This window comes from Sphingopyxis macrogoltabida, assembly GCF_001314325.1.
Taxonomy (GTDB): Bacteria; Pseudomonadota; Alphaproteobacteria; order Sphingomonadales; family Sphingomonadaceae; genus Sphingopyxis; species Sphingopyxis macrogoltabida.
Genome location: NZ_CP009429.1, coordinates 62,501 through 118,344 on the forward strand (window position 1 = coordinate 62,501; position 55,844 = coordinate 118,344).

Annotated in this window: 53 protein-coding genes, 2 tRNA genes and 2 rRNA genes (2 of these 57 running past the window's edge); 35 read left to right on the forward strand and 22 right to left on the reverse strand. The window is 65.0% G+C overall.

Annotated features, from left to right (window positions below; genetic code table 11):
- The 6 genes from LH19_RS00335 to LH19_RS00360 form a co-directional block, all read left to right on the forward strand.
- Nucleotides 1-511, forward strand: a 23S ribosomal RNA gene (locus tag LH19_RS00335); it begins 2,280 nt to the left of the window's first position.
- Between the two features lie 117 nt (nt 512-628).
- Nucleotides 629-743: ribosomal RNA gene (gene rrf, locus LH19_RS00340) — 5S ribosomal RNA — on the forward strand.
- 114 nt (nt 744-857) lie between these two features.
- A tRNA-Met gene (locus LH19_RS00345) sits at nt 858-934 on the forward strand.
- 152 nt (nt 935-1,086) lie between these two features.
- Complete coding sequence (locus LH19_RS00350; RefSeq protein WP_054723916.1) at nt 1,087-1,398, forward strand: hypothetical protein; 312 nt, start codon at nt 1,087-1,089, stop codon at nt 1,396-1,398.
- A 794-nt stretch (nt 1,399-2,192) separates the two neighbouring features.
- Complete coding sequence (locus LH19_RS00355) at nt 2,193-3,407, forward strand: IS256-like element ISSpma2 family transposase (protein WP_006954973.1); 1,215 nt, start codon at nt 2,193-2,195, stop codon at nt 3,405-3,407.
- A 539-nt stretch (nt 3,408-3,946) separates the two neighbouring features.
- On the forward strand, nt 3,947-4,867 hold the full coding sequence (locus tag LH19_RS00360) for a DMT family transporter (protein ID WP_054723918.1): 921 nt from the start codon (nt 3,947-3,949) through the stop codon (nt 4,865-4,867).
- A 24-nt stretch (nt 4,868-4,891) separates the two neighbouring features.
- Here LH19_RS00360 and LH19_RS00365 read toward each other — a convergent pair whose 3' ends face one another.
- On the reverse strand, nt 4,892-5,548 hold the full coding sequence (locus tag LH19_RS00365) for a TetR/AcrR family transcriptional regulator (protein ID WP_054723920.1): 657 nt from the start codon (nt 5,546-5,548) through the stop codon (nt 4,892-4,894).
- 53 nt (nt 5,549-5,601) lie between these two features.
- Between LH19_RS00365 and LH19_RS00370 the strand changes: the two genes are divergently transcribed.
- Genes LH19_RS00370 through LH19_RS00380 form a run of 3 tightly spaced genes read left to right on the forward strand, consistent with a single transcriptional unit; the run spans nt 5,602 to nt 9,759 of the window.
- A complete protein-coding gene (locus LH19_RS00370) occupies nt 5,602-7,026 on the forward strand; it encodes an efflux transporter outer membrane subunit (protein ID WP_054723923.1) in 1,425 nt (474 codons plus the stop codon).
- On the forward strand, nt 7,023-8,195 hold the full coding sequence (locus LH19_RS00375; protein WP_082395353.1) for an HlyD family efflux transporter periplasmic adaptor subunit: 1,173 nt from the start codon (nt 7,023-7,025) through the stop codon (nt 8,193-8,195). The genes LH19_RS00370 and LH19_RS00375 overlap by 4 nt, the downstream gene beginning before the upstream one ends.
- Before the next feature lie 7 nt (nt 8,196-8,202).
- Nucleotides 8,203-9,759 (forward strand): DHA2 family efflux MFS transporter permease subunit, encoded by a 1,557-nt coding sequence (locus LH19_RS00380; protein ID WP_054723927.1) that lies wholly within the window; start codon nt 8,203-8,205, stop codon nt 9,757-9,759.
- 9 nt (nt 9,760-9,768) lie between these two features.
- On the opposite strand, the gene LH19_RS00385 is transcribed toward LH19_RS00380, so the two are convergent.
- On the reverse strand, nt 9,769-10,191 hold the full coding sequence (locus LH19_RS00385) for a VOC family protein (RefSeq protein WP_054723929.1): 423 nt from the start codon (nt 10,189-10,191) through the stop codon (nt 9,769-9,771).
- 11 nt (nt 10,192-10,202) lie between these two features.
- Nucleotides 10,203-11,501 (reverse strand): dicarboxylate/amino acid:cation symporter, encoded by a 1,299-nt coding sequence (locus LH19_RS00390; protein WP_201258401.1) that lies wholly within the window; start codon nt 11,499-11,501, stop codon nt 10,203-10,205.
- A gap of 152 nt (nt 11,502-11,653) precedes the next feature.
- Between LH19_RS00390 and LH19_RS00395 the strand changes: the two genes are divergently transcribed.
- From LH19_RS00395 to LH19_RS00410, 4 genes are all read left to right on the forward strand, one after another.
- Nucleotides 11,654-12,994, forward strand: coding sequence for a dicarboxylate/amino acid:cation symporter (locus LH19_RS00395; RefSeq protein WP_054723931.1), 1,341 nt, complete (start codon nt 11,654-11,656; stop codon nt 12,992-12,994).
- A gap of 46 nt (nt 12,995-13,040) precedes the next feature.
- On the forward strand, nt 13,041-14,939 hold the full coding sequence (locus LH19_RS00400) for an ATP-binding cassette domain-containing protein (protein WP_054723933.1): 1,899 nt from the start codon (nt 13,041-13,043) through the stop codon (nt 14,937-14,939).
- A 203-nt stretch (nt 14,940-15,142) separates the two neighbouring features.
- Nucleotides 15,143-16,234, forward strand: coding sequence for a 4-hydroxyphenylpyruvate dioxygenase (gene hppD, locus LH19_RS00405; protein ID WP_054723934.1), 1,092 nt, complete (start codon nt 15,143-15,145; stop codon nt 16,232-16,234).
- Nucleotides 16,231-16,776 (forward strand): VOC family protein, encoded by a 546-nt coding sequence (locus tag LH19_RS00410; RefSeq protein WP_054723936.1) that lies wholly within the window; start codon nt 16,231-16,233, stop codon nt 16,774-16,776. Before hppD ends, LH19_RS00410 begins: the two co-directional genes overlap by 4 nt.
- 102 nt (nt 16,777-16,878) lie before the next feature.
- Here LH19_RS00410 and LH19_RS00415 read toward each other — a convergent pair whose 3' ends face one another.
- The 4 genes from LH19_RS00415 to LH19_RS00430 all read right to left on the reverse strand — a co-directional run bounded on the left by LH19_RS00415 (nt 16,879) and on the right by LH19_RS00430 (nt 23,704).
- On the reverse strand, nt 16,879-17,532 hold the full coding sequence (locus LH19_RS00415) for a YqaA family protein (protein WP_054732767.1): 654 nt from the start codon (nt 17,530-17,532) through the stop codon (nt 16,879-16,881).
- Between the two features lie 196 nt (nt 17,533-17,728).
- Nucleotides 17,729-19,321 (reverse strand): bifunctional phosphoribosylaminoimidazolecarboxamide formyltransferase/IMP cyclohydrolase, encoded by a 1,593-nt coding sequence (purH, locus tag LH19_RS00420; protein WP_054723938.1) that lies wholly within the window; start codon nt 19,319-19,321, stop codon nt 17,729-17,731.
- Nucleotides 19,322-19,409: 88 nt separating this feature from the next.
- A complete protein-coding gene (locus tag LH19_RS00425) occupies nt 19,410-20,894 on the reverse strand; it encodes a purple acid phosphatase family protein (RefSeq protein ID WP_234716037.1) in 1,485 nt (494 codons plus the stop codon).
- The gene (locus LH19_RS00430; RefSeq protein ID WP_054723941.1) at nt 20,858-23,704 is read right to left on the reverse strand and encodes a TonB-dependent receptor; all 2,847 of its coding nucleotides are present in this window, start codon (nt 23,702-23,704) and stop codon (nt 20,858-20,860) included. Before LH19_RS00430 ends, LH19_RS00425 begins: the two co-directional genes overlap by 37 nt.
- A 310-nt stretch (nt 23,705-24,014) precedes the next feature.
- On the opposite strand from LH19_RS00430, the gene LH19_RS00435 reads away from it, so the two are divergent.
- The 5 genes from LH19_RS00435 to LH19_RS00455 all read left to right on the forward strand — a co-directional run bounded on the left by LH19_RS00435 (nt 24,015) and on the right by LH19_RS00455 (nt 27,945).
- Nucleotides 24,015-24,917 carry an SPFH domain-containing protein gene (locus LH19_RS00435; protein ID WP_054723943.1) on the forward strand — a complete coding sequence of 301 codons (903 nt, stop codon included), beginning with the start codon at nt 24,015-24,017 and terminating at the stop codon, nt 24,915-24,917.
- Nucleotides 24,918-24,938: 21 nt separating this feature from the next.
- Entirely contained in the window at nt 24,939-25,139 is a 201-nt protein-coding gene (locus LH19_RS00440; RefSeq protein WP_054723945.1) for a hypothetical protein, read from the forward strand.
- 1 nt (nt 25,140) lies between these two features.
- Entirely contained in the window at nt 25,141-25,383 is a 243-nt protein-coding gene (locus LH19_RS00445; RefSeq protein ID WP_054723947.1) for a hypothetical protein, read from the forward strand.
- Between the two features lie 96 nt (nt 25,384-25,479).
- Complete coding sequence (gene rpe / locus LH19_RS00450) at nt 25,480-26,169, forward strand: ribulose-phosphate 3-epimerase (protein ID WP_054723949.1); 690 nt, start codon at nt 25,480-25,482, stop codon at nt 26,167-26,169.
- A gap of 3 nt (nt 26,170-26,172) precedes the next feature.
- Nucleotides 26,173-27,945: a heparinase II/III family protein gene (locus tag LH19_RS00455; RefSeq protein WP_082395354.1), complete on the forward strand. Its 1,773-nt coding sequence runs from the start codon at nt 26,173-26,175 to the stop codon at nt 27,943-27,945.
- Between the two features lie 89 nt (nt 27,946-28,034).
- Here LH19_RS00455 and LH19_RS00460 read toward each other — a convergent pair whose 3' ends face one another.
- Both LH19_RS00460 and LH19_RS00465 read right to left on the reverse strand, forming a co-directional pair.
- Nucleotides 28,035-30,233, reverse strand: coding sequence for a M3 family metallopeptidase (locus LH19_RS00460; RefSeq protein WP_054723951.1), 2,199 nt, complete (start codon nt 30,231-30,233; stop codon nt 28,035-28,037).
- 85 nt (nt 30,234-30,318) lie between these two features.
- Nucleotides 30,319-31,188, reverse strand: a complete 870-nt coding sequence (locus LH19_RS00465) for an SMP-30/gluconolactonase/LRE family protein (RefSeq protein WP_054723953.1) — start codon at nt 31,186-31,188, stop codon at nt 30,319-30,321.
- Between the two features lie 291 nt (nt 31,189-31,479).
- On the opposite strand from LH19_RS00465, the gene LH19_RS00470 reads away from it, so the two are divergent.
- From LH19_RS00470 to LH19_RS00485, 4 genes are all read left to right on the forward strand, one after another.
- Entirely contained in the window at nt 31,480-32,634 is a 1,155-nt protein-coding gene (locus tag LH19_RS00470) for an acyl-CoA dehydrogenase family protein (RefSeq protein WP_054723954.1), read from the forward strand.
- A gap of 31 nt (nt 32,635-32,665) precedes the next feature.
- Nucleotides 32,666-33,835: an acetyl-CoA C-acetyltransferase gene (locus LH19_RS00475; protein ID WP_054586424.1), complete on the forward strand. Its 1,170-nt coding sequence runs from the start codon at nt 32,666-32,668 to the stop codon at nt 33,833-33,835.
- 111 nt (nt 33,836-33,946) lie between these two features.
- Entirely contained in the window at nt 33,947-34,729 is a 783-nt protein-coding gene (locus LH19_RS00480; RefSeq protein WP_054723956.1) for an SDR family NAD(P)-dependent oxidoreductase, read from the forward strand.
- Between the two features lies 1 nt (nt 34,730).
- Nucleotides 34,731-35,168 (forward strand): acyl-CoA thioesterase, encoded by a 438-nt coding sequence (locus LH19_RS00485; protein WP_054723958.1) that lies wholly within the window; start codon nt 34,731-34,733, stop codon nt 35,166-35,168.
- On the opposite strand, the gene gmk is transcribed toward LH19_RS00485, so the two are convergent.
- Complete coding sequence (gene gmk, locus LH19_RS00490) at nt 35,165-35,827, reverse strand: guanylate kinase (RefSeq protein ID WP_054723960.1); 663 nt, start codon at nt 35,825-35,827, stop codon at nt 35,165-35,167. The genes LH19_RS00485 and gmk overlap by 4 nt on opposite strands.
- A 52-nt stretch (nt 35,828-35,879) precedes the next feature.
- Between gmk and LH19_RS00495 the strand changes: the two genes are divergently transcribed.
- On the forward strand, nt 35,880-36,443 hold the full coding sequence (locus tag LH19_RS00495) for a DUF2585 domain-containing protein (protein WP_054723962.1): 564 nt from the start codon (nt 35,880-35,882) through the stop codon (nt 36,441-36,443).
- Nucleotides 36,444-36,446: 3 nt separating this feature from the next.
- On the opposite strand, the gene LH19_RS00500 is transcribed toward LH19_RS00495, so the two are convergent.
- Genes LH19_RS00500 through LH19_RS00515 form a run of 4 tightly spaced genes read right to left on the reverse strand, consistent with a single transcriptional unit; the run spans nt 36,447 to nt 39,056 of the window.
- Nucleotides 36,447-36,815, reverse strand: coding sequence for a hypothetical protein (locus tag LH19_RS00500; RefSeq protein WP_054723964.1), 369 nt, complete (start codon nt 36,813-36,815; stop codon nt 36,447-36,449).
- Between the two features lie 21 nt (nt 36,816-36,836).
- The gene (gene fumC / locus LH19_RS00505; protein ID WP_054723967.1) at nt 36,837-38,258 is read right to left on the reverse strand and encodes a class II fumarate hydratase; all 1,422 of its coding nucleotides are present in this window, start codon (nt 38,256-38,258) and stop codon (nt 36,837-36,839) included.
- Nucleotides 38,255-38,569 (reverse strand): hypothetical protein, encoded by a 315-nt coding sequence (locus tag LH19_RS00510; protein ID WP_054723969.1) that lies wholly within the window; start codon nt 38,567-38,569, stop codon nt 38,255-38,257. Before LH19_RS00510 ends, fumC begins: the two co-directional genes overlap by 4 nt.
- A gap of 4 nt (nt 38,570-38,573) precedes the next feature.
- Nucleotides 38,574-39,056 carry an SspB family protein gene (locus tag LH19_RS00515; RefSeq protein WP_054723971.1) on the reverse strand — a complete coding sequence of 161 codons (483 nt, stop codon included), beginning with the start codon at nt 39,054-39,056 and terminating at the stop codon, nt 38,574-38,576.
- A gap of 87 nt (nt 39,057-39,143) precedes the next feature.
- Between LH19_RS00515 and hisB the strand changes: the two genes are divergently transcribed.
- From hisB to LH19_RS00540, 5 genes are read left to right on the forward strand one after another with little or no spacing between them, the layout of a single operon-like run.
- Nucleotides 39,144-39,731 (forward strand): imidazoleglycerol-phosphate dehydratase HisB, encoded by a 588-nt coding sequence (gene hisB, locus LH19_RS00520; RefSeq protein ID WP_054723973.1) that lies wholly within the window; start codon nt 39,144-39,146, stop codon nt 39,729-39,731.
- Between the two features lie 9 nt (nt 39,732-39,740).
- A complete protein-coding gene (gene hisH, locus LH19_RS00525) occupies nt 39,741-40,397 on the forward strand; it encodes an imidazole glycerol phosphate synthase subunit HisH (protein ID WP_054723974.1) in 657 nt (218 codons plus the stop codon).
- The gene (gene hisA / locus LH19_RS00530; RefSeq protein WP_054723976.1) at nt 40,385-41,119 is read left to right on the forward strand and encodes a 1-(5-phosphoribosyl)-5-[(5-phosphoribosylamino)methylideneamino]imidazole-4-carboxamide isomerase; all 735 of its coding nucleotides are present in this window, start codon (nt 40,385-40,387) and stop codon (nt 41,117-41,119) included. Before hisH ends, hisA begins: the two co-directional genes overlap by 13 nt.
- Nucleotides 41,116-41,880: an imidazole glycerol phosphate synthase subunit HisF gene (gene hisF / locus LH19_RS00535; RefSeq protein ID WP_054723978.1), complete on the forward strand. Its 765-nt coding sequence runs from the start codon at nt 41,116-41,118 to the stop codon at nt 41,878-41,880. Before hisA ends, hisF begins: the two co-directional genes overlap by 4 nt.
- A 50-nt stretch (nt 41,881-41,930) precedes the next feature.
- Nucleotides 41,931-43,025: a calcium:proton antiporter gene (locus LH19_RS00540; protein ID WP_054723980.1), complete on the forward strand. Its 1,095-nt coding sequence runs from the start codon at nt 41,931-41,933 to the stop codon at nt 43,023-43,025.
- A 6-nt stretch (nt 43,026-43,031) separates the two neighbouring features.
- On the opposite strand, the gene LH19_RS00545 is transcribed toward LH19_RS00540, so the two are convergent.
- On the reverse strand, nt 43,032-44,168 hold the full coding sequence (locus LH19_RS00545; RefSeq protein ID WP_054723982.1) for a beta-ketoacyl-ACP synthase III: 1,137 nt from the start codon (nt 44,166-44,168) through the stop codon (nt 43,032-43,034).
- 189 nt (nt 44,169-44,357) lie between these two features.
- Between LH19_RS00545 and LH19_RS00550 the strand changes: the two genes are divergently transcribed.
- Nucleotides 44,358-44,909 carry a hypothetical protein gene (locus LH19_RS00550; protein ID WP_054723984.1) on the forward strand — a complete coding sequence of 184 codons (552 nt, stop codon included), beginning with the start codon at nt 44,358-44,360 and terminating at the stop codon, nt 44,907-44,909.
- 24 nt (nt 44,910-44,933) lie between these two features.
- Here LH19_RS00550 and LH19_RS00555 read toward each other — a convergent pair whose 3' ends face one another.
- The 4 genes from LH19_RS00555 to LH19_RS00570 all read right to left on the reverse strand — a co-directional run bounded on the left by LH19_RS00555 (nt 44,934) and on the right by LH19_RS00570 (nt 48,697).
- Entirely contained in the window at nt 44,934-45,362 is a 429-nt protein-coding gene (locus LH19_RS00555) for a hypothetical protein (protein WP_054723986.1), read from the reverse strand.
- 467 nt (nt 45,363-45,829) lie between these two features.
- Nucleotides 45,830-47,635 carry a CocE/NonD family hydrolase gene (locus LH19_RS00560; RefSeq protein WP_054723988.1) on the reverse strand — a complete coding sequence of 602 codons (1,806 nt, stop codon included), beginning with the start codon at nt 47,633-47,635 and terminating at the stop codon, nt 45,830-45,832.
- 305 nt (nt 47,636-47,940) lie between these two features.
- Nucleotides 47,941-48,423 carry a bacterioferritin gene (gene bfr, locus LH19_RS00565; protein ID WP_054586439.1) on the reverse strand — a complete coding sequence of 161 codons (483 nt, stop codon included), beginning with the start codon at nt 48,421-48,423 and terminating at the stop codon, nt 47,941-47,943.
- Between the two features lie 100 nt (nt 48,424-48,523).
- Nucleotides 48,524-48,697: a (2Fe-2S)-binding protein gene (locus LH19_RS00570; RefSeq protein ID WP_037513974.1), complete on the reverse strand. Its 174-nt coding sequence runs from the start codon at nt 48,695-48,697 to the stop codon at nt 48,524-48,526.
- Nucleotides 48,698-48,878: 181 nt separating this feature from the next.
- Between LH19_RS00570 and purS the strand changes: the two genes are divergently transcribed.
- Nucleotides 48,879-49,109, forward strand: coding sequence for a phosphoribosylformylglycinamidine synthase subunit PurS (gene purS / locus LH19_RS00575; RefSeq protein ID WP_054723990.1), 231 nt, complete (start codon nt 48,879-48,881; stop codon nt 49,107-49,109).
- A gap of 23 nt (nt 49,110-49,132) precedes the next feature.
- Nucleotides 49,133-49,798, forward strand: coding sequence for a phosphoribosylformylglycinamidine synthase subunit PurQ (gene purQ / locus LH19_RS00580; RefSeq protein WP_054723992.1), 666 nt, complete (start codon nt 49,133-49,135; stop codon nt 49,796-49,798).
- On the opposite strand, the gene LH19_RS00585 is transcribed toward purQ, so the two are convergent.
- Both LH19_RS00585 and LH19_RS00590 read right to left on the reverse strand, forming a co-directional pair.
- Nucleotides 49,760-50,176: a hypothetical protein gene (locus LH19_RS00585; protein WP_054723994.1), complete on the reverse strand. Its 417-nt coding sequence runs from the start codon at nt 50,174-50,176 to the stop codon at nt 49,760-49,762. The two genes, purQ and LH19_RS00585, sit on opposite strands and share 39 nt — an antisense overlap.
- A 3-nt stretch (nt 50,177-50,179) precedes the next feature.
- Nucleotides 50,180-50,929, reverse strand: coding sequence for a queuosine precursor transporter (locus LH19_RS00590; RefSeq protein WP_054723997.1), 750 nt, complete (start codon nt 50,927-50,929; stop codon nt 50,180-50,182).
- A gap of 71 nt (nt 50,930-51,000) precedes the next feature.
- On the opposite strand from LH19_RS00590, the gene LH19_RS00595 reads away from it, so the two are divergent.
- Nucleotides 51,001-51,077, forward strand: a tRNA-Arg gene (locus LH19_RS00595).
- 42 nt (nt 51,078-51,119) lie between these two features.
- On the opposite strand, the gene LH19_RS00600 is transcribed toward LH19_RS00595, so the two are convergent.
- Complete coding sequence (locus LH19_RS00600; RefSeq protein WP_234716038.1) at nt 51,120-53,201, reverse strand: M13 family metallopeptidase; 2,082 nt, start codon at nt 53,199-53,201, stop codon at nt 51,120-51,122.
- A 129-nt stretch (nt 53,202-53,330) separates the two neighbouring features.
- On the opposite strand from LH19_RS00600, the gene LH19_RS00605 reads away from it, so the two are divergent.
- The 3 genes in view from LH19_RS00605 to LH19_RS00615 are tightly spaced (at most 41 nt apart) and all read left to right on the forward strand, a layout consistent with a single transcriptional unit that may run on beyond the window.
- The gene (locus LH19_RS00605) at nt 53,331-54,614 is read left to right on the forward strand and encodes an MFS transporter (protein ID WP_082395356.1); all 1,284 of its coding nucleotides are present in this window, start codon (nt 53,331-53,333) and stop codon (nt 54,612-54,614) included.
- Nucleotides 54,607-55,332, forward strand: a complete 726-nt coding sequence (locus LH19_RS00610) for a helix-turn-helix domain-containing protein (protein WP_082395357.1) — start codon at nt 54,607-54,609, stop codon at nt 55,330-55,332. The genes LH19_RS00605 and LH19_RS00610 overlap by 8 nt, the downstream gene beginning before the upstream one ends.
- A gap of 41 nt (nt 55,333-55,373) precedes the next feature.
- On the forward strand, nt 55,374-55,844 hold the beginning of the coding sequence (locus tag LH19_RS00615; RefSeq protein WP_145923313.1) for a M13 family metallopeptidase. The gene runs 1,578 nt beyond the window's last position; only the first 471 of its 2,049 coding nucleotides appear in the window; the start codon lies at nt 55,374-55,376; its stop codon lies beyond the right edge, outside the window.

Sequence of the window (55,844 nt, forward strand, 5' to 3'; positions counted from 1 at the left end):
AGACGAAAGTCGGTCATAGTGATCCGGTGGTCCCGAGTGGAAGGGCCATCGCTCAACGGATAAAAGGTACGCCGGGGATAACAGGCTGATGATTCCCAAGAGCTCATATCGACGGAATCGTTTGGCACCTCGATGTCGGCTCATCACATCCTGGGGCTGGAGCAGGTCCCAAGGGTTTGGCTGTTCGCCAATTAAAGTGGTACGTGAGCTGGGTTCAGAACGTCGTGAGACAGTTTGGTCCCTATCTGCCGTGGGCGTCGAAATTTGAGAGGAGTTGACCCTAGTACGAGAGGACCGGGTTGAACATACCTCTGGTGTACCTGTCGTGGCGCCAGCCGCGCAGCAGGGTAGCTATGTATGGACGGGATAACCGCTGAAAGCATCTAAGCGGGAAGCCTCCCTCAAGATAAGATTTCTTAGAGCCGTGGAAGACCACCACGTTGATAGATCGGATGTAGAAGCGCGGTAACGCGTGGAGCTAACCGATACTAATTGCTCTATTCGCACTTAAGAGTCCCGCCATCAACGACAAGCCTGACCGGTTTGTTCGCTTGTAGCGGATGATTGATCAGACAGTATTGCACGGATATCGATTGAAACCCTTTTTGACCCTACGCCGGCTTCATTGCTTGGTGACCATGGCGTCAGTGACCCACCCGATCCCATCTCGAACTCGGCCGTGAAACCTGACAGCGCCGATGGTACTACCGCTTAAGCGTTGGAAGAGTAGGACGTCGCCAGGCATTGCAGCCGACGTAAGGTCGAAACGGAAACCCATTCACAAAGTTAGAGGCCGGCAGCGATGCCGGCCTTTTGCTGTTTTAGCGGCCCCGGAAACGGCGTCGCGAACTGGTTGACGCGGGATGGAGCAGCCCGGTAGCTCGTCAGGCTCATAACCTGAAGGTCGCAGGTTCAAATCCTGCTCCCGCAACCACAATTTAGCCCGCTTTCTCAATGAGTTAGCGGGCTTTTTGTTGCCTTGAGACTTTGACTGTCTCAGTCGCTGTCGGGAACGTCCGAAATGGGGTGGGAAGCGGACATCGTAGAGTTTACTATCCAATTACGTTTATCTGCGATCACCCAACCATGATCGGCACGCAGGCACCAAAGGGCTTTGGCCTCCTCTTCGTAATTGTGGGCATCCCACTGATCCTCTGGAACGCGTCAGGCACTAGCGGTGAGCTTGAGGCCCTGGACGCTTCGAGTAGCACTGAAAGCGCACGCATCGAGGCGTGCGAAGCGAAAGCGGTTAAGCTGGAACCCAACTCGTCGGCGCGACGTCAACTGTGCGGCTGCATTGTCAAGAAGGCTTCTGAGCGCGGCGCCTTTAAAGATTATGGTGCTTACGATGAGGGTTTACTTGAGCCTATAGTCGGCGAGTGCATGCGCGAAGGCTGATGCCCGCAACCGGCCTTTTCTGACATCGTGATCAGATCGGCGACAAACGACACCAATGGGGTGGTTAGCGGACGCGCGTCAGCGCCGTTCCGGCGTCTCATAGCGCTGATTGTCTACGGCGGGCAGCGAGGTCTCCCCTGTAGCGTGCAAAGCTTTGAGCACGCACCCTGTGACCGTCAAATCGGACGCAGGTCTAATTGTCAGCGTATCCCCCTCAATTACAGCCATACGCGAAGTTCCGCCACATCGTTCAACGATTGCATCGACCTGCGCTTGTGAGAGGTTACCAGCTTTCGTCTCGATGGGTCGATTTGGATTTGCGCACCCAACAAGCGACAGAAGTCCAGTTAGCAGAGGAATGAGACGCAGCTTCATACTGTTAGTATTATTCGAAAAGCTGATGTCAGCAATCGGTCGATTCCGGTCGTTCGACCCAGATCGGCACGAATGGCAGCAAACGACCGGTTGCGGACGTCAGTTATTTATGAGAGCGAAATGTGGCTCGCCGCAAGTTATGACATCGAGGCACCCAGCGCCCGTCATGAACCGATAGTGCGTGGGAGATCCTTCAACGAGACGCCAAGCTTCCGATTGCGCGCCATAAAGCGGATCGCCCTCTACGCGATATGCAAAATGAGTTAGCGTCCGCGCTCGTGGTGTAATTTCCGGTGTAGGCGATGGTGTATTCCGGGGTGGGGCATGCCCCACCCCGGAATGCGGCGTCGCTGGTGGCCACCGGGTTCATCGTTATGGTGGAGTTTGCACACTTCAACCGTGACGAAGAGGAGTTCCCGATGACCGAGGACAGATTACTGATCGAAGAGCTTGCTGCGAAGGGCGGCCAACCGGATTTTTTGCGCACCATCGCCGAGAACGTGCTGCAGCTGATCATGGAGGCCGACGTTGATGGCCTGATCGGCGCGGGTCGCCACGAACGCAGCAGCGAGCGCGCGACCTGGCGCAACGGCTATCGCGACCGTTCGCTGGATACCCGGGTAGGCACGCTGAACCTGAAAATCCCCAAGCTGCGTGCTGGGTCCTACTTTCCGGGCTTCCTTGAGCCCCGCAAGATGGTCGAGAAAGCGCTGGTTGCGGTGATCCAGGAAGCGTGGATCGGCGGGGTCAGCACCCGGCGGGTCGATGAACTCGTCCAGGCCATGGGCATGACCGGCATCTCCAAGTCCACCGTCTCCAAGCTTTGCAAGGACATTGACGAGCGCGTCCATGCCTTTCTGAAACGCCCGCTCACCGGCGAATGGCCGTATCTCTGGCTCGATGCCACCTATCTCAAGGTACGCGAAGGCGGGCGGATCATCAGCGTTGCCGCAATAATCGCCATGGCCGTCAACACCGAGGGCCGGCGCGAGATCGTCGGCCTGCATATCGGCCCCTCGGAAGCGGAGGTCTTCTGGTCCGACTTCCTGAAGGACCTTGTTCGGCGCGGTCTTACCGGCGTGAAGCTGGTCATCTCCGATGCTCACGAGGGCCTCAAGGGCGCGATCACCCGCGTCATGGGCGCCACCTGGCAGCGCTGCCGGGTGCACTTCATGCGCAATGCCCTGTCCTATGTGCCCAAGGGCCAGAACACTGTCGTCGCCGCCGCGATCCGCCAGGTCTTCCTGCAGCCCGATCAGAAAAGCGCAACGCAGGTCTGGCGACAGGTCGCCGACCAGTTGCGCACCCGTTGGCCCAAGCTCGGCGCCTGCATGGACGAGGCCGAAACCGACGTGCTCGCCTACACCGGCTTTCCCACCCAGCACCGCACGAAGTTACACTCAACCAATCCGCTCGAGCGGCTCAACAAGGAGGTCAAGCGCCGCGCCGACGTCGTCGGAATCTTCCCGAACGAAGACAGCATCATCCGCCTCGTCGGGGCTGTGCTGATGGAGCAGAACGACGAGTGGCAGCTCCAGCACCGATACATGCAGATCGAAGGCATGGCCGAACTCAACCAACCCATGATCGAGGAGGAAAATCAGCCCCTACACATCACCGCCAAAGCCGCCTGACGATGGCCCACGGCCACAGCCGAAATTACACCACCTTGACGGACGCGACCCAAAATGATGCGGAATCAGGCCAACCCAGTCTTTGGGGTCGCTTTCCGTGCTCAACGGAAATTCGTCCAACATCCGCACTATAACCGGGCAATCGGGAAAACTCACGACCATGGTTCGGCTGTCTCCGACTATCGCAAACTCTGCGGTCCCGCTCTGCCAATTGAATGACAAAAGGTCGGCCCCGTCAGCGTCCGTCCATGGCGCGCAGTTTTCGATCGGATAGTATTGGATCATCGGACAGTATTAGACGCCGGTAGCAACGCTCATCAACGATTTCTTCGTCAGCTTTCCACCCCATTTCGGTCGTGCGAGAGACTAGGCAGCGACGCGCAGAATTGTACTGCATCGTCCAAATCCTGCTCCCGCAACCAACAAGAACCCGCCGCCCGCAAGGGATGGCGGGTTTTTTGTGGCCGGTGCGGGCGCGCTCGCCCTGTTTCGGGCATCTAGACCATGACGTCGCTCGTTTCGCACGCTATGCGCGCCCGATGAATCGCTTGCGAACCCCTCTCGGACCGCTGGACACCGCCGTCGCCGTCGCGATGATTTTCGCATGGGGTTTCAATATCATCGCGATGAAGATCATCGTCGGCGAAGCGGGCGCGCTGCCGTCGGCGATGCTGCGCCAGTTGATCGTACTGGTCGTCTGCCTTCCCTTCCTGCGCATCGTTCCCGGGCGTATGCTCGCCCTGACCGGCTTCGGGCTGTTGTCGGGCGCCTGCTTCTATCTTGCGGTGAGCTGGTCGCTCGCGGTCGCCGACAATGTCGGCGCGCTGGCGATCGCCGGCCAGCTCGGCGTCCCCTTTTCGCTGATTCTCGCGGTGCTGATCCTGAAAGAGCGGATTCACTGGCGGCGGATCATGGGCATCATACTCGCCCTGTCGGGCGTCGCGTTGCTCGTCTTCGATCCCGAGGCGGGCAAGGAAATCTACGGCATATTGGTGACCGCGCTCGCCAGCCTGATCTGGGCGTTCGGTGCCTTGATCCAGCGCGGGTTGAATGGCGTGCCGGTGCTGACGATCACCGCCTGGGTCGGTGCGATGGGCAGCCTCGCGATGGTGCCGGCAACGCTGATCGGCGATCCCGCGGGCTTTGCGGCAATCCCCGACCTGCCGCTCTCGGCGTTCGGCTGGGTCGCCTATGCCGCGGTCGTTTCGACGATCCTCGGGCATGGCGCCATGGCCTGGCTGCTGCAGCGGCACGATGTGTCGGTGATCGTGCCCTTCACGATCCCGACGCCGGTCGTTTCGGTCGCCGCGGCTGCGGCGTGGTTCGGCACCCCGGTCACCCCGCTGATGATGCTCGGCGGCTTTATCGCGATCGTCGGTGTCGGGATCGTCGCGCTGCGGACCGCGAAGGTCGACGGACCGGTTCCCGAAGCGACGAAGGCAAGCAATGTTCCGGACTGAGCGAACGAAGCGGCGCGGTTTCGGCTAGGTCGCTTCGCTCCCGATCGGACACCAGGCGCGGTAAAAGGTATCGACGGCGGCATCGATATCCTCGTGCAGCCGGCTAAGGTCGCGGCCTTCGCGCAGGCCGAGCACCGCGAATTGATAGAGGCCCGACTGGCACAGCCCGGCAAACTGGTTCACCGCGCGCATCGGATCGCCCATCCGGATCTCGCCGCGCGCCATTTTTTCGGCGACCCAGACCGCGGCGCGCGCCTTGCCGCGGCGCGGCCCGCGGGAATAAAACGTCTCGGAAAGGTGGGGGAAACGCTCCGCTTCGCCGATGACGAGTCGATAGAGCGACAGCAGCGGCGTCGCCGTCAGCTTTGTCATAAGCACATTGCCGAACGCGCGGAGGACATCGCGCACCGGCTCGTCGAGCGGCAAATCGATCGCGAGCGCGTCGCCATATTGCGCAACAATGTCATCGACGACCGCGGCGAACAGATCCTCCTTCGAGGGAAAATAGGTCCAGAGCGTCGTCTTCGACCCGCCCACCTTGCTGGCGATCGACGACATCGTCGTGCCCGCATAGCCGTTCGCGAAAAACAGTTCGCGGGCTGCGTCGACGAAGGCCTTGCGCCGCGCCGCCGCCGCGTCGTCGAGGGGTGCCGTACTGTCTGGTATCATTTCGATTGACAACGCATTCTCCGAGGTTCATTGGCGCATGATACCAGCTAGTATCGTTGGAAGCCATGCCTTATCGACTTCTCCCCTCCATAGCGGTTTTCGGCTTGCTTTCGGCTTGCGCGAGCGTTCCCGATCTCGGTCCGAAGCCCGCTCCCGCCGCCGCCGAATCCTTTGCGACATCGGCGAGTTTCGCCGAAGCGGACGGCGCCTGGCCGGTTGAGGGCTGGTGGCAGGGTTTTGGCGGCCCCGGTCTCGACCGCCTGATCGACGAGGGACTGAAAGGCTCGCCCGACATCGCGGTTGCCGCCGCGCGCGTCCGCGCTGCCGATGCCCTTGCGCAGCAGGCAGGGGCTGCGCTCGGCCCGCGCGTCGGCGCCGAAGCGAGTGCGGGCGGGGTCCAGCAAAGCAAGACGATGGGCATCCCGCCGCAATTCGTGCCCGAAGGAATCCAGGACACCGGCCATGTCGCCGGGACCTTTTCCTTCGACCTCGATCTGTGGGGCCGCAATCGCGCGGCGTTGGCGGCGGCGACCTCAGATGCCGAAGCGGCGCGCGTCGATGCGGCGCAGGCGCGATTGATGCTGACCACGGGCATCGCATCGGCTTACGCCGACCTTGCCGGCTATTATGAGGCGCTCGACGTCGCCAACGAGGCGCTGCGTATCCGCGGCGCGAGCGCCGGTCTGTCCACCGACCGCACCCGCGCCGGGCTCGACAATATGGCGAGCCAGCGGCAAGCAGAAAGCCGCGCCGCCGCCGCGCGCGGCGATATCGTCGCGCTCGAGGAAGCGATCGCGCTGACCCGCAACCGGCTCGCCGCGCTGGTCGGCGCCGGCCCCGACCGCGGACAGGCGATCGCGCGCCCGCAGCTTGCCGTCCCCGCCGGCGCCTTGCCGCCCGCGGCGGGCATCGACCTGATCGGCCGCCGCCCCGATATCGTCGCGGCGCGGTTGCGCGCCGAAGCCGCGGCCAAGCGTATCGACGTCGCGCGCGCCGACTTCTATCCCAACATCAGCCTTTCGGCGCTGGTCGGTTTCCAGTCGCTCGGGCTGTCGAACCTGTTCGACGGCGGGTCGAAATATGGCAATGGCGGCGCCGCGATCAGCCTGCCGATCTTCGACAGCGGGCGCTTGCAGGGCCGCTATCGCGGCGCGCGCGCCGATTATGACATCGCGGTGGCGAGCTATGACGGCACGCTCGTCGCGGCGCTGCGCGACGTCGCCGACATCGTCGCCAGCCGTGCGGCGACGGTGCGCCAGCTTGCCGACCGCCGGGAGGCGCTCCGCGCGGCGTCGGAGGCGGCGAACCTGGCCGGGCTCCGCTATCGCGCCGGCCTGTCGAACCAGCTTGCGCAACTGACCGCCGAAGACAGCATGGTGGCGCTGAGCCGCTCGGTCACCGACCTCGAGGCGCGGCAGCGGACGCTCGACATCGCCCTGATCCGCGCCCTTGGCGGCGGATATCGCGCCCAAACCCCCACAGGAGAATGACGATGGCCGAAGACACGGCTGCGGCCGCATCCCCGACTCCCCAAGACGCTCCCGACAGCGCCGAAGCGAATGGCGAACGGTTGGCGAAGCGCAAGAAGTTGCTGCGCATCCTCGCCATCGTGGTGATCACGATCGCGGCCTTGTGGGGCATCTGGTACTTCCTGACGCAGGCGGGCCGCGTGTCGACCGACAATGCCTATGTCGGTGCCGATTCGGCGACGGTGACCGCGCTTGTTTCGGGGCCGGTCAGGGACGTGCGCGTCAGCGGTACCCAGTCGGTGAAGAAGGGCGATATCCTCGTCATCCTCGACGATGCCGACCAGCGGATCGCGGTCGCCGATGCCGAGGCGGCGCTGCGTCAGGCGCGCCAGCGTTACGGGCAGGCGAGCGCGACCGCCGACGCCGCGCGGGCGAGGGTCAGCGCCCGCGGCGCCGAAATCGCGCAGGCGCGAGCGCGGCTCCGTGACGCCGATGCGTCGGTTGCGCGGGCGCAGGCCGAATTTGCGCGGCGCAACAGCATCGCCGGGACCGGCGCCGTGTCGGGCGAGGAATTGACCGCCGCACGCGCCGCACTGACGCAGGCGCAGGCGGCGCGCGACCTTGCCGCCGCCGGCATTGCGTCGGCCGAGGCGACGCGCGGTTCGGCAAGCGGCGATCTCGGCGCGGCCGAGGCGGTGGTGCGCGGCACGACGATCGAAACCGCCCCCGACGTCGCGGCGGCGGAGGCGCGGCTCGAAAAGGCGCAGCTCGACCTCGCGCGGACGGTGATCCGTGCGCCCGTCGACGGCATCGTCACGAACCGCCAGGTGCAGGTGGGGCAGCGGATCGCGGCAGGCGCGCCGATCATGGTCATCGTTCCGATCGCAACCGCCTATGTCGACGCCAATTTCAAGGAAAGCCAGTTCAAGCGCATCCGCATCGGCCAGCCGGTCGAGCTGGTGTCCGACTATTATGGCGGCGATGTCGTCTATCGCGGCAAGGTGACCGGCATCGCCGGCGGCACCGGTGCGGCCTTCTCGCTGATTCCCGCGCAAAATGCGACGGGCAATTGGGTGAAGGTGGTGCAGCGGCTGCCGGTGCGTATCGCGCTCGATGCCAAGGAACTGAAAGCGCATCCGCTTCGCGTCGGCCTGTCGATGGAAGCGACGATCGACACGCGCGGAAACTGAGCCGGTAATGGCCAGCGCCGCCGCCCCCGCAACCGCCGCGAGCGTCCCGGCCGAGCCGCAACCGCTGAGCGGCATGCGGCTGATCGCCGCGGCGTTCGCGCTGGCGCTCGCCAATTTCGTCGTCGTGCTCGACACGACGATCGCCAACGTGTCGGTCCCGCACATCGCCGGCGGGCTGGCCGTGTCGCCGACGCAGGGAACATGGGTGATCACCAGCTATGCGGTGGCCGATGCGATCGCGGTGCCGCTGACCGGCTGGCTCGCGATGCGCTTCGGCACCGTGCGCTGGTTCCTGATCTCGATCGTCGGTTTCGGGCTCTTTTCCTTCCTGTGCGGTATCTCGCGCACGCTCGACGCGCTCATCCTCTTTCGCGTCCTGCAAGGATTGTCGGGCGGGCCGCTGATGCCGCTGTCGCAGATCCTGCTGCTGCGCATCTTCCCGAAGGAGAAGGCCGGCGTCGGCCTTGCCATCTGGGCGATGACGACGACGACCGCGCCGATCCTCGGCCCCATCCTCGGCGGGCTGATCAGCGACAACTGGAGCTGGCCGTGGATTTTCTTCATCAACCTGCCCGTCGTCGCGATCTGCGCCTTCGGGGTCGGCAGCATGCTCGGCGCGTTCGAGACCAAACGCGACAAGGCGCGGATCGACATCGTCGGGCTGGTCCTGCTCGTCGTCTCGGTCGGCGCCTTCCAGATCATGCTCGACACCGGCCGCGAGCATGACTGGTTCGGTTCGGCGTGGATCATCATGCTGGCGATCGTCGCTGCGATCAGCTTTGCCGCCTTCGTCATCTGGGAGTTGACCGATGCCAATCCGGTGGTCGATTTGCGCGTCTTCCGGTTCCGGGGATTCAGTTTCGCGACGATCGCGATATCGCTGGGATTCGGCGCCTTCTTTTCGCAGGTCGTGCTGACGCCTTTGTGGCTGCAGCAGGTCGCGGGCTATACCGCGACCGAGACTGGGTTCATCGTCGCGTGGATCGGCGTCTTCGCGGTGCTGTTGTCGCCGGTGGCCGCGGGGCTGATCGGCAAGATCGACATCCGCATCTCGATCAGCGCCGGCATCATGTGGATGGCGTTCGTATCGATCCTGCGCGCAAGCTGGAATGCCGATGTCGATTACTGGACACTGGCGCTGCCGCACCTGTTGCAGGGCATGGGCATGCCCTTTTTCTTCGTCGGGCTGACCGCGCTGGCGCTGAGCAGCGTCCCCGCCAGGGACCAGACGTCGGCGGCGGGGCTGATGAGTTTCCTGCGCACGCTGAGCGGCGCGATCGGGACCGCGGTCGCGACCACCGCCTGGGACGATGCGAGCCGGACGTCGCGGTCCGAAATGGTGTCGTCGCTCAACGATCCCGGCGGCGCGATGGACCGGCTGCAGAGCGCCGGGCTGACGCTCGAACAGGCGCGATCGGCGATCGAACGGATGGTCGAGGTGCAGGCCTCGACGATCGGCGTGCTCCACCTGTTCCTCGCGGCAGGTGTCGTTTTCGTGATCGCCGCAATCTCGGTGTGGTGCGCGCCGCTACCCAAGCAGGTGTCGATGGGCGCGTCGCACTAGCGCCGCCGCCTATTTTGCGAATAGCTGGCCGAGGTCGGCGAAGGCCTTGAACTCCAGCGCATTGCCCGATGGATCGTGGAAGAACATCGTCGACTGCTCGCCCGCTTCGCCGGCGAAGCGCGTGTGCGGTTCGATGACGAATGCCACGCCGTGCGCCCGCAGCCGCTCCGCCAGCGCCTGCCATTCGGCGGGCGGCAGGACGACGCCGAAATGCGGGACGGGAACGTCATGGCCGTCGACAGGATTATGCCCGGCGACTGATGCCGCCGACGCGACACGATGTGCGACGATCTGATGACCATAGAGGTTGAAATCGATCCATTCAGCGCTGCTGCGCCCCTCGGGACAGCCGAGGACGGTGCTGTAGAAATGGCGCGCGGCGGCGAGGTCGTGGACCGGGAAGGCGATATGGAAGGGGGCGAGGTCGGTCATCAACGGGGGTTCTACACATCCCTGGCGGAAAGATATTCGTCGACGTCGATTTCCTTTTCCCAGCGCGCCACCGCCGTCGCGATCGACAGGTCGCAGGTGACGTTGGGAACGGTGCGGATCATGTCGAGGATGCGGTCGAAGGGGAGGATGAAGCCGACGACGAGCGCCGTCTGCTCGGGGGTGATGCCGATCGCGTGCAGCACCGCGGCGAGCACGAACAGCGATCCCGACGGCACCGGCGCGACCCCCATCGCGACGATCGTCGTTGTGCCCGCGATCACCAGATAATCGGCGAGGCTGAGGTCGAGGCCGAAGGCCTGCGCCGAAAACAAGGTCAGCATCGCAACATACATCGCGGCACCGTCCATGCCGATGGTCGCGCCGAGCGGCAGCACGGTCGAGGCGACGGGCGGCGAGACACCGAGATTGCGCTCGGCGACGCGGATCGCGACGGGCAGCGCGGCCGAACTCGACGAGGTCGAAAAACCGACCATGATCGCGTCGGCGATACCGCGGAAGAAGGGGAGCGGCGGCAGCCAGGCGAGCAGGCGGACGACGATGCCGCCATGGATCACCAGCGTGACGATCGTGGCGCCAGTCAGCACGCAAAGCGCGAGCTTGAAGATAGCGAGGAAGCTCGACGGGCCGGTCGTCCCCATCATCACCGCGATCAGCGCGAAAACGCCGAACGGCGCGGTCTCCATCACGAAACCGACGATGCGCAGCATCACCGCGGTACCGCTGGTGAGCAGACGGCGCACCGGCTCGGCCTCCTTGCCCGCCGCGATGACGCCCGCGCCGACGACGATAGCGAAAAAGATGATCGACAGCGTCGCACCGTTCGCCATCGCCCCGATCGGATTGTCGGGCACGATCTCGATGAACATCCGCGCCGGGTCCTGCGGCTCGGTCAGCGCCTTCGGCACCGCGCCGGCAAAGCTTGCTCCCGCGCCCGGTGCGATCAGCGTCGCGACGACCAGCCCGGTGGTGACCGCGAGCGATGTCGTGAACACATACATCGCCAGCGTCTTGATCCCGATGCTGCCAAGCCGTTTGGGGTCGGCGAGCGCCGCGACCCCCGATGCGATGGTGAGGAAGACGAGCGGGACGACGAGCATACGGATCAGCCGCACGAACAATTCGCCGATCCACGCGATCGACGTTGCGCCTTCGCCCCACAGCAGGCCGACGATGGCGCCGAGGACGAGCGCCGCCATGATCCGCTTCCACAGCGCGATGCCGAACCAGCGGCCCAGCGGGCCGGGCTTGCCGGCATCCGTCGCGGCCGCGGGCGGCGCGGTATCGGTCATGCGGTCGATCCCATGCCGTATAGTAGCTGGCGCGCCCATAATGTCCAATTTGCGAGCAGCCTCATGCGTAAAGGATGATTTTCGGCCGTTCGCTTCTTGGCTAGAAGGCTGATCCGGCGCGGCGGCTTTGCCATGCCGAACGGGGGATATCGATGGCGGCTGTAACGAATTTGGGCACTCCGCGCGATGCCGCACCCCGCGGGGCCTGGTGGACGCATCTTTATGTGCAGGTGCTGACCGCGATTTTCGCCGGCGTGATGCTCGGCCATTATTTCCCCGATGTGGGCGTCGCCCTCAAACCGCTCGGCGACGGGTTCATCAACCTCGTCAAGATGATCATCGCGCCGGTGATTTTCCTGACCGTCGCAACCGGTATCGCCTCGGTCGGCGAGGCCAAGACCCTCGGCCGGTTGACGGTAAAGACCTTCGCCTATTTCCTCTTCTTCTCGACGCTTGCGCTGATCGTCGGGCTGATCGTCGCCAATCTGGTGCAGCCCGGGGCGGGGATGAACATCGACCCGGCGACGCTCGATGCCGGTGCGGTCGCCGAATATCAGGAGAAGGCACATGAGGCGACGCTGACCGGTTTCCTCCTCGCGATCATCCCGACCACCTTCGTCTCCGCGCTGACTTCGGGATCGATCCTGCAGGCGCTGTTCGTCGCGATCCTGTTCGGCATCGCGCTGTCGCACACCGGCGAGGCGGGTGCGCAGGTGCTGGGGATGCTCGAAAAGCTGTCGGTTGTTTTCTTCCGCCTCGTCGCGATGCTGATGCGCTTCGCGCCGATCGGGGCGTTCGGCGCGATGGCGTTCACGATCGGCAAATATGGCGTCGAATCGCTGGCCAATCTGGGGGCGCTGATCGCGACCTTTTACCTGACCTCGCTGTTCTTCGTGATCGTCGTCCTCGGTGCGATGGCGCGGCTCGCGGGCTTTTCGATCTTTCGCCTGATCGCGTATCTCAAGGCCGAGCTGCTGCTCGTGCTGGGGACGTCGTCTTCCGAAGCGGCGCTGCCGAGCCTGATGGAAAAGCTCGAACGCGCGGGCTGTGCCAAGCCCGTCGTCGGCATGGTCGTGCCGACCGGCTACAGCTTCAACCTCGACGGCACCAATATCTATATGACGCTCGCGGCGCTGTTCGTAGCGCAGGCGACCAATGTCGACCTGTCGCTTGGCGACCAGATCGCGCTGCTGCTTGTCGCGATGGTGAGTTCGAAGGGCGCGGCCGGGGTAACCGGCGCGGGCTTCATCACCCTCGCCGCGACCTTGTCGGTGGTGCCGTCGGTCCCGGTCGCCGGCCTCGCGCTGATTCTCGGCATCGACCGTTTCATGAGCGAGTGCCGCGCGCTCACCAATTTCGTCGGCAATGCCCTCGCGGCGATCGTCGTCGCCAAGTGGGAAAAGGCGCTCGACGGCGACGCGTTCCGCCGCGCGCTTTATGGCGATCCCGCGCCGGGCCTTGCGGCGCGGCCGATCGAGACCGATACCGACTGACGCTGGCACTTGGGCTTCGCGCCCGGTCGTGCTAGGGGCCCGCGCCATGCTGACGATCAACGGCCTCACCGTGCGCCTTGGCGGGCGCACCATCCTCGACCGCGCGACTGCGAGTCTGCCGCCGAAGAGCCGCGTCGGGCTCATCGGCCGCAACGGCGCGGGCAAATCGACCTTGATGAAGGTGATGATCGGTCAGCTCGAAGCCGACGAGGGCGGCATCGAAATGCCGCGCAAGACGCGCGTCGGCTATATCGCGCAGGAAGCGCCGAGCGGCACCGCAACGCCGTTCGACACCGTGCTTGCCGCCGATACCGAGCGGGCGGAGCTGCTCCATCAATCCGAGACGGTGACCGACCCCGACCGGCTCGGCGATATCCACGAACGGCTGATCGCGATCGACGCCTACACCGCGCCAGCCCGCGCCGCGCGCATCCTGATCGGACTCGGCTTCGACGAGGAGATGCAGGGCCAGCCGCTCGACAGTTTTTCGGGCGGGTGGAAGATGCGCGTCGCGCTCGCGGCGTTGCTCTTCTCGAACCCCGACCTGCTGCTGCTCGACGAGCCGTCGAACCACCTCGACCTCGAAGCGACGATGTGGCTCGAAAGCTTCCTCAAGGCCTATCCCGGCCAGCTCGTCGTGATCAGCCACGAGCGCGACCTGCTGAACAATGTCGTCGACCATATCCTGCACCTCGAGGGCGGGAAGGTAACCCTCTATGCCGGCGGCTATAATGATTTCGAGCGCCAGCGCGCGGAACGCCTTGCGCAGCTTGCGGCGGCGAAGGCGGCGCAGGATGCGCAGCGCGCCAAGCTCCAGGATTATGTCGCGCGCAACAGCGCGCGCGCCTCGACCGCGAAGCAGGCGCAGTCACGCGCCAAGCAATTGGCGAAAATGCAGCCGATTGCCGCCGTCGCCGAGGACCCGAGCCTGACCTTCGATTTCCCGAGCCCCGACGAACTGAAGCCGCCGCTGATCACGCTCGACCTTGCCAGCGTCGGCTATACGCCGGGCGCGCCGATCCTGACCCGGCTGAACCTGCGCATCGATCCCGACGACCGTATCGCGCTGCTCGGGCGCAACGGCAACGGCAAGACGACGCTCGCGCGGCTGCTCGCGGCACAGCTCGCCCCGATGGACGGCGCGATGGCGGCGTCGGGCAAGATGCGCGTCGGCTATTTCACCCAATATCAGGTCGAGGAGCTCGACGGCAGCGACACGCCGCTCGGCCATATGACGCGCGTGATGACGGGCAAGACGCCGGGCGCGGTGCGCGCGCAATTGGGGCGCTTCGGCTTTACCGGCAACAAGGCGACGACCGAGGTCGGCAAGCTGTCGGGCGGCGAGCGCGCGCGGCTCGCGCTCGCGCTGATCACGCGCGAGGCGCCGCACCTGCTGATCCTCGACGAACCGACCAACCACCTCGACGTCGATGCGCGCGAGGCGCTGGTGCAGGCGCTGAACGGCTTCGACGGCGCGGTGCTGATCGTCAGCCACGATCGCCACATGCTCGAACTCACCGCCGACCGGCTGGTGCTCGTCGACAACGGCACCGCGCGCGATTTCGACGGCAGCATGGACGATTATGTCGCCTTCATCCTCGGCCAGGGAACGGGCAAAGGCTCGGCCGCGAACGACGATACGAAGGGCGGCCCGGCAAAGTCGAAAGACGCCAAGCTGGCGCGGCAGGAAGCCGCCAAGGCGCGCGAGGCGCAGGCGGTGCTCCGCAAGTCGGCGAAGGATCTCGAAGCGCAGGCCGAAAAGCTGAACAAGCAGATGTCGGCGATCGACCGCGCGATGTTCGATCCCGCCAGCGCCGATCCGGCGCTCGCAAAACTGACGATGGGCGACCTTGCCCAGCGCCGCGGCAAGGTCGCGGCGGAACTGGAGCGCATCGAGGCGGCGTGGATGGAAGCGCTCGAGGCGATAGAGGAAACGGCCGCTTAGCCTTGCCCGTCCCCCCCGCGAGGGGCGACCAGAGTCACGTGCCTCTGGACGCGGCCGCCGTCGGCCTTTCTCTTCATGACTGTGCAAACCGCCAGCGGCCCCCGCCTTCGCGGGGGCGACGTTCATGCTGCGTGGTCGCGCATTGACTCCCGCACCGCAATCCATCATACTAGTTTCAATTGAAACTATATGGGGAATGCAAAATGGCCGACCTGTTCGACAATCCGCTGGGTCTCGACGGCTTTGAATTCGTCGAATTTTCGGCGCCGGAAAAGGGCATGCTCGAACCCGTGTTCGAACGGATGGGCTTCACCCGCATTGCGCGGCACCGGTCGAAGGATGTCGAGCTGTGGCGGCAGGGCGGGATCAACTTGATCGCCAATTACGAACCCAAATCGCCCGCCGCCTATTTCGCCGCCGAGCATGGCCCGTCGGCGTGCGGCATGGGATGGCGCGTCCGTGATGCCGCGAAGGCCTATTCGGAAGCGCTGGCGCGCGGCGCCGAGCCGGTCGAGGTCAAGGCGGGGCCGATGGAATTGCAGCTGCCCGCGATCCGCGGCATCGGCGGCTCGATCATCTATCTGATCGACCGTTATGGCGACGACCTCAGCATCTACGACATCGATTTCGTCTATGAAGAGGGTGTCGATCGGAACCCGGTGGGCGCCGGGCTCAAGGTCATCGATCACCTGACGCACAATGTCTATGGCGGCCGCATGGCGCATTGGGCCGCGTTCTACGAGCGGATCGCCGGCTTCCGCGAAATCCGCTATTTCGACATCAAGGGCGAATATACCGGCCTGACCTCGAAGGCGATGACCGCCCCCGACGGCAAGATCCGCATTCCGCTCAACGAAGAGGGCGCGGGCGGCGGCGGCCAGATCGAGGAATATCTGCGCGCCTATAATGGCGAGGGCATCCAGCATATCGCGTTCAGCTGCGACGATCTTTACGCGTCGTGGGACAATCTCGCCGCGCTCGGCAACCCGTTCGCGCCGTCGCCGCCGGCGACCTATTACGAGATGCTTGCCGATCGCCTGCCCGGCCATGGCGAGCCGGTCGATGAACTCCAGTCGCGCGGCATCCTGCTCGACGGATCGACGACCGAGGGCGACCCGCGCTTGCTGCTCCAGATTTTCGGGCAGACGGTGATCGGTCCGGTCTTCTTCGAGTTCATCCAGCGCAAGAAGGATGAGGGCTTCGGCGAGGGCAATTTCACCGCGCTGTTCAAGTCGCTCGAAATGGACCAGATCCGCCGCGGCGCGCTCAATGTCGAAGCGGAGCCGGCCGAATGACCAGCCCGATCAAACTGGGGGGCGTCCATCACGCCGCCTATCGCTGCAAGGACGCGAAGACGACGGTAGAGTGGTACGAGCGCATGCTCGGCATGACCTACACGACCGCCTTTGCCGAGGATCATGTGCCGTCGACCGGCGAATATGATCCCTATATGCACGTCTTCCTCGATGCGGGGAACGGCAACATCCTCGCCTTTTTCGAGCTGCCCAACCAGCCCGACATGGGACGCGACGAGAATACGCCGCAATGGGTGCAGCATCTGGCGTTCAAGGTCGGCAGCTATGACGAACTGGTCCAGGCGAAGGCGCATCTGGAGGCGAACGGCATCGACGTGCTCGGTCCGACGCATCACGGCATCTTCAAGTCGATCTATTTCTTCGACCCCAACGGCCACCGCGTCGAACTGGCGTGCGACATCGGCACCGACGAACAATATGCCGAGCTGAAGCGCGTCGCGCCGCTGATGCTCGAGGAATGGAGCCGGACCAAGAAGGCGCCGCGTCACGCTGACTGGCTGCATACGGCGGCGAACGAGTAAACACCGTCGCCCCCGCGAAGGCGGGGGCCGCCGTCGGTTTACGCGGCGGGGCAGGGCAAGGCTGCCAGCGGCCCCCGCCTTCGCGGGGGCGACGGTTTATTCCTACGCCCGGTCCAGCCCGATGCTCTCCAGCGTCGCGCCGCTGCATTTGTCGACCTTCTTTTCGCCCTTGTCGCCCGACAGCGCACCGATGGCGAGGAAGCCCGCGACGACGGCGACGACAAACGCGCCGGTGACCCAGATCAGATATTTGTCGATGAACGCCTTGATCGGCGCCCCGAACAACCGGAACAATATGCCGACGAGCATGAAGGAAAAGGCCCGGCTGGCGAGGCTCGCCCACAGGAAGGTCCAGAAATTCATGTGGATGAAGCCGGCGGTGATCGTCAGCAGCTTGAAGGGGATCGGCGTCGCACCCTTGATCAGGATGATCTCGGCACCATACTGCCGCAGATAACAGGCGGCCGGCGGAAAGGCATCGGTCAGCCCGAGCACCCCGAGCAGCCACAGCCCGACGCTCTCATAAAGGAAGAAGCCGATTCCATAACCGAAGATGCCACCCGCGACCGACGCGAGCGTACAGATGATCGCATAGCGCACCGCCTTTTTCGGGTTGGCGAGGCACATCAGCCCGAGCAGCGGGTGCGGCGGAATCGGAAAGAAGCTCGCCTCGACGAAGGACACCAGCGCCAGCCAGAACTCGGCGTGCGGGTGCGCCGATTTCTCCATCGTCCAGTTGTAGAGCCGCTGGATGATCGATGGCTTGCGGACGATTTCGGTCATGCTGGTCCTTTGGTGCGAGAGTTCACGCGGGCGCATCTATGCCGGGGGCATTACGGGAAGTCGATAGCCAAGCCCGTCGCCCCCGCGCAGGCGGGGGCCGCTAGCGGCCTGTTCCTACATCGCTGCTTAAACCGACAGCGGCCCCCGCCTGCGCGGGGGCGACGATTATTTAATGCCGGAAATGCCGCATGCCGGTAAACACCATCGCCAGCCCGGCCTTGTTCGCCGCCGCGATCACCTCGTCGTCGCGGATCGAGCCGCCCGGCTGGATGACGCAGGTCGCGCCCGCTTCGACCGCGGCCAGCAGGCCGTCGGCGAAGGGGAAGAAGGCGTCGCTCGCGACCGCGCTGCCGACGGTGCGCGGCTCTGCCCAGCCATGCGATTCCGCCGCTTCGCGCGCTTTCACTGCCGCAATACGCGCGCTGTCGCGGCGGTTCATCTGGCCGGCGCCGATGCCGGCGGTCGCGCCGCCCTTGGCATAGACGATCGCGTTCGATTTGACGTGCTTGGCGATCGTCCACGCAAACAGCGCGTCGGTCAGCTCTTCCTCGGTCGGCGCGCGGTCGGTGACGACCTTCAGGTCGGCGCGGGTGATGCGGCCATTGTCGCGGCTCTGCGCGAGCCAGCCGCCGGCGATCGTCTTCATCATCAGCCCGCCGCGCGCCGGATCGGGCAGTTCGCCGGTCAGCAGCAGGCGGAGATTCTTCTTCTTCGCGAACACCGCGCGTGCATCGGCATCGGCGTCGGGCGCGCAGACCACTTCGGTGAAGATCCCGCTGATCAGTTCGGCGGTCGCGCCGTCGAGCGGCCGGTTGACCGCGATGATGCCGCCGAATGCCGAGACATCGTCGCACTTCAGCGCCGCGTCATAGGCCTCGGCGATCGTCGCGGCGCTCGCGACGCCGCACGGGTTGGCGTGCTTGACGATCACGCAGGTCGGGTCAGCCTCGCGGAATTCGGCGACCAGTTCGAGCGCGGCGTCGGCGTCGTTGATATTGTTGTAGCTGAGCTCCTTGCCCTGCACCTGCTCGGCCTGCGCGATGCCGCGCGCGGCAGGACCGGCGGGAAGGTAGAGCGCCGCCTTCTGATGCGGATTCTCGCCATAACGCAGTTCGGTCGACAGCTTGGCGGTCAGCGGCAGCGTGTCGGGGAACAGCTTGCCCTGATCGGCGAAGGCGAACCAGCTCGCGATCATCCCGTCATAGGTCGCGGTGTGCGCAAAGGCGGTTGCGGCGAGCCGCTTGCGCAGCGCCAGCGTGGTCGCGCCGCCATTGGCGTCCATCTCGGCGATGACGGCAGCATAATCCTCGGGCTCGGTGACGATGCCGACGAAGGCGTGGTTCTTCGCCGACGAGCGCACCATCGCGGGACCGCCGATGTCGATATTCTCGATGATCGTGTCGCGATCGGCGCCGCTCATCACGGTCTGGAGGAACGGGTAGAGGTTGACGACCACCAGATCGATGCTGCCGATCCCATGTTCTTCCATCGATGCGACATGCGCCGCGTCGTCGCGCACCGCGAGGATGCCGCCGTGGACCGTCGGGTGCAGCGTCTTGACGCGGCCGTCCATCATTTCGGGGAAGCCGGTGAGGTCCGACACGTCGAGGACATTGTGCCCCGCCTCGCGCAGCGCCTTCGCGGTGCCGCCGGTCGACACCAGCTCGACGCCGTGACGGACGAGCGCGGCGGCAAGCTCGACGAGCCCCGCCTTGTCACTGACGGACAGCAATGCGCGGCGGACGGGAATCAGGTCGGTCATTTGGGAGGTGCCTCGGCTGACGGGAAAGACGCGGCTCCCCTAGGCGTGCGCCGTCCGCATCGCAACCCCGCAGCGCGGAAAACAGTCCCTATTTTGCCCGTGCGACGCAGGCGCCGCCATCGGGACCGACATCGCCCGTACAGCGCCGCGCGGCAAGCGTCGGTTCGTCGATCTCGATGAGCCGGTTGCCATCCCCGGTCCGTTCGAGGTCGAAGCCGTCGTAAAGCTTGCCCGACGCCGTGAAGGTGCGGAAACGGATCTTCTTCGGGTCGACGTCGACGATCTGATAGAGTTCGGTCGCCTCGGCGACCTTGTCGGGCTGCCAGGGCGTACGGTCGTTGAGCGCGTACATTTTCGACCCGGTCACCGACACCAGATAGACCGGGCCCTGAACCGTGCCGTCGGCGCGCGCCTGGGCGCTTGCCTCGCGGCCGGCTTCCGACGTCAGGCGGCTGTAACAATGGTCGTGGCCCTGCAACACCAGGTCGACCTTGCGCTTGTCGAACACCGGCTTCCACGCCGCCTTGATCTCCGCCGTGTCGTTCGGCCGCGCGCAGGTGAAGACGGGCTGATGGAACAGCACGACGTTCCAGTTCGCCTTGCTCGACGCCAGCGTCCGATCGAGCCAATCGGTCTGCGCCTGCATCGATCCGAGGTTGATCGCGGCGGTGCCGTCGAGGACGATGAAACGGACGCCCTGATAATCGGTATAATAGGTCGTTGCCTTTACCGGACCGGCGCCGTTCGCGGGCAGCGCGAATTGCGCGGGCCAATAGGGGCCGAGCCGGTAGACCTCGCTGCCGTCGGGCTGCACATCGTCGACATATTCGTGATTGCCCGTCGCCGGCACTTGCGGAACGATCGCATAATTATAGCCGCCGGCCTGATTCCACTCGCCCCATTCGTCGTCGTGATCGAGGTCGTCGCGCTGTGCGACAAGGTCGCCGGCGTGAACGACGAGGCGGATGTCGCCATTGGCGTGGAACGCCTGGCGGATCACGCGGCTGGCATAGGTGAGGATGCCGTTCTGGATGTCGCCGAGATAGAGGAAGCGGAAGGGCTTGGCGTCGTCGGCCGCGGTGCGGAACTGATACCATTCGCTCCACCCGGCGGCGCCCTTGACGCGATAGGTATAGACGGTGTCGGGGGTCAGGCCGGTGAAACGGATATGGTGATAGAGGGCGCGGCCATAGCTGCTGTCGACGGGCATCGACTTGCCGCCGACCAGCCTTGCCTTTTCCTCGAGCGTCGGCCCGTCGACCGACACCGCGATCTGGGCCCGGGACTCGGCCTGTGCGGTGTCGGTGCGAAAGGCGACCGCCATTTCCCGCGCCGGGTCGGAGCCCGGCGTCAGGACGATGCGGTCGGGAAGATTCTTCGGCGCGTAGGGAAGGCCGGCAGAGCGGGGGATGGGGGCGCCATCCTCCGTCTGCGTCACGATCGGGAAGCGCGCGGCCGCCGGTTCGGCGGAAAGCGCGGGCCCGCCCCAGAGCGCCATCCCTGCCGCGAGCAGCGGCAGGGCGATACGGTGCGGCATCAGAATTTGACCCGCGCGCCGAACTTCATCGTCCATTTATATTGCTCGAACTGGAGCAGGTTCTGCCGGGCGCCGACATTGTTGTAGGCATAATATTTGGCATTGTTGATATTCACCCATTCGTAAAACACCTGCACCTGCTTGGTGACATCATATTTCGCCGACAGGTCGAGCTGGAAATGATTGTCGATGATGCGATCCTCGGGTGCGTCGTCGCCCAGCTCGTCAAGATATTTGGAACGATAGGTGCCGGCAAGCCGGAGCGAGACCGGGCCCTTTTCGTAACCCAGCGCCGCGTTGAACGTGTGTTTCGAGGCCGACGGCAGGCGAATCTTGCGCAGGTCGGCGATGTCGCCGTCGATCGGCACATGGCCGGTCGCGTCGGTGTAGGTGTAGTTCGCGTTGACCAGCAGCCCGTCGAACGGCGCGGGCAGGAAACGCAGCGCCTGCGTATAGCTGAGTTCGAGGCCCCAGATCTTGGCGCTGTCGCCGTTGATCGGGATCGTCGCCTCGTCATAGGCGATGCCGTCATAGGTGCCGGCATCCTCGAGGTTGGTGTCGACGATGAAGTTCTTCACATCCTTGTAGAAGACGCCCGCCGAAAGCGCGCCGTTGTTCGGGAGATAATATTCGACCCCGGCATCGAAGTTCCACGCTTCATAGGGCTTGAGGTCGGGGTTGCCGAACTCGCCTTCGCGCTCGTTGTCGTCATTCTGTTCGATCGTGAAGCGCGGTGCGAGCTTCGACAGCTTGGGGCGGACAAGGCTCTTGTAGCCCGCCGCACGCAGCACGAGATTCTGCTGCGGCTCCCAGCGGACGGTCAGGCTCGGCAGCCAATGGTCGTAATTGCGCTTGAACTGGTTCGGCACGCTGATGACCGTATCGTCCTCGGCTTCCGATCCGTCGGGCAGTTCGCCGCCCTCTTCGATCAGCGTGACGGTGTTGGCGCGGATGTCGTTCTTCGTATGCTCGTAGCGCACGCCGCCGATGACGCGGAGCGTCGCGCTGTCCCAGCGGCCCAGCAGGTAGCCCGCCATGACGTCCTCGCTCACCGAATAATCCTCGACGGTCGAGTCGAACAGCGAGTCGAGTTCGTTGAGTTCGAAGGCGTCGCGGTTGGCGTTGAAGAACTGGCGCACGACCTTCTTGCCGAGCACCGGCGAGATATCGGTGATGCGATAGGTCTGGCCGCCGACGAGGTCGGCCATCGTCAGGTCGTCCATTTCCCAATATTGGGTTTCGAGATTGTAGCTCTTGTCGCGCCAGCGGCCCTTGGCGCCCGCCTGGACGGTAAAGCTGCCGCCGTCCGTCACGAATTCGCGGCCGAGATCGAACCGGGCGCCCCATTCTTCGTCCTGCGAAGCCGACAGGCCGGTGACCTGGACGCTGTCGAGTTCATATTGCGAGGGATCGGCGAAATCGGCGATCGCCCCGGCGCTGCCGCCGACCGTGTAGCGCGGCCGGCGCGGGTCGGCGAAGTCGAGCCCGAGTTCGAGGCCTTCGTCCTCGAAGGTCCGCTCGAAGTTGGCGGGGTCGATCGAGCCGTTCTCGCGCTCGGTCGATTTGGCATAGCTCACCGAATATTTGGCGTGCCAGCCGTTGCTGTCGGTCTCGCCGCCCAGCGTCAGGCTGCGGATGCGCTGGCGTTCGAAGCGATCCTTGAGCGAGCGCTGGACGCCGATTTCGCCATCGGCGTCGCTGTAGACGAGGTCGGCACCGGTGCCGGTGATCTCGCCGGCATCCTCGAGCTTCAGGCTCGTCTCGCGGCGATATTCCTGGTCGTCGAACTGGCTGTAGATGCCGCGGGCATAGAGTTTGGTCGACGAACCGACGCGGAAATCGAAGTTCAGGTTCGCCGACAGGCGCTTCCGCTCGACGTCATAGTCGCGATAATTGACCTCTTCGGTCGTGATCTGGCCGTCGTCATTCACGTCCCAGCCGTCGGCCTCGACATTGTCGGTCTCGAATTTGCGCTGATAATAGGAGATGCCGCCCGAAATGCCGACATTGTCCGACAGGCGCTGCGCGAAATCGATGCTGCCCTTCGGCGTCAGCTTGTCCGAATAATCGTTATAGCTGCCCTCGACCTTTGCGGTCAGCAGGTTCTTGCGGCGCTCGAAGGCGCTGGTCGTGTGGATTTCGATCGACGCGCCGATCGTGTCGGCGTCCATGTCGGGGGTCAGCGATTTCTTGACCTCGATCGATTCGATGCTGTCGCTCGAGATCACGTCGAGCGCGACCGAGCGGACATCGCTCTCGGGAGCGGGCAGGCGGACGCCGTTCACCGAGGTCGCGTTGAGTTCGGGGTCGAGGCCGCGGACCGAGACGAAGCGGCCCTCGCCCTGATCGTTGAGGATGTTGACGCCGGGCAGACGGCGCAGCGATTCGGCGACATTCTGGTCGGGGAACTGGCCGACTGCGTCGCGGGTCAGCACGCTTTCGACGCCGTCGGCGGCCTTCTGGCGCGACAGCGCGCTCGCCTGCGTCGCCGACTGGCCGAGGACGAGGATGCTGTCGTCGGTGCCGAGGACGACCCTCACGCTCAGATTGCCGCTTTCGGGGACGCTGATCGTCTGGGTGCGCGGTTCGGCGCCGACATAGCGGGCTTCGAGCGTATAGGTGCCGGCGGGCACGTCGGCGAAGCGGAAGCTGCCGTCGCGATCGGCTTCGGCGACGCGGCCGAGTTCGACGATGCGAAGCTGCGCGCCCTGCAGCGCGCGCGTGTCGCTGGCGTCGGTTACCGACCCGGTGAGGTCGCCGGCGTACGCGGTGACGGGAAGGGCGGCGGCGAGCGAAAGGCAGGTGCCGAGCAGGATGCGTGAACGAACGGTACGAAGCTGGTGCATGATGTCCCCCGAGGAGTGCGATTAATCGCCGGGGCCTGTTGGCTCCCGGCGAGTCGAGGGGGCCAGTGACAGCGCTCTGTGACCGCTGTGTTACGCGACTGTCACACGACTGCAACAGAAGGTAAGCGGTGTCGGGCAAGTCGGCGAAATCGGCGGCAACTTGGCGTCCGGGAAAATTTCACGGGGTCCGACAATAGCTGTTGGCCGTCGCGACCGGCATCGGCATGCGGGCGCAGCGATCACGATTGACTCGGCTTCAATTCGATATAAATATGATATCATAATTATATCGAGTGATTCGGAGGGAAATATGGTCGATACGGGAACACCCGCGCTGAACCGCAGTCGCGAGACACGCGCGAATACGCAAAGCGGCTATCTGATGCTGCTGATCTGGCTGGCGCTGCTCGGCGTCGCTGCCTGGGCGCTCATCACCAACATCAATGGGGGAGGCGAGGTCGCATGGAAATGGGTCGTGCTGGGCGTCAGCGCCTTCGTCGGCACGATCATCCTCTGCGGCTTTTACCTCATCAACCCCAACGAGGCCGCGGCGATCCAGTTGTTCGGTGCCTATAAGGGCACCGACCGGCAGGAAGGGCTGCGCTGGATCCTGCCCTGGCTGTCGCGCAAGAAAATCGCGGTCCGCGCCAACAACGTCATTTCGGACAAGATCAAGGTCAACGACCTGCGCGGCAATCCGATCGAGATGGCGGCGCAGGTGGTATGGCGGGTCACCGACACCGCGCAGGCTTTGTTCGATGTCGACGATTACAAGGAATTCGTCATGGCACAGATCGAGGCGGCGGTGCGCTCGATCGGTTCGCGCTATCCCTATGACGATATCGAGCATCAGGAAATCACCCTGCGCGGCAACCATGACGAGGTGGGGGTCGAACTCCGCAAGGCGCTGATCGAACGGCTGAGCGTCGCGGGGATCACCGTCGACGAATGCGGGCTGACGCATCTCGCCTATGCGCAGGAAATCGCCGGTGCGATGCTGCGCCGCCAACAGGCCGAAGCGGTGATCTCGGCGCGCAAGAAACTCGTCGAGGGCGCGGTCGGGATGGTCGAGATGGCGCTCGACCAATTGAGCGCCAAGGGCGTCGTCCACCTCGACGACGAGCGCCGCGCCGCGATGGTATCGAACCTGATGGTCGTGCTGTGCAGCGAACGCGACACGCATCCGGTGGTCAACGCCGGCTCGCTCTACTGAGCCCGGCCAGCGAGACGAACCATGCCGGCGCCTGCCAAAAAAGCATTCGCACTCCGCCTCGATCCCGCGCTCTACGCGGCGATCGAGCGGATCGCGGCCGCCGAATTGCGCAGCGCCAATGCCGAAATCGAGGTATTGCTCCGCGAAGCGCTCGCGCGGCGCGGCGTGACGGTCAAGGCGCCGGCACCCGCGAAGCGCGGCCGGCCGCCCAAGGAGAATTGAGATGCTCCATCTGATCCTGGACGACCGCGCGTGGTTCCGTCCCAAGCGTCGCGGCTATGGCACCGGCATGCCGATCGCCTGGCAGGGCTGGGCGATGCTGGCCCTGCATATCGCGTCGATCACCGGCGTGGCGGTTCTCTTGCAGGGCCGACCGCTCCTGTTGCCGTTCGCGGTCATCATCGCCGGCCTCGCCCCGATGCCGCTTTATCGCGCCAAAACCGCAGGCGGCTGGCACTGGCGATAGGCTTTTTTGTCGCCCCGGCGAATATTCGTGGCATGCGGCCTTGTCAGGGCCTTTCCGCCGCTTGCCCCCTGGTAAGTTGATGGTTAAGGCCGGTCCATGACCGCCGACCCATCAACGTCCCCAGCCGCCCCCGTCCGCATCGCCCCGTCGATCCTCAGCGCCGATTTTGCGCGGCTGGGCGAAGAGGTGCGCGCCATCGAGACCGCCGGCGCCGACTGGGTGCACATCGACGTCATGGACGGCCATTATGTCCCCAATCTGACGATCGGCCCGATGGTGGTAAAGGCGCTGCGTCCGCACTCGACGCTGCCCTTCGACGTCCATCTGATGATCAGCCCCGTCGATCATTTCCTCGACGCCTTTGCGGCGGCGGGCGCCGACATCATCACCGTGCATCCCGAGGCAGGGCCGCACATCCACCGCACCGTTCAGCACATCAAGTCGCTCGGCAAGCAGGCGGGCGTTTCGCTCAATCCGGGCACCCCGGCGAAGATGCTCGACTATCTGATCGACGACATCGATCTGGTCCTGATCATGAGCGTCAATCCGGGTTTCGGCGGCCAGAGCTTCATTTCCAGCCAGCTTCGCAAGATCGAGGCGGTGCGCAAGATGATCGACAAGTCGGGGCGCGACATCCGCCTCGAGGTCGATGGCGGCATCGACGCGGGCACCGCGCCGCTGGCGATCGCGGCGGGCGCCGATGTGCTCGTCGCGGGCACCGCGACCTTCAAGGGCGGCCCCGATGCCTATGCCGACAATATCCGGCGGTTGCGCGGCGGCGCCTGAGGAATGGTGAAGCCGGTGATCGCTCCCAAAGATCATGAGCCGGACGCCGCCGCCGACGCCGACGCGCTCGACGATACGATCGAGCCCGGCAAACGCCTGATCCGCCTGCCCGCCGACAAGGGACTGTCGCTCGGCGACCGGATCGCCAACCAGATTACGCGGCTGACCTGGCGCACGCCGCTCCACGCCTTCCGCCTCAAGGGCCGCTTCCCGCTCAAGCTGCTCGGCGTTCCCGAGGACCCGGTGCCCGGCGACACGCGGGCGGGGACGGCGATCCGCGCCGGCCACTTCCTCCATCGCGGGCTCAAGCTGCCGCTCCACGAACTCGATTTCGCCAATCTCGACGTCGTGCCCACCTTTGCCGATTATCTGCACAGCTTTGCCTGGCTGCGCGATCTCGCCGCCACCGGCACGCGGTCCGACGGCGTGCCGATCGCCGAGACGATGGTGCGGCAATGGCTGGGCGTGCACGGCGAGGCAGTCAGCGAACCCGCGTGGCAGGCCGACAATACCGGCTGGCGCATCCTGTTCTGGGCCGCGCACGCGCCGCTGATCCTGTCGTCGAGCGACCTCATCTACCGCTCGGCGGTGCTCAATCATCTCGCCCGCGCGGCGCGCCACCTCGACCGCGTCGCCGACAAGACGCGCCCGGGGGTCGGCCAGCTGGTCGCGTGGGTCGGCATCGTCGCCGCTTCGCTGCTGATGCCCGGCGGCGAGCCGCGGCAGGTGTTCGGCGAGGCCGGGCTGCGCAAGGTGCTCGAGACGAGCTTCTACGCCGACGGAGGCAATATCTCGCGCTCGCCGCAGGCGCAGCTCGATGCGATCATGGCGCTGTCGATGCTCGCCAAAATCTACGAGATGCGCCGCATGGAAGTGCCGCCTTTCGTGCAGGAGGTGCTGGCGCGCGCCGTCCCCGCGCTGCTCGGCCTGACCCACAGCGATGGCGGGATGGGGAGCTGGCAGGGCAGCGGCGCGACGTCGGCGAGCGACATCCAGGCGATCGTCCGGGCCAGCGGCGTCCGCACCCGCCCGCTCAAGCAGGCGCGCGACTGGGGCTATCAGCGGCTCGTCGCCAACAAGGTCGTGCTGCTCGCCGACGCGGCGCCACCGCCGATCGCCCGCGTGACCGAGGCGGGCTGCGCCTCGACGCTCGCCTTCGAACTCAGCGACGGCGACGAACGCATCGTCGTCAACTGCGGCGGCGCGGCGCTGACCGGCGCGACGATCCCCGCCGATCTGGCGCGCGGCCTGCGCACTACGGCTGCGCATTCGACATTGATCCTCGCCGACAGCAATTCGACCGCGATCCTCGCCAATGGCTCGCTCGGCAAGGGAGTGACCGAGGTCGAGCTCGACCGCCGCGAAACACCGCAGGGCAGCCGGCTGGAGATGAGCCACGACGGCTATGCGCGTCGTCACGGGCTGATCCACCGCCGCCTGTTGATCCTGTCGCCCAACGGTCGCGAGCTGCGCGGCGAGGACATGCTGCTCCCCGCCCCGCGTACGCGGCGCAAGGGCGACAAGGGCTTTGCGCTGCGCTTCCACCTCGGGCCCAATCTGTCGGCCAGCCTGACCGCCGACCGGCTCGGCGCGCTGCTCCGCATCGCCGGTGGGCCGCTCTGGCAGTTCCGCACCTCCGAAGGCGCGCTCGAAATCGAGGAAAGCCTGTGGGTCGACGGCGAAGGCCGCCCGCACCCGGGCGAACAGCTCGTCGTCACCGGCATCGCCCCCGCGGGCGGCGCAAGCATCGGCTGGATCTTCAAGCATATTGGCTAGGACGCAGGCTTGCGCCGGACCCCAAAAAACAAGGGAGGCCCGGAGCCCCCCTTGTTCATTCTTCTGTTCTTTCGTCGATTGCGCCCGCCCTATTCGGTCGGGAAGCCACGCTTCCTCAGCAGCGCCGACACATCGGGGTCGCGGCCGCGGAACGCGCGATAGGCTTCGGCGCGATCGGTTTCGTTGCCGGTCATCAATAGGATGGTGCGAAACTTGTCGGCGACCGTGCGGTCCCACGGGCCGCCCGCTTCGGTGAAGGCAGCCCAGGTGTCGGCGTCCATCGTTTCGGACCAGAGATAGCTGTAATAGCCCGCCGAATAAGCGTCGCTGCTGAACAGGTGGCCGAATTGCGGCAGGCGGTGCCGCATGACGATTTCCTTCGGCATGCCCATTTCGGTGAGGGTTTCGCGTTCGAACGCGTCGACGTCGGCCGGCGGCGTCTTGCGGTCGTGCAGCTTCATGTCGACGATCGCGCTCGCCAGATATTCGACGGTGTTGAACCCCTGGTTGAACTTGTCGGAAGCAAGGATCTTGTCGACCAGCGCCTGCGGCATCGGCTCGCCCGTCTTGTAGTGCGTCGCATATTTCGACAGCACTTCGGGGGTCATCAGCCAGTTCTCGTTCACCTGGCTCGGATATTCGACGAAGTCGCGGGGCACCCCGGCAAGCGCCGGATAGGTGACGTGCTGCAGCAGATAATGGATGCCGTGGCCGAATTCGTGGAACAGCGTCTGCGCATCGTCGAGGCTGATCAGCGTCGGCTCGCCCTTTGCCGCTTCGGTGAAATTATTGTTGTTCGACGCCAGCACATTGCGCTCGCCGCCAAGCGTCTGCTGGCTGCGATAGGTCGTCATCCACGCGCCCGAGCGCTTTCCGTCGCGCGCGAAATTGTCGAGGTAGAAGACCCCGACATTCTTGTTTGTCTTGAGGTTATAGACTTCGAACGTGCGGACCTTGGGGTCGAAGACCGGGATCGTGCCGGTATTCTCGCGGAAACCGAGATCATAGAGCTGGCCGGCCGACCAGAACATCGCGTCGCGCAGCTTGTCGAGCTGGAGATAGGGCTTCACCTCGCTTTCCTCGAGGTCGTATTTCGCCTTGCGGACCTTTTCCGAGTAGAAGCGATAATCCCACGGTTCGATCGTGATTTTCGGGCCATTGCCGGCTTTGGCTTCGGCATCGGCGATCGCTTGCATATCGGCGACCTCTTCCTTCACGCGCGCAACCGCGGCGGGCCAGACCTTCATCATCAGGCCCATCGCCGCCTCGGGCGTCTTCGCCATCGTGTCGGCCATGCGGTAATGTGCGTGGGTCGGAAAGCCGAGCAGTTCGGCGCGCTGCTGGCGCAGTTTCAATATCTCGACGATCGTCGCATTGGTGTCGTTCGCGTCGCCATTGTCGCCGCGGCTGATAAACGCCTTGTAGACGCGCTCGCGAAGCGCGCGGTTGGTCGCGCCCTGCAGCACCGGCTGCGCCGACGACCGGGTGTTCTTGATCGCCCACTGGCCGGGCTTGCCCTGCGATTCCGCAGCCGATGCGAGCGAGGCGACGAAGCCGGGTTCGAGCCCCGCGAGTTCATTCTTGTCGGTGACGAAGGTGTAGAGCTTTTCGTCGCCGAGCAGCTTCGACGAGAAGGCGGAGAACAGGCCTTCCAGCTTCGAATTCATCTGGACGAGCTTCGCCTTGTCGGCGGCCGACAGGTTGGCGCCGTCGCGCACCATCTCGTCATAGCTGCGCTCGACGATGCGGATCTGCTGCGCGTCGAGCCCGCTCGAATTGCGCTTGTCGTACACCGCCTTGTAGCGGGCGAAGAGCTTGGGATCGAGGAACAGCTCGGTGTAGAAGGTGGTGAGCTTGGGGCTCCATTCGGCGTCGATGTCCTCGACGCGGTCGTTCGACTTGTTCGACGTCTGCACGCCCCACAGCGCGAAGAGCCGTTCCATCGTATCGCCGGCGAGCATCATCGGCACATGGGTGTTTTCGAAGGTCGGTTCGGCAGGATTGTCGATCACCGCCTGCACGTCGGCCCTGGTTTCGGCCATCGCCTTCTGGAAGGCGTCGGGGAACAGTTCGGGGTCCATCTTGTCCCACGGCGGCACCCCCTCGAACGGCCCGGTCCATTTGGCGAGCATCGGATTGTCGCCCGCGGGCGTGGCGGCGCCGGGCGCCGGAGCGGGCTGGGCGGCGGAGGCGGTCTGGATATCCATGATCGTATAACCCATGATCATCGCGGTGGATGCAAGCATCATCGACAGGCGGCGACGGACGGCGGGCGCAGAGCGCGGCATAAGGATCTCCCGGGGAAAGCGGTTTCGCGTGAAACCATGATGGGACGTGCCTTAACCCGATATGACAGTGGGGTGCAAGCCGGTCCTAAACGCCGAAATCGGGCTGGATCAGGCCGGGGACATCGACCCGGAAGCGGAAGACGCCGCCCGCATGCGGCTGCTCCCGCCGTTCCTCGTCGGTCAGATTCTTGCCGGCGCTGGTAACGAAAGCGGTCTGCAGGTCCGCGCCGCCGAAGGCGATCATCGTCGGACGCTGGACGGGCAGATCGACCGTGCGGACGATCTCGCCCGCGGGTGACAGCCGAACGACGCGCCAGCCGTCCCACAGCGCCGACCAGTAACAACCCTCGGCATCGACCGCGGCGCCGTCGGGGCGTCCGTTCCCATATTCGAACTGGTGGAAGATACGCCCTTCGCCCAATGTCCCGGTGGCCGGATCGACATCATAGGCGCGGACCGCGTGGGTCGGCGTGTCGGCGTGATAGAAAATGCGCCCGTCGGGGCTGAACGCCGCGCCGTTGCTGGTGGTAAGGCCGCCGAAGATTTCGATTAGCGATCCGTCGGGGTCGAGGCGATAGAGCGTCGCGGCCGGGTTCGCCTTGTCGCTCGTCAGGCTACCGACCCACAACCGCCCGGCAGCGTCGACGCAGCCGTCGTTGAAGCGCTGTTCGGGCTTGCCGGCGAGCACCGCCGGGCCGAACGGGCGCGGCGCGGCGCCCCAGCCGTCGATCAGCGCACAGCCGTCCTCGAGCGCCGCGACCAGACCGCCGCCGGCGCGCGGGGCGATGCAGCCGACCTGCTGGCCGAGCGCCATGACCTCGTCGGCGCCGGTGGCGGGATCGGTGCGATGGATTTTGCGGCCCTCGATATCGACCCAGTAGAGGCGTGCTTCGGCGGCGTGCCAGCGCGGCGATTCGCCGAGCAGTGCGCCGGCGTCGAGGAGAAGATCGACCATGAAGCGGTGTTAGCGCGGCGCGCCGGCGCTGCCCAGCGACTGCAATCCTATTCGTTATTCGTTCGGTCGCCCTTGTCACCCCGGACTTGATCCGCGGTCCATTCCCGCCGGCGCTGGATGAATGGATCCCGGATCAAGTCCGGGATGACGAAGGAAACTAGTGTGACCGCGAAAGAGTTTCTTGCCGTAGCGTCTTTATACTTGACGTGCACGTAAACGTAAGGTCTTTTGGCCGGGAAGATGCGGCCGACTCCCCGCTCGCGTTCGGCTGCTCCAAGGGAAAGGAAAAAGATGTCGCTCGATAACCTCTCGCGCACCGCCTATGGCGAGGACCATGAAGCCTTCCGTTCGACGGTGCGCCAGTTCCTCGAAAAGGAAGTCGCTCCGAATCAGGCGAAGTGGGCCGACGACGGCATCGTTCCCAAGGATCTGTGGCCGAAGGCGGGCGAGCTCGGCATGCTGTGCCCGACGGTGCCCGAGGAATATGGCGGGCTCGGCCTCGATTTTGGCTATAATGCGATCGTCGACGAGGAAAGCGCCTATTATGGCCGCGTGACGACGGGCTTCTCGCTCCAGTCGGACATCGTCACCAGCTATATCGTCAAATATGGCAGCGAAGAGCAGAAGAAGCACTGGCTGCCCAAGATGGTGTCGGGCGAGGTGATCACCGCGATCGCCATGACCGAACCGGGCACCGGCAGCGACCTGCAGGGCATGCGCACGACCGCGAAGAAGGATGGCAATCATTATGTCATCAACGGGTCGAAAACCTATATCACCAACGGCCAGAACGCCGACCTGATCCTCGTCTGCGTCAAGACCGATACCGAGGTGCAGCCGGCGTGGAAGGGCGTGTCGATCGTCCTCGTCGAGGCCGACCGCGAAGGTTATAAGCGCGGCCGCAACCTCGACAAGATCGGGCAGGACGAGGCCGACACGTCGGAGATGTTCTTCGAGGACGTCCGCGTGCCGATCACCAATTGCCTCGGTGAAGAGGGAAAGGGCTTCATCTACCTGATGAGCGAGCTGCCGCAGGAACGCCTGTCGATCGCGGTGTCGGCACAGGCCTCGGCGCAGCGCGCGTTCGACGACACGGTCGAATTCACGCGCGACCGCAAGGCATTCGGCAAGCCGGTTCTCGATTTCCAGAACACGCGCTTCGTCCTCGCCGATTTGAAGACCAAGCTGCAGGTCGGCTGGGCGCATCTCGACTGGGCGCTCGCGCGGCACCTGAAAAAGGAACTGACCCCCGAAGAGGGCGCCGCGGCGAAGCTGTGGCACACTGACCTGCAGTGGGAGGTGATGGACAAGTGCCTGCAACTCCACGGCGGTGCGGGTTACATGAACGAATATCCGATCGCCCGCGCGTGGCGCGCGGCGCGCGTGACGCGGATCTTCGGCGGCACGAACGAAATCATGAAGGAACTGATCGGGCGCAAGCTCTGATCGTTTGAAATCGCAGGAAAGGAATTCTCCCATGGCTCATGCATATATCGTCGACGCGGTCCGGACCGCCGGCGGCAAGCGTGGCGGCAAGCTCGCCGGCGTTCACCCGGTCGATCTCGGCGCGGCGGTGTTCGATGCGATCGCCGCCCGCAACGATTTCGACACGTCGAAGATCGACGACGTCATCACCGGCTGCGTGTCGCAGGGCGGGCAGCAGACGATGGACCTCGGCCGCAACGCCGTTCTCGCGTCGAACCTGCCCGACTCGATCCCCGCCGTGACCATCGATCGCCAGTGCGGCTCGTCGCAGCAGGCGATGATGTTCGCGGCGCAGGCGGTAATGTCGGGAACGCAGGACATCGTGCTCGCCAGCGGCATCGAAAGCATGACGCGCGTGCCGATGGGCAGCGTCGCGACGCTGTTCATCAAGGAAGGCCTCGGCCATTATAAATCGGAGCGGCTCGAGGAAAAATATCCCGGCATCATGTTCAGCCAGTTCATGGGCGCCGAAATGATCGTCAAGAAGCACGGCTTCAGCAAGGACGACCTCGACGCCTATGCGCTCGAAAGCCACCGCCGCGCGAAGGCCGCGACCGAAGCGGGCCATTTCAAGCGCGAGATCGTCGGCGTCGACGTCGACACCCCCGAGGGGCGCCAGACCCATCTGGTCGACGAAGGCATCCGCTTCGACGCGACGTTGGAAGGTATCGCCGGCGTCAAGCTGCTCCAGGAAGGCGGCTCGATCACCGCTGCTTCGTCGAGCCAGATCTGCGACGGTGCTTCGGCAGCCTTGATCGTCTCCGAACAGGCGCTGAAGGATCACGGCCTGACGCCGCGCGCGCGCATCCACCATGTGTCGGTGACGGCGGGCGATCCGGTGATCATGCTCGAAGAACCGCTGTTCGCCACCGAAAAGGCGCTGAAGCGCGCGGGCATGAAAATCGAAGATATCGACGCCTATGAAGTCAACGAGGCCTTCGCGCCCGTGCCGCTCGCCTGGCTCAAATATCTTGGCGCGGATCATGCCCGGCTGAACGTCCATGGCGGTGCGATCGCGCTCGGCCACCCGCTCGGCGCCAGCGGTACCAAGCTGATGGCGACGCTGCTCGGCGTGCTCGATGCGACCGGTGGCAAATATGGCCTGCAGACGATGTGCGAAGGCGGCGGCCAGGCCAACGTCACGATCATCGAACGGCTGTAAACCACCAGAAAATCGGCGTCGCCCCCGCGAAAGCGGGGGCCGCTGGCAACCTAGCGCTACCTCGATAGCGGCCCCCGCCTTCGCGGGGGCGACGTTTTAAGGGAGAATGACATGAAACTCGATTCCACCGTATCCGCCGTCGTCACCGGCGGCGCCTCGGGCCTTGGCGCTGCGACGGCGCGCGCGCTCGCCGCCAAGGGCGTCAAGGTCGCGATCTTCGACCTGCAGGAAGAAAAGGGCAAGGCGATCGCGGCCGAACTCGGCGGCGTTTTCTGCGAATGCAACGTCACCGACGACGCCAGCGTCGATGCCGCCTTCGCCAAGGCGCGCGAGGCGCATGGTCAGGAGCGCATCCTCGTCAACTGCGCCGGCACCGGCAACGCGATCAAGACCGCGAGCCGTTCGAAGGAAGACGGCAGCATCAAACATTTCCCGCTCGATGCGTTCAACTGGATCATCCAGATCAACCTCGTCGGCACCTTCCGCTGCATCGCCAAGTCGGCGGCGGGGATGATGACGCTCGATCCGCAGGAAGACGGCGACCGCGGCGCGATCGTCAATACCGCGTCGGTCGCGGCCGAGGATGGCCAGATCGGCCAGGCCGCCTATTCGGCGTCGAAGGGCGGCGTCGTCGGCATGACGCTCCCGATCGCGCGCGATCTCAATAACGAGAATATCCGGGTGAACACCATCCTGCCCGGCATCTTCGACACCCCGCTGCTCGCCGGCGCGCCGCAGAATGTCCGCGATGCGCTTGGCGCCTCGGTGCTCAACCCGAAGCGGCTCGGCAACCCCGACGAATATGCCAATCTTGCCATGTGCATGATCGAAAACGGCTATTTCAACGGCGAAGACGTCCGCCTCGACGGCGGCATCCGCATGGCGCCGCGCTGATATGCCCAAACCGGAAAGCTGGCGGCTCGACGCCGCCAGCTACCCCGTCCACCTCGATCTGCAGACGCGGTTCCAGGACATGGACGTCAACGGCCACCTCAACAATGTGGCCTTTGCGGCGCTGTTCGAAAGCGGCCGCGTTCTGCTCAACCGCGATGTGCGCCCGCTGAGCGAGCGCCCCGCGAACGAGCGGACGATGGTGGCGGCGGTCGAGATCAATTATCTTGCCGAAGGCAATTTTCCAGACCCGGTGCGGATCGCGACCGGGATCGGCCGGTTCGGCACGTCGAGCTGGACGATCGTGCAGGCGATGTTCCAGAACGGCCGCGCGATCGCGACCTGCGACACGGTGGTCGTGTGCCGTACTGACGGCGAAGCGAAACCGCTGCGCGCCGAGATGGTCGCCGAACTCGAAACGAAGCTCGCGAAACCCGCCTAGAGCTTTTTGTCGGCATCCGGCACCGACCGGATCAGGTCGCGCGCGAAGCCGATCAGGCCGATCTGGCGCCGCCGCTTCAGCCGTTCGGCGCGCAGGATGGCGCGGACCTCGTCGAAACAGCCTTCGACATGGTCGTTGATCAGCACATAGTCATAGCCGTCCCAGTGGCTGATCTCGTTCGCGGCGCGTTCCATCCGCGCCGCGATCACCGCGTCGCTGTCGGTGTTGCGGCTGCGCAGGCGGCGTTCGAGCTCTTCCATCGTCGGCGGCAGCACGAAGACGCGGACGACGTCGGGGCCGGCCTCCTGATAGAGCTGCTGCGCGCCCTGCCAGTCGATGTCGAACAGGACGTCCTTGCCCGCGGCGAGCAGTTCTTCGACCGGCGCGCGCGGCGTGCCGTAGCGATGGCCGAAGACATGCGCCCATTCGAGGAATTCGCCGTCGGCCGCCATCTTCTTGAAGGTTTCGGTGTCGACGAAATGATAATGGACGCCGTCGACCTCGCCCGGGCGCGGCGGGCGCGTGGTCGCGGAGATCGAGAGCGCGATGTCGCTGTCCGCGTCGAGCATCATGCGCGAGATGGTGGTCTTGCCCGCGCCCGAGGGCGAGGAGAGGACGAACAACACGCCGCGGCGGTTGAGATGGACGCTGTCAGCCATGCGCGCTATTCGCCTGACCAGCGGCAGCGGTCAAGCGGGAAGGACAGCGCGGATGGCGGGGATTTCACGAACGGGCTGGCTGGTCGCGGCGGCGCTGCTAACGCTGTTCACCGCCATATTGTTCGCGATGGGACGCCCGCCGATCTGTCCGTGCGGCACCGTCAGCCTGTGGCATGGCGTCGTCCAGTCGAACCAGAACAGCCAGCAGATTTCGGACTGGTACAGTTTCAGCCATGTCATCCACGGCTTCATCTTCTACGGCCTGTCGCGCTGGCTGATCCCGCGCCGGCCGCTGTGGGTGGCGCTGGCGCTGGCGATCGGGATCGAGGGCGCGTGGGAAATCCTCGAAAATTCCAGCATCATCATCGACCGCTATCGCGAGGTGACGATGGCCTATGGCTACGCCGGCGATTCGATCCTCAATTCGGTCAGCGACACGCTGTTCATGATGCTCGGCTTCCTCGCCGCGAGCCGGATGCGCTGGTGGGCGACGCTAGGCCTCGCGATCGTCTTCGAACTGTTCACGCTGTGGGCGATCCGCGACAATCTGACGCTCAACGTGCTGATGCTCGTCTCGCCGGTCGAGGCGATCAAGGAGTGGCAGGCGGGCGGCTGACCGTCAGTGGAGCGCCGCGCTGCGTCCGTTGGCATCGAGCGGGATGGCGGGCGGCAGGGCATCGCCGATCGTCTCGCCATCGGTCGGCTCATTTGTGATCCCCGCATAGGGATCGACGACCCCGGCATTGCCCAGCGCAGCGTCCATCGCATGCGCTTCCTCGGCTGCCTTGCGCGCTTCGGCGCGTTCGGCCCATTTCTTGGTGAGATAGCCCGCCGCAACCGTCGCCGCGAGCACCGCATAGCGCTGCGGGAACAGGCGCCGCGCCGCGAACAGCGTGCCCGCGCCGATCACTGCACCGGCGATGCCATGATTGCCTTTCTGGCGGCCGATCGCGCTACCGAGCATCCCGCCGATGATCCGTCCCATCATCTCGTCTCTCCTTCTCTCCTATCAATCCGCAGGATCGGCACCGGTTCCCTGGTTTTCCGGCCCCAGCATTGTCCGCGGATCGACGACCCGGTCAAAGGTTTCGGCGTCGACATAGCCAAGGTCAAGCGCCGCTTCTTTCAGCGTGCTGCCCGTTTCATGCGCATGTTTGGCGATCTTCGCCGCCTTGTCGTACCCGATCTCGGGCGCGAGCGCGGTGACGAGCATCAGCGAGCGGTTCATGAGGTCGTCGATACGGGCGCGATTGGGCTCGATCCCGACGACGCAATGTTCGGTGAACCCCGCCATGCCGATAGCGAGCAGTTCGATCGAGCGCAGCACGTTCGATCCGATCAGCGGTTTGAAGACATTGAGTTCGAGATGGCCCTGCAGCCCGCCGACGGTGACCGCCTGATGATTGCCGATCACCTGCGCCGCGACCATCGTCAGCATTTCGCACTGGGTCGGGTTGACCTTGCCCGGCATGATCGAGCTGCCGGGTTCGTTGGCGGGGAGGTCGAGTTCGCCGAGCCCCGCGCGTGGCCCCGAACCGAGCAGGCGGATGTCGTTGGCGATCTTGGTCAGCGCAACCGCCAGCGTATTCAGCGCGCCCGAGAAGAAGACGAGCCCGTCGTTCGACGCCAGCGCCTCGAACTTGCTCTCCGCGGGTTCGAAGGCGATTCCCGTGCTGCGCGACAGTTCCGCCGCGATCGCGACGTCGAAACCGGCGGGAGCGTTGAGCCCGGTGCCGACCGCGGTGCCGCCCTGCGCTAGCTTGCAGATATTGTGCGTCAGCGCGCTTTCGATCCGGGCGCGGCACGCGACGAGCTGCGCCACATAGCCCGAAAACTCCTGCCCCAGCGTTAGCGGCGTCGCATCCTGCAAATGGGTGCGGCCGATCTTGACGATATCGGTCCACGCTTCGGCCTTGGCGGCGAGCGCATCGGTCAGTTCGGCGAGCGCCGGCAGCAGCCGCGCCGTCGTCTCGACCGCGACTGCGACGTGGAGCGCGGTCGGGAAGCTGTCGTTCGACGACTGGCCCATGTTGACATGGTCGTTGGGGTGGACGGGTGACTTGCCGCCGCGTGTGCCGACGAGCTTTTCGTTGGCGATCCCGGCGATCACCTCGTTCGCGTTCATGTTCGACTGGGTGCCGCTTCCCGTCTGCCAGATGGCGAGCGGGAACTGGTCGTCATATCCGCCCGCGACCAGCGCATCCGCCGCGTCGGCGATCGCTTCGGCGACGCCGGCGTCGAGGCCGTGCGCGCGATTGACCCGCGCCGCGGCGCCCTTGATCCGTGCGAGCGCATGCACGATCGGCAGCGGCATGCGCTCGTGCGCGGGAAAGGCGAAATTGTGGCGGCTGCGTTCGGTCTGCGCGCCCCAATAGGCATCTGCGGGAACCGCGATGTCGCCGATGCTGTCGCTCTCGGTTCGTGTGTTCATGTCACCAGCATCCTCGTCACCAGCACGCCGCCGGCCCAGATCATCGCGACGATGCCGAGCAGTTGCCAATATCCGGTTTCGCCCACCCGGCGCCGCAACCATCCCGCAGCGAGCCAGGCGATCACGAGCGCCGGGGTCAGGATCAGTACGGTGAAGCGGAGCAGCCCGTCGGCAATCTGTCCGCGCGGGAAATTGCTCTGCGTCAGTGCATAACCCTCGACCCCCCACCAGAAGGCGGCGGTCAGGACGAGCATCCCCGCGAGGGCCCAATATTGCCAGAAACGGCTGGGGGGCCAGGCTGGGCCGCCCACGCGCTCAGCGCTTCTTGCCGAAATCCACCGTCACGACGTTCGATCCGTCCTCGGTCGTAACCTCGGGCCGGTCGTTGTCGGCTTCGTCATGCGGTTCGGGTTCGGCCATATCGTCGTCGCTGACCTGGAACTGCAGCCCGAAATCGACCGACGGATCGACGAACGCGGTGATCGCCGCATAGGGAATGACGAGGATCGACGGCGTCTGGTTGAACGACAGGCCGACGCTGAAATGATCGTCGGCCACCTTCAGGTCCCAGAAACGGTTCTGGAGGACGATCGTCATCTCGTCGGGGAATTTGGCGATCAGATGCGCCGGAATGTCGACGCCGGGCGCCTGCGTCTTGAAGGTGATATAGAAATGATGCTCGCCGGGCAGACTGTCATGCCCCTCGATCTGGCTCAGCACGCGGCCGACCACGGCGCGCAGCGCATCCTGCACGATTTCGTCATAGGGAATCAGGCTGTCGCGGACGTCGTCACTCATGGCGAAGGGGGATGAACGGGCCGCGCGTGCCGGTCAAGGGGGGAGAGTCACCTTGCATGGCGAAAAGTCGCTGCTATGGGGCGTCTCATGCGTACCGCCACTGTCCAGCGCACGACCAAGGAAACGGATATCGCGATTTCCGTCAATCTCGACGGAACGGGCGATTATTCGGTGTCCACCGGGATCGGTTTCCTCGACCATATGGTCGAGCAATTGTCGCGCCACTCGCTGATCGATATCTCGATGCAGGTGAAGGGCGACCTGCATATCGACCAGCACCACACGGTCGAGGATTCGGCACTCGCGCTCGGCGAGGCAGTGGCGAAAGCGCTCGGCGACAAGCGTGGTATTGCGCGCTACGGCGAGGCGCATTCGCCGATGGACGAAACGCTGACGCGCTGCGTGCTCGACATTTCGGGACGCCCGCACTGCGTCTATAAATCGTCCTTCTCGCAGCCCCGGCTGGGGGAGATGGACACCGAGATGTTCCCGCACTGGTTCCACAGCTTCGCGCAGACCGCGGGCATCACGCTGCACATCGAGATGCTCTACGGCGAGAACAACCATCACATCGCCGAAAGCATGTACAAGGCGCTCGCGCGCGCCCTGCGCCAGGCGGTCGAGATCGACCCGCGCAAGGGCGATGCGATTCCCTCGACCAAGGGCGTCCTTTAAGGGCTTTCCATGAGCGCCGTCGCCCTCATCGATTATGGCGCGGGCAATCTCCGCTCGGTGCACAATGCGCTCGTCGCGGCGGGCGCGGAGAATGTCGCCGTCACCGCCGACCCCGACGTCGTGTCGAAGGCCGACCGGATCGTGTTGCCGGGTGTCGGCGCCTTTGCCGCCTGCATGAACGGCCTGTCGGCAATCGACGGGCTGGTCGAGGCGCTGGAGCGGCGGGTACGCGGTGAGGGCGCCCCCTTCCTCGGCATTTGCGTCGGCATGCAATTGCTTGCCGACGCGGGCGAGGAGCATGGACGGCACAAGGGGCTCGGCTGGATCGGCGGCACGGTGCGTCGTTTCGAAGAGGGCTTCGGATATCGTTTTCCGCATATGGGCTGGAATGACGTCGTTCCGTTTGACGGGAAGTCGGGAAAATTGGCGGTCGAGGAGCGGGCGGGGCAATGTCACCCGGTCCTTGCGCCGGGCGAAGCCTATTTCCTCCACGGCTATTACTTCGAAGCGGCACGGCCGAGCGAGGTCTTGGCCATCAGTGACCATAGCGTAATGTTCGCTGCGGCGGTCGGCCGCGACAACATCCTAGGCGTCCAGTTCCACCCCGAAAAAAGCCAGGCCTATGGTCTCGCAACCCTCGAAAGATTCCTCGCATGGCGCCCCTGATCCTCTTCCCCGCGATCGACCTCAAGGGCGGGCAGGTGGTGCGGCTCGCCGAGGGCGATATGGCGCGCGCGACCGTCTATGGCGACGATCCGGCGGCGCAGGCGCGGCTGTTTGCCGACGCGGGCGCGTCGCACCTGCATGTCGTCGACCTCGACGGCGCCTTCGCGGGCGCGAGCGTCAACGGTGCGGCGGTTGAGAGCATCATTGCTGCCTTTCCGGGCAAGGTGCAGGTCGGCGGCGGTATCCGTAATCGGGCAGGCGTCGATCGCTGGCTCGCGCTCGGCGTCGAACGCGTCATCATCGGCACCGCCGCGCTGAAGGACCCCGAATTCGTGAAGTCCGCCGCGCGCGACCTTCCGGGCCGCATCGTCGTCGGCGTCGACGCGCGCGACGGCATGGTCGCGACCGAGGGCTGGGCCGATGTGTCCGACGTGCGTGTCGAAGATCTCGCGCGCCGTTTCGAAGATGCCGGGGTCGCCGCGCTGCTGTTCACCGACGTCGGCCGCGACGGCCTGCTCAAGGGCTGCAACGTCGAGGCGACGGTCGCACTGGCGCAGGCGGTCGCCATTCCGGTGATCGCGAGCGGCGGAGTTGCCGATATCGGCGATATCCATGCGCTGCGTCCGCATGTCGCGAACGGGATCGAGGGCGTGATTACCGGGCGCGCGCTGTACGACGGCCGGCTCGATCTCGCCGAAGCGATCGCGGCGGGGGCAGTGTGACCGTCCGCGTCCGCGTCATTCCCTGTCTCGACGTCGCCGACGGCCGCGTCGTCAAGGGCGTCAACTTCGTCGACCTGCGCGATGCCGGCGATCCGGTCGAGGCGGCGCGCGCCTATGACGCGGCGGGGGCCGACGAGCTGTGCTTCCTCGATATTTCGGCAAGCCATGAAGGGCGCGGGACCTTGCTCGAGATGGTCGGTCGCACCGCCGAGGTCTGCTTCATGCCGCTGACCGTCGGCGGCGGGGTGCGCAGCGCCGACGATGCGCGGGCGCTGCTGCTGGCGGGCGCCGACAAGGTTGCGGTGAACAGCGCCGCAGTTGCGCGGCCCGAGCTCGTCGCCGACATCGCCGACCGCTTCGGCAGCCAGTGCGCTGTCGGCAGCATCGACGCGCGCCGGGTCGAAGACGGCCGGTGGGAGATTTTCACCCATGGCGGCCGCAAGCCGACCGGCATCGACGCGCTGGACCATGCCGTCCGCCTCGCCGAACTCGGCGCGGGCGAACTGCTCGTCACCAGCATGGACCGCGACGGCACCAAGGACGGCTATGATCTCGCGCTCGTCCGCGCGATTGCCGACGCGGTCAGCGTGCCGGTGATCGCCTCGGGCGGTGTCGGCAGTCTCGACCATCTGGTCGCGGGGGTCGTCGAAGGCGGGGCGAGTGCGGTGCTTGCCGCGAGCATCTTCCATTTCGGCGAGGCGACGATCGCCGAGGCGCACGCGCGGCTTGCCGCTGCCGGATTGCCCGTTCGCGTACATTAATTGCGTAGCCGGGGGTAGTCAGCGGGGGAGGGGGCTGCAATAGAAGTCCCATGACCTCGAAACTCCGCCTCGCCGACCGCACCAACGACCTCTTTCCGATCCTCGGCTTTCTCGCTGCGATGGCGAGTTTCGGCATGGGGCTCAATCCGTGGATGGTCGCGATCATCCTGATGGGTGCGGTCGTCGCCGCGGTCCACCATGCCGAGGTGATCGCGCACCGCGTCGGTGAGCCGTTCGGGACGCTGATCCTCGCGCTCGCGGTGACGGTGATCGAGGTCGGACTGATCCTCACCCTCATGCAGGCCGAACCCGAAAAGGCACAGACGCTGGCCCGCGACACGGTGTTCGCGGCGGTCATGGTGATCCTCAACCTCCTGATGGGGCTGTGTCTGCTCAGTGGTGCGATCCGCCACCATGAACAACGCTTCCAACGCACCGGAATCGGCGCGGCGCTGGCGACGTTGACCGTGCTCACCGTCGTTACGCTGGTCCTCCCCAATTTCACGTCGAGCGTGCCGGGTCCTTTCTATTCGGCGACGCAACTCGGCTTCGTCGCGGCGGTGTCGCTCATTCTCTACGGCACCTTCGCGCTGGTGCAGACGGTCCGCCACCGCGATTATTTCCTTCCCGAAGCCGACGCCGACGTCGATGGCGACGGCGAGCCCGACACCCATGCCGCACCCCCGACGATGCAGCGTACCGCGATGTCGGGCGCGCTGCTGCTCGCCAGCCTGTTCGCGGTCGTCCTGCTCGCCAAGAATTTGTCGCCCGTCATGGGCGCGCTGCTCGCCGACTGGGGCGCGCCGCCGGCGGTGCTCGGCGTGCTGATCGCGGCGCTGATCCTTGCGCCGGAGGGCTTGGCAGCCGTGCGCGCGGCGAAGGCCGACCGGCTCCAGACCAGCCTCAATCTCGCGCTCGGCTCGGCGCTTGCGACCATCGGTCTGACCATTCCGGCAGTCGCGATATTGTCGATTGTTACCGACTTGCCGATCAGTCTCGGACTCGACGCCAAGTCGGCGGTGCTGCTGTTCCTGTCACTGATCGTTGCGTCGCAGACGCTGGCGAACGGCCGCACCACCGTGCTGCAGGGGGTGATCCACCTGATGCTGTTCGCAATCTACCTGTTCACGACATTCGTGCCGTAAGGCGGGTCACGTCTTGCGGACGAACACCGTTCCCGCCGAATAGCCCGCGCCGAACGAACAGATCAGCCCGGTGTCGCCCGCCGCCATATCCGCATGGTTGAGGTGGAAGGCAATGATCGATCCCGCGCTCGACGTGTTGCCATAGGTGTCGAGAACGGTCGGGCTTTCGTCCTCGCTCGCCTCGTGCCCCAGCACGCGATGCGCGATCAGGCGGTTCATGTTGGTGTTCGCCTGATGCAGCCATAGCCGCCGCATGTCGGCCCCCTCGAGGCCGAGCTTGCCCATTTCGGCGACGATCATGTCGGCGACCATCGGCACGACTTCCTTGAACACCTTGCGGCCTTCCTGGACGAAAAGCTTGTCGCTCTTCGGTCCCGACTGGTCGATGCCGCCATGGCCGCGGTTCAAAAAGCCGAAATTGTTGCGGATGTTGTTCGAAAAGACGGTCTTGAGCTTCGTGCCGAGGATGTCCCAATGGCCTTCGGGTGCAATGTCCTTGTCCTCGACGAGGATCGCGGTCGCGACGTCGCCGAAGATGAAATGGCTGTCGCGGTCGCGCCAGTTGAGGTGCCCCGAACAGATTTCGGGGTTCACGACGAGGACGCTCTTCGCATGGCCGGCGCGGATATAGTCGGCGGCGGTCTGGATGCCGAAGGTCGCCGACGAGCAGGCGACATTCATGTCGAAACCGAAACCGTCGATGCCAAGCGCGTCCTGAATCTCGACCGCCATTGCGGGATACGGCCGCTGCATGTTCGACGCGGCGCACAGCACCGCGTCGACGTCGCCTGCGTCGCGCCCGGCGCGGGCGAGCGCGTCTCGGGCGGCGGCAACCCCGATTTCGGCGAGGAGCGACAGCTCGTCGTTCGGGCGTTCGGCGATGCGCGGCGCCATGTGCTGCGGGTCGAGGATGCCCGCCTTGTCGACGACGAAGCGAGAGCCGATGCCGCTCGCCTTCTCGATGAATTCAACACTCGATTCAGTCAGTTCGGCCATTTCGCCCGCGGCGATAGCGTCGGCATTTTCCCTATTGTGCAGCGCAACATACTGGTTAAAACTCGCGACAAGTTCTTCGTTGGAGATGCGTTCGGCGGGGGTGAAGAGGCCGGTTGCGGAAATGACCGGCTGCGGTGCGTGCGACATGGCAGTCCTGCGTGTTCTGTTTTTCGGGACATGTTGATTAGGCCCGGTCGCGAGGACGCGCAACGCCCCTCGACCGGCTGAACAATCCCCGACGCCATGGTTAACCCGCCACTAACCATTTTGGTGGCAGACTGGCAGATGCAGGCCTCCGGGGGGATGGCTCCCCGGGCGCCGTGCGGGAGCATGACCATGGCGACGCGTTCGGGACCGGCAGCGGGCGATCTGTCGATATCGGAAATCAAGGAATTTGCGGGCTTTCCCGCGGCGACGCAGCGGTATATCCGCCGCTCGCTCGACATCGGGCTCGAACGCGACGACGCGATCGCGCGCTGGTCGCGCGATATGGTCGAGGAAACCGCGATCCGGGTCCAGGCGCGCGTCTACCAGCGCCTTGTCGATGTCCGCGCCCATATTCCCGACGACAGCGGGCTCGACGCGCTCGAACATTTCATGGCGCCGCTGATCGCGGTGTCGGCCTTCGACCTCGGGCAGGACCGGCTGCATGCCTTCGCGCCCTATCGTTTCCTCTACGAGCGGTTGCTCGGCGCGCATGCGCGGCCGTGGCTGCCGGGCGCCTTCTGCGCCGCGGCATCGCTGCCGCACCTGCACCCCGACAAGCGGAAACTGTTGTTGCAGTCGATCAGCGAGGCTGCGGCCACCGCGCCGGGCTGGTCGGCACGCGAGCCGAGTTTCTACCCCGAATGGGTCGACAAGATCGACGAGACCAAGCCGGCAAACTGAGGGTCGGCGAATTGACGCCCGGCTTTAAAGCCCGCCGACACGCCCCGGCGCGCGCGCGCGGATGAAATTCTCGAGCGCGACGAACAGCATTTCGCGTGCGTCGCTGCCCAGCATTTCGGCGGTCAGCCAGTCGAAATGGACGCGGTCGCCACGCGACGATGCGCCGACCATCGCGGCGAGCAGCGCCTCGTCGAAGCTGACCCGCGGGCAGCAGGGCGGCGCGACGGCAAAGGGTTCGGGCCAGACATGGCCGATCGCCTCGACGACGAGGCGATAGCGCCGCGCCGCAAGGATATTGCCCCAGCGCCGTTCGAGTTCGGGCATCGGGTCGCGTTCGCTGCGGCGGCAGAGGATGCAATAGCGTAGCGCCAGGACGGCTTGCGCCGCTTCGATGGAGAGGTCGCGCACCAGCGGCTGCTGCGTCAATTGGCGGATCAGCGTGCTGCTTTGCATGAGGTCTCTGTCTCCCGGCCCATGCAGTTCCTCATGTCCATTCCGCGTTGTTCGGGAAAAAGATGCCGGCCGCTTTGGTGCAGCTAGAAGTTGCAGCGGCCGGCAGGAGGGGACTGCCCGACTGTGCTATTGAGAATTATTCGCAAATACAAGCGAAAAATGCGGTGTTGGAAAATCGCCTGTAAAACCGTGGTTTTCCACGCGTTCGCTGATCTTGCCAACGCCTTGATCAACGGCTTCAGCGATGAAGTGATGACAAGCCGACGAGCGTCCGTGGCTAGAGCGCGGCCATTCCTTATCGAATCGTCATCCCGGCCCTTCGGCTGCCTTGCAGGCGCTCAGGATAAACTTCCGCCTTGGCGGAAGGCCGGGATCTCGACCTCGCGTCAGAATGCGCCGGTGAGATCCCGGCCTTCGCCGGGATGACAAGAAAGGGGTGGTGGTGTTCCGATCTGACCGATCACCTTCTACGCTTTGGACTGCCCGATGGGGATGCTCAGCGTGCTCGGATGGGCGGCGTCGTGGAACAGCCGCACGGTCACGGTGCGGGCGTCGGCCATCGTTTCGTCGGCGACCGGCTTGCCGCTGTTATAATTCTTCTGCCAGCCGAGGCCTTCGTTCGGGCGGAAAACAAGACGCAGGCGATGGTCCTTGCCGATCAGCCGCGAGACGAAGAAGAAACGGTCGAAATCATAGCGTAGCGGTTCCCGGGTATCGATCAGCTTTTCGCCGCGCAGGCTCTCCCGATGGCGCGCGCGCATATGCTGTTCGGTCAGGAACATGCTCGATCCGTCGGGGCCGATGTCATAGATCGAAACGAGGAAATCGGTATCGGGCTGGTCGATGGCGATCCAGGCGGAGAATTTGAAGAAGCCGCTGACCTCGGTATCCTGTTCGAACGGCTCGCTGTGATAAATGAGCTTGGCGGCCGAATCGGCGAGGACCATGGTCTGGTCGAGCAGGTGCGACTGGGTCAGCGTCGCCTCCAGCTTCGGCACGCTAAGGTCGCGCGGATCGTAGACATAGTGATCGGGTTCCGCACGGCGGGCCGGCGCGGCGCCGAGCATTCCCGATCGATAGACGCTGACGGGATTGCCCGACGATTGCAGATGCAACGTCTCGTAACGCGATGTGACGCCTTCCAGCGTGTCGGCGTAGCGCCATTCGTCGGCCACCATGACATAATAGGCGACCTTCTTTTTCAGGAAGTCGGGCCGCTTGCCGCCTTCCATCGCGAAAGCGAACCACTCGCGGTGCAGTTTCGGCATGTCGATGACGCTGTCGGGGCCGACCTTGATCCCGAAAAATTCGGCCTTGGGCTTGCGGACCTCCAGATGCCCCCACGGGCCGATCACCAGATAATGGTCCGCCTTGTTCCCGGCATATTTCAGATGCTGCCGGTGGAATTCGAGCGTGCCGGGCTGGTCGCCGTCATAGGCGCCGCACAGCGAAAGGACCGGGATCGTCAGTTTGGCGAATTGTTCAGGGGTGGGGTTGGCCCGATCCCAATATTCATCCTGGTGCGGATGCTCCATCCATTCGTCGAAGGGCTTTGAATCGAGCCCGAAATATTCGGTGAGCTTGCGGAACGGTTGGCCCGATTCGAGGAAGCGCAGAAACGCCTTCGACCAATATTCGCCGTCATTATAGGCGGTGACGCGGCCGGTATTCCCCCACACGCGGGTCAGCCAGGTCGCCGCGAAGTTGAAGAAGATATTGTAACGGATGGGGAAATCGAACCCGATATAGGCGGGCGCCGACGGCACGATCGTCGCGAGCCCGGCCGGATCGCCGCGCACCGTCCCCCATTGCGTGTAACCGACATAGGACAGGCCGCACATGCCGACCTTGCCGTTGCAGAAGGGCTGCTGCGCGATCCAGTCGACAATGTCGCGTCCGTCGTCGGGATCGGTCACGAAGGGTGAGAATTCGCCCCCGGATTCGCCGCGGCCGCGCATGTCGACCGACAGATAGGGATAGCCGTTGCTCGAGAAGGAAATCCCCTCCGGGTGATAGCCGTCGGCGGTATAGGGCGTGAGCGAGAAGATCGTCGGGCGCGGCGTCTTGACGCCGCGGGGAAGATACAGCGTTGCGCTTAGATGCACGCCGTCGCGCATCGGGATTCGGACCGCATAGTTGATCTGCGGGTCGAACAGCGGCTCCGGCGGCCCCTCGGACCCGTCGCTCGCCCCTGCCAGCACGGCGCGCGCATCCGTCGCCGATCCCATCGCGAATACCGATGCCGCGGTCAGAAGATATTCCCGGCGATTCAAGCCACCCTCCTCTTGTCGTACAAGGGGGCGCTGTGTCTGCCGCCGGTTCGGTGCCGGTTGCCTGGGACCTATTGTTCGCCCGCCGGGTTCGACGATAGCCGGGTCGGCTTTGGGCGGGGCACGATAATTTCTGTGGCTTTGGCCCAGTTTTGCTGCGTTCGGGGCGCGGTCACCTTAAGAGTTGAGCACGACTCATCCTCTTCCTCGTCATCCCGGCGGAGGCCGGGATCTCGCCGTTGCGTCAATTCGATCGGGCGGGATCCCGGCCTCCGCCGGGATGACGATTCAAATAGGGGTGATCACGCTCAGTCGTCGCCGACCGACTTCGACTGGAGCTGGATGTAATTTTCCAGCCCCATGCGCTCGATCATTTCGAACTGCTTTTCGAGTTCGTCGACATGATGTTCCTCGCTTTCGAGGATGTCGGCGAACAGGTCGCGGCTGACATAGTCGCGCACGCTTTCCGAGTGCGCGATCGCATCCTTGAGCAGCGGGATCGCTTCTTCCTCGAGCGCGAGGTCGGCCTTGAGAATCTCCTCGACCGTCTCGCCGACGCGCAGGCGCCCGAGCATCTGGAAGTTGGGCAGGCCGCCGAGGAAGAGGATGCGGTCGGCCAGCTTGTCGGCGTGCTTCATCTCGTCGATCGATTCCTCGCGCTCGAAATGCGCGAGCTTCGCGACGCCCCAATTGTCGAGCATGCGATAGTGCAGCCAATATTGGTTGATCGCGGTGAGCTCGTTCTTGAGCGCCTCGTTGAGGAAATCGATGACCTTTTCGTCGCCCTTCATGGTGTCTGTCCTGTCATTTTATCTTGGAGTGGGGTGGGCGCCATTATACGCCCCGGTCCCGGTTGGGCCAAGGTCAAAAATGGCGGAAATCCAAGGAAAATCAGGCGGTCGCGGCGACGTCGCTGATGATATTGCGAGCGAAAGGCAGGCATTGTCCGCACTTGGGTTTGCGACCCAATTGCGCATAGGCGGCCTTGGCGCACCGCAATTGGCCATCGCGCGCAACATCGCGCAGCTGGCTTTCCCTTATTGCGTTGCAGACACAGACGACCATGTGCGAATCCCTCTCAACAAGACCCATCTAGGGATAGTGCGACGGATTCGCAACAAGAAAGATGCGACTGGTTCGCAATCCGAAAAGCCGCATTTTCGGGGGCAAGGCCCCTTGCCCGGAAAGTGATTCGCGGGCATAGGCGCGGCCATATTCCCGCCCCCGACGATAAAGGTGCGCTTCCATGAAAGTTCAGGTCTATGTGACGCTCAAGCCCGGGGTGCTCGACCCGCAGGGCAAGGCGATCCATCACGCATTGGAAGGCCTCGGCTTCGGCGGCGTCAGCGACGTGCGCGCCGGCCGCTTCATCGAGCTCGAGGTCGCCGACGATGTCAGCGACACCGACCTCGACGCGATGTGCGCAAAGCTGCTCGCGAACACCGTCATCGAAAACTACCGGATCGAACGCGCCTGACCGGCCGCGAAGGAGCCTGACCCATGAAGACCGCCGTCATCGTCTTTCCCGGCTCCAATTGCGACCGCGACATGGCCGTCGCACTCGAAACGGTCACCGGCCGCGCCCCGGCGATGGTCTGGCACCGCGAAACCGAACTGCCCGACGGCATCGAGTTCATCGCGCTGCCCGGCGGCTTTTCCTATGGCGACTATCTCCGTTCGGGCGCGATGGCGGCGCGGTCGCCGATCCTGCGCAGCGTCGCCGATGCGGCAGGCCGCGGCGTGCCGGTGCTCGGCGTGTGCAACGGTTTCCAGGTGCTGACCGAGGCGCAGTTGCTGCCCGGCGCGCTGATGCGCAACGCGGGGCTGAACTTTGTCTGCCGCAGCGTGCCGCTGACCGTCGAAAACAGCCAGTCGCTGTTCACCGCGGGCTACAAGGCGGGCGAAGCGATCGACATTCCGGTCGCGCATCACGACGGCAATTATTTCGCCGACGCGGAAACGCTCGACCGGATCGAGGGCGAAGGGCGCGTCGCCTTCCGCTATGCCGACAATGTCAACGGCTCGGCGCGCTCCATCGCGGGCGTGCTGAGCGGCGCGGGTAATGTGCTCGGCATGATGCCGCACCCCGAACGCGCGATCGACCGCGCGCACGGCGGCACCGATGGGCTACGCCTGTTCGAGGCCGCGCTCGGCGTCCTCGCCTGAGTTTTCCGTCGGCGCTGCGTCCGTCCCCGCGGGCGTGAGCACCGGGGCTTTAGGGGCGGGCTGCAGCCAGCGGCCGACCAACATAAACACCGTCGGCCAGAAGGCGGTATTCCAGATGTCGTGCCAATGTGCGGCATCGGGCTGGATCGCTGCCCGGCTCGCTTCCGCCGCGATATCGAGATATTCGCCGCCGCACGCCATGGCGACGACTGCGAGCCACGCGATCACCCAGCCGCCGCGCCAACGCCAGAGCAGGCGGACGAGAAGGAACAGGGTCAGGCCGAAATAAATGTGCAGCGCATCCTTGCTGAGCCCGCTGCCGGTGACCAGCCACGACTTTTGCTCCTCGAACAGCGAGGCAAGCTCGATCAGCGTCATGCATCACACCTTGGCGGCGAACGGGTTGAAGTCGGTCCCTTCGTCGAAGACATCGACGCCTTCGCGCCGCTTGAGCGCGCCGACGACGATATAGGTGAACGGCGTCAGCGCCGCCTCCCACAATGTCTTGATCAGCCATTGCGACAGGACGACCTGCATAAGTTGTTCGGGGGGCCATCCGGCAAGGCCGTAAAAGGCGAGCGGGTAGAAAATCAGGCTGTCCAGCCCCTGACCGACGACCGTCGATCCGATCGTCCGCGCCCACAGCATCCGCCCGCCGGTCCACAGCTTCATCTGCGCGAGGACATAGGAGTTCGCGAATTCGCCGACGCAAAAGGCGGTCATCGACGCGATCACGATCCGCCAGCTGTTGCCGAAGACGAACTCGTAGCTTTCCTGCCCCGGCCAGCCGTCGGCGGGGGGCAAGGCGACGACCACCCACGCCATGAACGCCATGAAGGCGAGCGCCGCAAAACCGGTCCAGATCACCCGGCGGGCGCGGGCATAGCCATAGACTTCGGTGAGGACGTCGCCGATGATATAGCTGATCGGGAAGAACAGCACCCCGGCGCCGAACGCCCATTGGGTGCCGTCGGGCAGGGGGATATAGCTCGGCTTCGACGCGCCGATGATGTTCGACAACAGCAATATGGCGACGAAGGCCGCCATGATCAGGTCGTAATAGCGGAAGTGCCGCACGCTGGCGGCACTCACGGCGACGGGCTGCGCCGGCGGGTTGTCGGAGTCGGTCATCGGGCTGCTGCTTAACCTGCTTTGCAGCCCACGCAAACCGCGCTATTCGCGCGGCGGACAGCCTCGTGCACGCGCCCGTAGCTCAGCTGGATAGAGCACCCGCCTTCTAAGCGGGTGGTCGCAGGTTCGAATCCTGCCGGGCGCGCCATTTTTCCGATCGGCGAAGCCGGGCATTGCCGGCCCGGTTACCTTACCAGACGCGCACGCGGTCGGCGGGGGCCAGATACAGCTTGTCGCCGGGCTTGACGTCGAACGCCTTGTACCAGGCGTCGAGATTGCGGACGACCCAGGTGCGCTGCGTCGCCGGCGAGTGGGCGTCGGTCAGCAGATGCTGGCGCAGATGCTCCTCGCGCTGTTTCACGCGCCAGAATTGCGCCCAGCCGAGGAAGAAGCGCTGGTCGCCCGTATAGCCGTTGATCACCGGCGCCGGCTTGCCGTTCAGCGAGCGCTGATAGGCGTCATAGGCGATGGTCAGCCCGGCGAGGTCGCCGATATTCTCGCCCAGCGTGAACTCGCCCTTCACATGCTCGCCGGGCAGCGGTTCATAGGCGTCATATTGCGCGATCAGCGCCTTGCCCGCCGCATCGAACGCCGCGAGGTCTTTCGGCGTCCACCAGTTGGCGAGGATACCCTTCTCGTTATATTTGGCGCCCTGATCGTCGAAATGGTGGCTGATCTCATGGCCGGCAATCGCGCCGATCGCGCCATAGTTCACCGCCGGATCGGCCTTCGGATCGAAGGCGGGCGCCTGCAGGAACGCGGCGGGGAAGGTGATTTCCAGCCGGTTATAGGTCGCGTTGGCGTTCACCGTCTGCGGCGACATATACCAGTCCGACCGCTCGGTCGGCCGTTCGGTGCGGCCGACCGACCAGGCGAATTCGAACCGGTTGGCGCGGATGACGTTGCCGAACAGGTCGCCGTCCCGGACCTCCAGCCCCGCATAGTCGCGGAACTTGTCGGGATAGCCGACGCGGATGACAAATCCCTTCAGCTTCTCCTTGGCTTTCGCCTTGGTCACCGGCTCCATCCAGTCGAGCTTGTCGATGCGGTCGCCCATCACGACCAGCAGGTTTTTGGCGAGATCGGTCATCGCCGCCTTATATTCGGGCGGGAAATAGCGCTGCACATAGATCTGGGCGACCTCGTCGCGCAGCTGGGCGTTGACCAAGGTGGTCCCGCGCTTCCAGCGCTCCTCGCGCTCGGGCGTACCTTTCAAGGCCTTGTCGTAGAAGGCGAAGCGTTCGGCCTCCACCGCGTCGGGGAGCGCCGGCGCCAGGCTGTCGAGGCTGCGCACGATCATCTGGTCGCGCAGCGCTTCGAGCGATGCCTTGTCGACGATCTGGGTCATCGCCGTCATCCAGCTCGGTTCGCGCACCAATACTTCCGTGACGTTGGGCGCCGCGGCCTTGAGCACCGTTTGCAGGTTCAGCGCCGGGCTGGCGAACTGCGCGGTCTCGGCGAGGGTGAACTTGTGATAGGTCTTGCCCATGTCGCTGGCGTCTTCGCGGGTCCACTGGGCCTTGGCGATCTCGGTCTCCAGCGCCATCACCGCCGCGACGCGCGCCTCGACGTTGGTTTCGCCGGCCAGCGCCAGCACCCGCCCGAGATGCGCGACATAGTCGGCGCGGATCTTGGCGAAGGCGGGCTTGTCCGACAGGTACATGTCGCGGTCGGGCAGGCCGGTGCCCCCCTGATCGATCTGGAGGATCATCCGCTCGGGCTGCTTGTCGTCGGTCCATACCCACGGCAGGATCGGGCCATAAATGCCCATCTGCATCGCCTCGGCGGTCAGCGCCGAATAGCCCTTGCGGTCGGTCAGGCCCCTGATCTTCGCGAGCCACGGCTGGATCGGCGCCATCCCCAGCGACTCGACCTTCGCCGCATCCATGAAGGTCGCATAGGCGCGGCCGAGCTTGCTCGACGGATCGTCCTGCTTTTCCTGGATGATGCCGCGCAGCCGCTCGGTGGTGAGGTCGCGCAGGATGATGTACGATCCGTACATCGCCTTGTCGGCGGGCATCGGGGTGTTCTTCACCCAGCCGCCGCTGGCGTAGCCATAGAAATCGTCGCCGGGCTTGACCGATTTGTCCATGCCGGTCTCGTCGAACCCGAAGGTGCCGATCTCGGGCTTAGCGCCCTGCGAAGCCGCCGCGGTGGCGGGCGCGGCTTCCTGCGCATATGTGGCGGTCGCGGCCGAAAACATGGTTCCGGCAAGAAGGATCGGGGCAAGCAGCAGGCGCATCGGTACCTCGTCTAAGTTCGGTTCGGGCACCTGCATCACTCCGATGACACGCCTTGGCAAGACGCAGGAATTTGCGGCCTCAGCACCAGAATTTCTCGACACGCCCGCGGTGCTGATTTGCCTTGACCCTGACGTAACGTCATAGTGCAGAAGGGCAGGATGAAACTATCCGCACCGGCCTATCTGGCGTCCTATTTCCTGTCGATTCTCGGCAATTCGATCGCCGCGGTGGCGCTGCCGCTGATCGTGCTCGACAAGACGGGGAGCGTGCTGGGAACCGGCTCGGTCGCTGCCGCGACCGCGCTGCCGGCGATCTTTGCCGGGCTGTTCATGGGCGTCGTCATCGACCGCTTCAACCGGCGCGACTGCTCGGTCGTGACCGACCTCATTTCAGCCTTCTCGGTCGCCGCGCTGCCGATCGTCGACCATATCTCGGGGCTGACGCTGTCGTGGTTCATCCTGCTCGGCATCGTCGGCTCGCTGGGTGACCTGCCGGGGCTGGCGGCCCGGACGGCGCTGTTACCGGCCGTCCTCCGGCACAGCGGCGCATCGGCGGAGCGCATGGCGGGCTTCGCGCAGGTGCTGGTGTCGCTCGCGCTGCTCGCCGGCCCGGCGCTGGCGGGCACGTTGATGGCGCTGCTCCCCGGGACGACCGTCCTCTGGATCACCGCCGCGACGTCGCTGCTCGCGGCGCTCGCGACCCTGTTCATTCCCCGCGAGGTCGGCGCGGTGCCGGTCGAGGCGACGGAGCAGCCGGACGGTGCCGGTTGGCAGGGCCTGCGCGAGGGATGGCTGGTGCTGCTCCGCAGCCCGTTCCTGAAAGCGATGATGGCGATCGGTACCCTGTCGGTCATGGCGCTCGGGGCGCTGCAGGGGCTGATCCTGCCCGTCTATTTCTCCGGCATCGATCAGCCCTCGTCGCTGGGGCTGGTGCTGTCCGCCATCGGACTCGGCACGCTCGCGGGCGGCGCGATCTACGGCACGCTGGGCGGCCGGGGCGCGCGGCGGCGCTGGCTGGTGACCGGGCTGACGGGGGCGACGATCGGCTTTGCCGTCATCGCCACGCTGGCCTCGGTGCCGGTGATCCTCGCCGGCGCCGTCGTGCTCGGGCTGTCGAGCGCCCTCTACAGCGGGCTGTTCGGCGTCCTGTCGATCGAGCGGGTGCCCGAACATGTGCGCGGGCGCATCGCGGCAATCCAGAATGCGCTGATCACCGCCGCCGTGCCGCTCGGGATCATGGGCGCCGCAGTGCTGATCGAGCTGAGCGGGTTGCCGGTCGCCGTCATCGCGACGGCCGGCATATGGGCTGCGGCGGCGGCGACGGGCCTGTTTGTCCCTGCACTTCGCGATCTCGGGCGTGCTGCAAGCGAAGCGGAGCGGACCCCGGCGGCCAGCTTTGCGGACGAGCCCGCCGTCACCACGGGGATGACGGCCGATGCGTAGCAAGGATATGGCGGACCTTGCCGGCGTGACGCCGCGCACGCTGCGCCACTATCGCCAGATCGGGCTGCTGCGCGAACCGCCCCGCGACCGCAACGGCTATCGCCGCTATGGCGTCGCCGACCTCGTCCGGCTGCTGCGGATCAAGGGCCTTGCGGCGGCCGGCATCGCGCTGTCGGACATCCCATCCTTCCTCGAAGGGCGCGGCGCGGGCGTCGGCGATGTGCTCGATACGCTCGACCGGCAACTGGCCGACCAGATCGCCCGGCTCGAGGAACAGCGGCGGCTGGTGGCGCGGCTGAAGAGCGACGCCGACCTGCCGGGCGCCGGGCTGAGCCAGCCGTTCAACGCGCTGACCGAGGGACGTTCGGAAGCGGCGATCGAGGCGTGGCGCGAACAGCTCACTCTATTCGCGCAATTGCTGAGCCAGGAAGACCTCGCCCGGCTCTATGCGATTTACGAACGCATGGCGGAATCGGCCGCCTTTGCCGAACTCGGCAAAAGGTTCGACGCGCTCGGGCCACAAAGCGGCGATGACGAGATCGCGGCGCTGGCGAAGGAATATTCCCATCATTTCGAGGCCGTCCTTCCGGAATTCAGGGACGTGTTTCGCGTTCACCGCAAGGCGACGCTCTTCGAACTGATCAACGCGCACGCGCTGACCAGCGTCAACGACAGCCAGCGCAAGATGCTGGCAGCGGTCGCCTCATACATCGCCTGAATCCGCGATTTCCTCCACCGAATGCGAAAGGGGTTACGATCATGCGCTCTCTGTCCGTTGCGATACTGCTTTGCGGGGCCATGCTGACGGGCGGTGCCGGCAGCGTCCATGCGCAGGAGGAGCAATCGCCGGCTTCGGCGCCCGCGAAGGCCGAGATCGGCAGCTTCGGGTTCGACGAGGCGGGTATGGACCGGACGGTGAGGCCGGGCGACGACTTCTTCGCCTATGCCAACGGGACGTGGATCGACAACACACAAATCCCCGACGACAAGCCTGCCTATGGTTCCTATTACCGGCAGGAAGACCAGACCAACGAGCAGCTCCGCGCGATATTGGAAGCGGCAGAGGCGGATCCGACGAGCAAGCTTGGCCGCGCCTATGCCGCCTATCTCGACACCGATCGGGTCGAGGCGCTGGGCCTCGCGCCAATCCGCCCGTGGCTCGACCGGATCAAGGGCCTTTCCGACCGCAACGGCTATTCGGCGCTGCTCGCCGAGGCGGACGAGATGCGC

Bases quoted from the DNA above. Each gene is read 5' to 3' on its own strand.
- LH19_RS00350 (WP_054723916.1), top strand. From the start codon at position 1,087: ATGATCGGCACGCAGGCACCAAAGGGCTTTGGCCTCCTCTTCGTAATT.
- LH19_RS00390 (WP_201258401.1), bottom strand. From the start codon at position 11,501: ATGACCGATACCGCGCCGCCCGCGGCCGCGACGGATGCCGGCAAGCCC.
- LH19_RS00495 (WP_054723962.1), top strand. From the start codon at position 35,880: ATGGCGGGGATTTCACGAACGGGCTGGCTGGTCGCGGCGGCGCTGCTA.
- LH19_RS00475 (WP_054586424.1), top strand. From the start codon at position 32,666: ATGGCTCATGCATATATCGTCGACGCGGTCCGGACCGCCGGCGGCAAG.
- LH19_RS00380 (WP_054723927.1), top strand. From the start codon at position 8,203: ATGGCCAGCGCCGCCGCCCCCGCAACCGCCGCGAGCGTCCCGGCCGAG.
- LH19_RS00610 (WP_082395357.1), top strand. From the start codon at position 54,607: ATGCGTAGCAAGGATATGGCGGACCTTGCCGGCGTGACGCCGCGCACG.
- LH19_RS00355 (WP_006954973.1), top strand. From the start codon at position 2,193: ATGACCGAGGACAGATTACTGATCGAAGAGCTTGCTGCGAAGGGCGGC.
- LH19_RS00375 (WP_082395353.1), top strand. From the start codon at position 7,023: ATGACGATGGCCGAAGACACGGCTGCGGCCGCATCCCCGACTCCCCAA.
- LH19_RS00410 (WP_054723936.1), top strand. From the start codon at position 16,231: ATGACCAGCCCGATCAAACTGGGGGGCGTCCATCACGCCGCCTATCGC.
- LH19_RS00425 (WP_234716037.1), bottom strand. From the start codon at position 20,894: ATGGACGATGAAGTTCGGCGCGCGGGTCAAATTCTGATGCCGCACCGT.
- LH19_RS00470 (WP_054723954.1), top strand. From the start codon at position 31,480: ATGTCGCTCGATAACCTCTCGCGCACCGCCTATGGCGAGGACCATGAA.
- bfr (WP_054586439.1), bottom strand. From the start codon at position 48,423: ATGAAGGGCGACGAAAAGGTCATCGATTTCCTCAACGAGGCGCTCAAG.
- LH19_RS00455 (WP_082395354.1), top strand. From the start codon at position 26,173: ATGGTGAAGCCGGTGATCGCTCCCAAAGATCATGAGCCGGACGCCGCC.
- purS (WP_054723990.1), top strand. From the start codon at position 48,879: ATGAAAGTTCAGGTCTATGTGACGCTCAAGCCCGGGGTGCTCGACCCG.
- rpe (WP_054723949.1), top strand. From the start codon at position 25,480: ATGACCGCCGACCCATCAACGTCCCCAGCCGCCCCCGTCCGCATCGCC.
- gmk (WP_054723960.1), bottom strand. From the start codon at position 35,827: ATGGCTGACAGCGTCCATCTCAACCGCCGCGGCGTGTTGTTCGTCCTC.
- hisB (WP_054723973.1), top strand. From the start codon at position 39,144: ATGCGTACCGCCACTGTCCAGCGCACGACCAAGGAAACGGATATCGCG.
- LH19_RS00485 (WP_054723958.1), top strand. From the start codon at position 34,731: ATGCCCAAACCGGAAAGCTGGCGGCTCGACGCCGCCAGCTACCCCGTC.
- purH (WP_054723938.1), bottom strand. From the start codon at position 19,321: ATGACCGACCTGATTCCCGTCCGCCGCGCATTGCTGTCCGTCAGTGAC.
- LH19_RS00385 (WP_054723929.1), bottom strand. From the start codon at position 10,191: ATGACCGACCTCGCCCCCTTCCATATCGCCTTCCCGGTCCACGACCTC.
- LH19_RS00480 (WP_054723956.1), top strand. From the start codon at position 33,947: ATGAAACTCGATTCCACCGTATCCGCCGTCGTCACCGGCGGCGCCTCG.
- LH19_RS00465 (WP_054723953.1), bottom strand. From the start codon at position 31,188: ATGGTCGATCTTCTCCTCGACGCCGGCGCACTGCTCGGCGAATCGCCG.
- LH19_RS00370 (WP_054723923.1), top strand. From the start codon at position 5,602: ATGCCTTATCGACTTCTCCCCTCCATAGCGGTTTTCGGCTTGCTTTCG.
- LH19_RS00440 (WP_054723945.1), top strand. From the start codon at position 24,939: ATGCCGGCGCCTGCCAAAAAAGCATTCGCACTCCGCCTCGATCCCGCG.
- LH19_RS00460 (WP_054723951.1), bottom strand. From the start codon at position 30,233: ATGCCGCGCTCTGCGCCCGCCGTCCGTCGCCGCCTGTCGATGATGCTT.
- hisA (WP_054723976.1), top strand. From the start codon at position 40,385: ATGGCGCCCCTGATCCTCTTCCCCGCGATCGACCTCAAGGGCGGGCAG.
- LH19_RS00605 (WP_082395356.1), top strand. From the start codon at position 53,331: ATGAAACTATCCGCACCGGCCTATCTGGCGTCCTATTTCCTGTCGATT.
- LH19_RS00445 (WP_054723947.1), top strand. From the start codon at position 25,141: ATGCTCCATCTGATCCTGGACGACCGCGCGTGGTTCCGTCCCAAGCGT.
- LH19_RS00430 (WP_054723941.1), bottom strand. From the start codon at position 23,704: ATGCACCAGCTTCGTACCGTTCGTTCACGCATCCTGCTCGGCACCTGC.
- LH19_RS00435 (WP_054723943.1), top strand. From the start codon at position 24,015: ATGGTCGATACGGGAACACCCGCGCTGAACCGCAGTCGCGAGACACGC.
- hppD (WP_054723934.1), top strand. From the start codon at position 15,143: ATGGCCGACCTGTTCGACAATCCGCTGGGTCTCGACGGCTTTGAATTC.
- LH19_RS00545 (WP_054723982.1), bottom strand. From the start codon at position 44,168: ATGTCGCACGCACCGCAGCCGGTCATTTCCGCAACCGGCCTCTTCACC.
- LH19_RS00400 (WP_054723933.1), top strand. From the start codon at position 13,041: ATGCTGACGATCAACGGCCTCACCGTGCGCCTTGGCGGGCGCACCATC.
- LH19_RS00550 (WP_054723984.1), top strand. From the start codon at position 44,358: ATGGCGACGCGTTCGGGACCGGCAGCGGGCGATCTGTCGATATCGGAA.
- LH19_RS00585 (WP_054723994.1), bottom strand. From the start codon at position 50,176: ATGACGCTGATCGAGCTTGCCTCGCTGTTCGAGGAGCAAAAGTCGTGG.
- LH19_RS00540 (WP_054723980.1), top strand. From the start codon at position 41,931: ATGACCTCGAAACTCCGCCTCGCCGACCGCACCAACGACCTCTTTCCG.
- LH19_RS00555 (WP_054723986.1), bottom strand. From the start codon at position 45,362: ATGCAAAGCAGCACGCTGATCCGCCAATTGACGCAGCAGCCGCTGGTG.
- LH19_RS00570 (WP_037513974.1), bottom strand. From the start codon at position 48,697: ATGGTCGTCTGTGTCTGCAACGCAATAAGGGAAAGCCAGCTGCGCGAT.
- hisH (WP_054723974.1), top strand. From the start codon at position 39,741: ATGAGCGCCGTCGCCCTCATCGATTATGGCGCGGGCAATCTCCGCTCG.
- LH19_RS00590 (WP_054723997.1), bottom strand. From the start codon at position 50,929: ATGACCGACTCCGACAACCCGCCGGCGCAGCCCGTCGCCGTGAGTGCC.
- fumC (WP_054723967.1), bottom strand. From the start codon at position 38,258: ATGAACACACGAACCGAGAGCGACAGCATCGGCGACATCGCGGTTCCC.
- LH19_RS00360 (WP_054723918.1), top strand. From the start codon at position 3,947: ATGAATCGCTTGCGAACCCCTCTCGGACCGCTGGACACCGCCGTCGCC.
- LH19_RS00515 (WP_054723971.1), bottom strand. From the start codon at position 39,056: ATGAGTGACGACGTCCGCGACAGCCTGATTCCCTATGACGAAATCGTG.
- purQ (WP_054723992.1), top strand. From the start codon at position 49,133: ATGAAGACCGCCGTCATCGTCTTTCCCGGCTCCAATTGCGACCGCGAC.
- LH19_RS00500 (WP_054723964.1), bottom strand. From the start codon at position 36,815: ATGATGGGACGGATCATCGGCGGGATGCTCGGTAGCGCGATCGGCCGC.
- LH19_RS00395 (WP_054723931.1), top strand. From the start codon at position 11,654: ATGGCGGCTGTAACGAATTTGGGCACTCCGCGCGATGCCGCACCCCGC.